57 protein-coding genes (2 of these 57 running past the window's edge) are annotated in these 55,037 nt (G+C 65.8%); 24 read left to right on the top strand and 33 right to left on the bottom strand.

Going from position 1 to position 55,037, the window contains the following annotated elements; all coding sequences use genetic code 11:
* Both AC4JJG_RS06945 and AC4JJG_RS06940 read left to right on the top strand, forming a co-directional pair.
* Positions 1–743 carry the 3' portion of a DUF1883 domain-containing protein gene (locus AC4JJG_RS06945; RefSeq protein ID WP_188584801.1) on the top strand. It extends 43 nt beyond the left edge of the window, so only the last 743 of its 786 coding nucleotides appear in the window; its start codon lies off the left edge, out of view; its stop codon occupies positions 741–743.
* 125 nt (positions 744–868) lie between these two features.
* On the top strand, positions 869–2,104 hold the full coding sequence (locus AC4JJG_RS06940) for a phospholipase D-like domain-containing protein (RefSeq protein ID WP_188584800.1): 1,236 nt from the start codon (positions 869–871) through the stop codon (positions 2,102–2,104).
* 2 nt (positions 2,105–2,106) lie between these two features.
* Here AC4JJG_RS06940 and AC4JJG_RS06935 read toward each other — a convergent pair whose 3' ends face one another.
* The gene (locus AC4JJG_RS06935; RefSeq protein WP_188584799.1) at positions 2,107–3,696 is read right to left on the bottom strand and encodes an Eco57I restriction-modification methylase domain-containing protein; all 1,590 of its coding nucleotides are present in this window, start codon (positions 3,694–3,696) and stop codon (positions 2,107–2,109) included.
* 105 nt (positions 3,697–3,801) lie between these two features.
* On the opposite strand from AC4JJG_RS06935, the gene AC4JJG_RS06930 reads away from it, so the two are divergent.
* Positions 3,802–4,023, top strand: coding sequence for a hypothetical protein (locus tag AC4JJG_RS06930; protein ID WP_188584798.1), 222 nt, complete (start codon positions 3,802–3,804; stop codon positions 4,021–4,023).
* Between the two features lie 401 nt (positions 4,024–4,424).
* Here the strand turns inward: AC4JJG_RS06930 and AC4JJG_RS06925 are convergent, their stop codons facing one another.
* Positions 4,425–5,651: a tyrosine-type recombinase/integrase gene (locus AC4JJG_RS06925; protein WP_188584797.1), complete on the bottom strand. Its 1,227-nt coding sequence runs from the start codon at positions 5,649–5,651 to the stop codon at positions 4,425–4,427.
* A 293-nt stretch (positions 5,652–5,944) separates the two neighbouring features.
* On the opposite strand from AC4JJG_RS06925, the gene AC4JJG_RS06920 reads away from it, so the two are divergent.
* Complete coding sequence (locus AC4JJG_RS06920; RefSeq protein WP_495400190.1) at positions 5,945–6,370, top strand: pyridoxamine 5'-phosphate oxidase family protein; 426 nt, start codon at positions 5,945–5,947, stop codon at positions 6,368–6,370.
* A 4-nt stretch (positions 6,371–6,374) separates the two neighbouring features.
* Here the strand turns inward: AC4JJG_RS06920 and dnaG are convergent, their stop codons facing one another.
* From dnaG to AC4JJG_RS06900, 4 genes are all read right to left on the bottom strand, one after another.
* On the bottom strand, positions 6,375–8,282 hold the full coding sequence (dnaG, locus tag AC4JJG_RS06915; RefSeq protein WP_495400189.1) for a DNA primase: 1,908 nt from the start codon (positions 8,280–8,282) through the stop codon (positions 6,375–6,377).
* Positions 8,283–8,298: 16 nt separating this feature from the next.
* Positions 8,299–9,609: a deoxyguanosinetriphosphate triphosphohydrolase gene (locus AC4JJG_RS06910; protein ID WP_495400188.1), complete on the bottom strand. Its 1,311-nt coding sequence runs from the start codon at positions 9,607–9,609 to the stop codon at positions 8,299–8,301.
* Positions 9,602–10,078: a cold-shock protein gene (locus AC4JJG_RS06905; protein WP_495400187.1), complete on the bottom strand. Its 477-nt coding sequence runs from the start codon at positions 10,076–10,078 to the stop codon at positions 9,602–9,604. Before AC4JJG_RS06905 ends, AC4JJG_RS06910 begins: the two co-directional genes overlap by 8 nt.
* Before the next feature lie 121 nt (positions 10,079–10,199).
* A complete protein-coding gene (locus AC4JJG_RS06900) occupies positions 10,200–11,588 on the bottom strand; it encodes a glycine--tRNA ligase (protein ID WP_495400186.1) in 1,389 nt (462 codons plus the stop codon).
* A gap of 219 nt (positions 11,589–11,807) precedes the next feature.
* On the opposite strand from AC4JJG_RS06900, the gene AC4JJG_RS06895 reads away from it, so the two are divergent.
* On the top strand, positions 11,808–12,179 hold the full coding sequence (locus AC4JJG_RS06895) for an ArsR/SmtB family transcription factor (protein ID WP_495400185.1): 372 nt from the start codon (positions 11,808–11,810) through the stop codon (positions 12,177–12,179).
* Positions 12,176–12,586 carry a Fur family transcriptional regulator gene (locus AC4JJG_RS06890; protein ID WP_495400184.1) on the top strand — a complete coding sequence of 137 codons (411 nt, stop codon included), beginning with the start codon at positions 12,176–12,178 and terminating at the stop codon, positions 12,584–12,586. Before AC4JJG_RS06895 ends, AC4JJG_RS06890 begins: the two co-directional genes overlap by 4 nt.
* Before the next feature lie 5 nt (positions 12,587–12,591).
* Here AC4JJG_RS06890 and AC4JJG_RS06885 read toward each other — a convergent pair whose 3' ends face one another.
* From AC4JJG_RS06885 to recO, 3 genes are read right to left on the bottom strand one after another with little or no spacing between them, the layout of a single operon-like run.
* On the bottom strand, positions 12,592–13,002 hold the full coding sequence (locus tag AC4JJG_RS06885; RefSeq protein WP_495400183.1) for a hypothetical protein: 411 nt from the start codon (positions 13,000–13,002) through the stop codon (positions 12,592–12,594).
* Positions 12,999–13,811: an isoprenyl transferase gene (locus tag AC4JJG_RS06880; protein WP_495400182.1), complete on the bottom strand. Its 813-nt coding sequence runs from the start codon at positions 13,809–13,811 to the stop codon at positions 12,999–13,001. Before AC4JJG_RS06880 ends, AC4JJG_RS06885 begins: the two co-directional genes overlap by 4 nt.
* Before the next feature lie 13 nt (positions 13,812–13,824).
* On the bottom strand, positions 13,825–14,583 hold the full coding sequence (recO, locus tag AC4JJG_RS06875; protein ID WP_495400181.1) for a DNA repair protein RecO: 759 nt from the start codon (positions 14,581–14,583) through the stop codon (positions 13,825–13,827).
* A 337-nt stretch (positions 14,584–14,920) separates the two neighbouring features.
* Between recO and AC4JJG_RS06870 the strand changes: the two genes are divergently transcribed.
* Genes AC4JJG_RS06870 through AC4JJG_RS06860 form a run of 3 tightly spaced genes read left to right on the top strand, consistent with a single transcriptional unit; the run spans position 14,921 to position 17,191 of the window.
* Positions 14,921–15,502 (top strand): HdeD family acid-resistance protein, encoded by a 582-nt coding sequence (locus tag AC4JJG_RS06870; RefSeq protein ID WP_495400180.1) that lies wholly within the window; start codon positions 14,921–14,923, stop codon positions 15,500–15,502.
* Positions 15,503–15,510: 8 nt separating this feature from the next.
* The gene (locus tag AC4JJG_RS06865) at positions 15,511–16,176 is read left to right on the top strand and encodes a YczE/YyaS/YitT family protein (RefSeq protein ID WP_495400179.1); all 666 of its coding nucleotides are present in this window, start codon (positions 15,511–15,513) and stop codon (positions 16,174–16,176) included.
* On the top strand, positions 16,139–17,191 hold the full coding sequence (locus tag AC4JJG_RS06860; RefSeq protein ID WP_495400178.1) for a glucose 1-dehydrogenase: 1,053 nt from the start codon (positions 16,139–16,141) through the stop codon (positions 17,189–17,191). Before AC4JJG_RS06865 ends, AC4JJG_RS06860 begins: the two co-directional genes overlap by 38 nt.
* 7 nt (positions 17,192–17,198) lie before the next feature.
* On the opposite strand, the gene AC4JJG_RS06855 is transcribed toward AC4JJG_RS06860, so the two are convergent.
* The 10 genes from AC4JJG_RS06855 to hrcA form a co-directional block, all read right to left on the bottom strand.
* Entirely contained in the window at positions 17,199–18,605 is a 1,407-nt protein-coding gene (locus tag AC4JJG_RS06855) for a YhgE/Pip domain-containing protein (RefSeq protein ID WP_495400177.1), read from the bottom strand.
* A gap of 35 nt (positions 18,606–18,640) precedes the next feature.
* Complete coding sequence (gene era, locus AC4JJG_RS06850; protein ID WP_495400176.1) at positions 18,641–19,537, bottom strand: GTPase Era; 897 nt, start codon at positions 19,535–19,537, stop codon at positions 18,641–18,643.
* Positions 19,534–19,878, bottom strand: coding sequence for a cytidine deaminase-like protein (locus AC4JJG_RS06845; protein ID WP_495400503.1), 345 nt, complete (start codon positions 19,876–19,878; stop codon positions 19,534–19,536). Before AC4JJG_RS06845 ends, era begins: the two co-directional genes overlap by 4 nt.
* A 1-nt stretch (position 19,879) precedes the next feature.
* Positions 19,880–21,196 (bottom strand): hemolysin family protein, encoded by a 1,317-nt coding sequence (locus AC4JJG_RS06840; protein ID WP_495400175.1) that lies wholly within the window; start codon positions 21,194–21,196, stop codon positions 19,880–19,882.
* Positions 21,197–21,198: 2 nt separating this feature from the next.
* Positions 21,199–21,768 carry an rRNA maturation RNase YbeY gene (gene ybeY, locus AC4JJG_RS06835; protein ID WP_495400174.1) on the bottom strand — a complete coding sequence of 190 codons (570 nt, stop codon included), beginning with the start codon at positions 21,766–21,768 and terminating at the stop codon, positions 21,199–21,201.
* Positions 21,765–22,826 (bottom strand): PhoH family protein, encoded by a 1,062-nt coding sequence (locus AC4JJG_RS06830; protein WP_495400173.1) that lies wholly within the window; start codon positions 22,824–22,826, stop codon positions 21,765–21,767. Before AC4JJG_RS06830 ends, ybeY begins: the two co-directional genes overlap by 4 nt.
* 129 nt (positions 22,827–22,955) lie before the next feature.
* Positions 22,956–23,747 (bottom strand): alpha/beta hydrolase family protein, encoded by a 792-nt coding sequence (locus AC4JJG_RS06825; protein WP_495400172.1) that lies wholly within the window; start codon positions 23,745–23,747, stop codon positions 22,956–22,958.
* Positions 23,744–24,502: a 16S rRNA (uracil(1498)-N(3))-methyltransferase gene (locus AC4JJG_RS06820; protein WP_495400171.1), complete on the bottom strand. Its 759-nt coding sequence runs from the start codon at positions 24,500–24,502 to the stop codon at positions 23,744–23,746. The genes AC4JJG_RS06825 and AC4JJG_RS06820 overlap by 4 nt, the downstream gene beginning before the upstream one ends.
* Before the next feature lie 10 nt (positions 24,503–24,512).
* Entirely contained in the window at positions 24,513–25,676 is a 1,164-nt protein-coding gene (gene dnaJ, locus AC4JJG_RS06815) for a molecular chaperone DnaJ (RefSeq protein ID WP_495400170.1), read from the bottom strand.
* A gap of 117 nt (positions 25,677–25,793) precedes the next feature.
* The gene (hrcA, locus tag AC4JJG_RS06810) at positions 25,794–26,828 is read right to left on the bottom strand and encodes a heat-inducible transcriptional repressor HrcA (protein ID WP_495400169.1); all 1,035 of its coding nucleotides are present in this window, start codon (positions 26,826–26,828) and stop codon (positions 25,794–25,796) included.
* A 118-nt stretch (positions 26,829–26,946) separates the two neighbouring features.
* Here hrcA and AC4JJG_RS06805 point away from each other — a divergent pair, with 118 nt between their 5' ends.
* Positions 26,947–27,426, top strand: a complete 480-nt coding sequence (locus AC4JJG_RS06805; protein ID WP_495400168.1) for a type II toxin-antitoxin system VapB family antitoxin — start codon at positions 26,947–26,949, stop codon at positions 27,424–27,426.
* Positions 27,427–27,449: 23 nt separating this feature from the next.
* Here AC4JJG_RS06805 and hemW read toward each other — a convergent pair whose 3' ends face one another.
* On the bottom strand, positions 27,450–28,649 hold the full coding sequence (gene hemW, locus AC4JJG_RS06800; RefSeq protein ID WP_495400502.1) for a radical SAM family heme chaperone HemW: 1,200 nt from the start codon (positions 28,647–28,649) through the stop codon (positions 27,450–27,452).
* Between the two features lie 331 nt (positions 28,650–28,980).
* On the opposite strand from hemW, the gene AC4JJG_RS06795 reads away from it, so the two are divergent.
* The 5 genes from AC4JJG_RS06795 to AC4JJG_RS06775 are packed head-to-tail and all read left to right on the top strand — an operon-like array spanning position 28,981 to position 34,484.
* Entirely contained in the window at positions 28,981–30,735 is a 1,755-nt protein-coding gene (locus AC4JJG_RS06795; RefSeq protein WP_495400167.1) for a nitrite/sulfite reductase, read from the top strand.
* Complete coding sequence (locus AC4JJG_RS06790; protein ID WP_495400166.1) at positions 30,732–31,484, top strand: phosphoadenylyl-sulfate reductase; 753 nt, start codon at positions 30,732–30,734, stop codon at positions 31,482–31,484. Before AC4JJG_RS06795 ends, AC4JJG_RS06790 begins: the two co-directional genes overlap by 4 nt.
* On the top strand, positions 31,466–32,437 hold the full coding sequence (cysD, locus tag AC4JJG_RS06785) for a sulfate adenylyltransferase subunit CysD (protein WP_495400165.1): 972 nt from the start codon (positions 31,466–31,468) through the stop codon (positions 32,435–32,437). The genes AC4JJG_RS06790 and cysD overlap by 19 nt, the downstream gene beginning before the upstream one ends.
* Positions 32,437–33,741 carry a sulfate adenylyltransferase subunit 1 gene (locus tag AC4JJG_RS06780; RefSeq protein WP_495400164.1) on the top strand — a complete coding sequence of 435 codons (1,305 nt, stop codon included), beginning with the start codon at positions 32,437–32,439 and terminating at the stop codon, positions 33,739–33,741. Before cysD ends, AC4JJG_RS06780 begins: the two co-directional genes overlap by 1 nt.
* On the top strand, positions 33,738–34,484 hold the full coding sequence (locus tag AC4JJG_RS06775) for a sirohydrochlorin chelatase (RefSeq protein WP_495400163.1): 747 nt from the start codon (positions 33,738–33,740) through the stop codon (positions 34,482–34,484). The genes AC4JJG_RS06780 and AC4JJG_RS06775 overlap by 4 nt, the downstream gene beginning before the upstream one ends.
* Here AC4JJG_RS06775 and AC4JJG_RS06770 read toward each other — a convergent pair.
* Genes AC4JJG_RS06770 through AC4JJG_RS06760 form a run of 3 tightly spaced genes read right to left on the bottom strand, consistent with a single transcriptional unit; the run spans position 34,414 to position 37,962 of the window.
* Positions 34,414–35,424 (bottom strand): acyl-CoA dehydrogenase family protein, encoded by a 1,011-nt coding sequence (locus AC4JJG_RS06770; protein WP_495400162.1) that lies wholly within the window; start codon positions 35,422–35,424, stop codon positions 34,414–34,416. The genes AC4JJG_RS06775 and AC4JJG_RS06770 overlap by 71 nt on opposite strands.
* On the bottom strand, positions 35,421–36,578 hold the full coding sequence (locus AC4JJG_RS06765) for an acyl-CoA dehydrogenase family protein (protein WP_495400161.1): 1,158 nt from the start codon (positions 36,576–36,578) through the stop codon (positions 35,421–35,423). Before AC4JJG_RS06765 ends, AC4JJG_RS06770 begins: the two co-directional genes overlap by 4 nt.
* The gene (locus AC4JJG_RS06760) at positions 36,571–37,962 is read right to left on the bottom strand and encodes a 4-hydroxyphenylacetate 3-hydroxylase N-terminal domain-containing protein (protein WP_495400160.1); all 1,392 of its coding nucleotides are present in this window, start codon (positions 37,960–37,962) and stop codon (positions 36,571–36,573) included. Before AC4JJG_RS06760 ends, AC4JJG_RS06765 begins: the two co-directional genes overlap by 8 nt.
* A 91-nt stretch (positions 37,963–38,053) precedes the next feature.
* On the opposite strand from AC4JJG_RS06760, the gene AC4JJG_RS06755 reads away from it, so the two are divergent.
* The 6 genes from AC4JJG_RS06755 (at position 38,054) to AC4JJG_RS06730 (ending at position 43,257) form a co-directional block, all read left to right on the top strand.
* Complete coding sequence (locus tag AC4JJG_RS06755; protein ID WP_495400159.1) at positions 38,054–38,683, top strand: TetR/AcrR family transcriptional regulator; 630 nt, start codon at positions 38,054–38,056, stop codon at positions 38,681–38,683.
* Complete coding sequence (locus AC4JJG_RS06750) at positions 38,684–40,219, top strand: AMP-binding protein (protein ID WP_495400158.1); 1,536 nt, start codon at positions 38,684–38,686, stop codon at positions 40,217–40,219. It abuts the gene before it with no gap.
* A complete protein-coding gene (locus AC4JJG_RS06745; RefSeq protein ID WP_495400157.1) occupies positions 40,216–41,067 on the top strand; it encodes an enoyl-CoA hydratase-related protein in 852 nt (283 codons plus the stop codon). Before AC4JJG_RS06750 ends, AC4JJG_RS06745 begins: the two co-directional genes overlap by 4 nt.
* A gap of 117 nt (positions 41,068–41,184) precedes the next feature.
* Entirely contained in the window at positions 41,185–41,487 is a 303-nt protein-coding gene (locus tag AC4JJG_RS06740) for a hypothetical protein (protein ID WP_495400156.1), read from the top strand.
* Positions 41,484–41,852: a DUF4267 domain-containing protein gene (locus AC4JJG_RS06735; protein WP_495400155.1), complete on the top strand. Its 369-nt coding sequence runs from the start codon at positions 41,484–41,486 to the stop codon at positions 41,850–41,852. The genes AC4JJG_RS06740 and AC4JJG_RS06735 overlap by 4 nt, the downstream gene beginning before the upstream one ends.
* 91 nt (positions 41,853–41,943) lie before the next feature.
* On the top strand, positions 41,944–43,257 hold the full coding sequence (locus AC4JJG_RS06730) for an HNH endonuclease (protein ID WP_495400154.1): 1,314 nt from the start codon (positions 41,944–41,946) through the stop codon (positions 43,255–43,257).
* A 10-nt stretch (positions 43,258–43,267) separates the two neighbouring features.
* Here AC4JJG_RS06730 and AC4JJG_RS06725 read toward each other — a convergent pair whose 3' ends face one another.
* The 10 genes from AC4JJG_RS06725 to AC4JJG_RS06680 form a co-directional block, all read right to left on the bottom strand.
* The gene (locus AC4JJG_RS06725; RefSeq protein ID WP_495400153.1) at positions 43,268–44,263 is read right to left on the bottom strand and encodes a sulfate/molybdate ABC transporter ATP-binding protein; all 996 of its coding nucleotides are present in this window, start codon (positions 44,261–44,263) and stop codon (positions 43,268–43,270) included.
* Position 44,264: 1 nt separating this feature from the next.
* The gene (cysW, locus tag AC4JJG_RS06720; protein ID WP_495400152.1) at positions 44,265–45,143 is read right to left on the bottom strand and encodes a sulfate ABC transporter permease subunit CysW; all 879 of its coding nucleotides are present in this window, start codon (positions 45,141–45,143) and stop codon (positions 44,265–44,267) included.
* A complete protein-coding gene (gene cysT / locus AC4JJG_RS06715) occupies positions 45,140–46,006 on the bottom strand; it encodes a sulfate ABC transporter permease subunit CysT (protein ID WP_495400151.1) in 867 nt (288 codons plus the stop codon). The genes cysW and cysT overlap by 4 nt, the downstream gene beginning before the upstream one ends.
* The gene (locus tag AC4JJG_RS06710; protein WP_495400150.1) at positions 46,003–47,061 is read right to left on the bottom strand and encodes a sulfate ABC transporter substrate-binding protein; all 1,059 of its coding nucleotides are present in this window, start codon (positions 47,059–47,061) and stop codon (positions 46,003–46,005) included. Before AC4JJG_RS06710 ends, cysT begins: the two co-directional genes overlap by 4 nt.
* Positions 47,062–47,326: 265 nt before the next feature.
* On the bottom strand, positions 47,327–47,527 hold the full coding sequence (locus AC4JJG_RS06705) for a hypothetical protein (protein ID WP_495400149.1): 201 nt from the start codon (positions 47,525–47,527) through the stop codon (positions 47,327–47,329).
* Between the two features lie 100 nt (positions 47,528–47,627).
* Positions 47,628–48,539 carry a cation diffusion facilitator family transporter gene (locus AC4JJG_RS06700; protein WP_495400148.1) on the bottom strand — a complete coding sequence of 304 codons (912 nt, stop codon included), beginning with the start codon at positions 48,537–48,539 and terminating at the stop codon, positions 47,628–47,630.
* Entirely contained in the window at positions 48,536–48,940 is a 405-nt protein-coding gene (locus tag AC4JJG_RS06695) for a nuclear transport factor 2 family protein (protein ID WP_495400147.1), read from the bottom strand. Before AC4JJG_RS06695 ends, AC4JJG_RS06700 begins: the two co-directional genes overlap by 4 nt.
* 30 nt (positions 48,941–48,970) lie before the next feature.
* The gene (locus AC4JJG_RS06690; protein ID WP_495400146.1) at positions 48,971–50,998 is read right to left on the bottom strand and encodes a M3 family metallopeptidase; all 2,028 of its coding nucleotides are present in this window, start codon (positions 50,996–50,998) and stop codon (positions 48,971–48,973) included.
* Between the two features lie 32 nt (positions 50,999–51,030).
* On the bottom strand, positions 51,031–52,923 hold the full coding sequence (gene lepA, locus AC4JJG_RS06685) for a translation elongation factor 4 (RefSeq protein ID WP_495400501.1): 1,893 nt from the start codon (positions 52,921–52,923) through the stop codon (positions 51,031–51,033).
* Positions 52,924–53,010: 87 nt separating this feature from the next.
* Positions 53,011–53,361 carry a DUF4333 domain-containing protein gene (locus AC4JJG_RS06680; protein WP_495400145.1) on the bottom strand — a complete coding sequence of 117 codons (351 nt, stop codon included), beginning with the start codon at positions 53,359–53,361 and terminating at the stop codon, positions 53,011–53,013.
* A gap of 127 nt (positions 53,362–53,488) precedes the next feature.
* Here AC4JJG_RS06680 and AC4JJG_RS06675 point away from each other — a divergent pair, with 127 nt between their 5' ends.
* The 3 genes in view from AC4JJG_RS06675 to AC4JJG_RS06665 are tightly spaced (each overlapping or abutting the next) and all read left to right on the top strand, a layout consistent with a single transcriptional unit that may run on beyond the window.
* On the top strand, positions 53,489–54,166 hold the full coding sequence (locus AC4JJG_RS06675; protein ID WP_495400144.1) for an alpha/beta hydrolase family protein: 678 nt from the start codon (positions 53,489–53,491) through the stop codon (positions 54,164–54,166).
* Positions 54,163–54,582 (top strand): type II toxin-antitoxin system PemK/MazF family toxin, encoded by a 420-nt coding sequence (locus tag AC4JJG_RS06670; protein ID WP_495400143.1) that lies wholly within the window; start codon positions 54,163–54,165, stop codon positions 54,580–54,582. The genes AC4JJG_RS06675 and AC4JJG_RS06670 overlap by 4 nt, the downstream gene beginning before the upstream one ends.
* Positions 54,579–55,037, top strand: partial view of a hypothetical protein gene (locus tag AC4JJG_RS06665; protein ID WP_495400142.1) — the 5' portion only. 324 nt of this gene lie beyond the right edge of the window; the window shows 459 of its 783 coding nt (coding positions 1–459); its start codon is at positions 54,579–54,581; the stop codon falls past the right edge of the window. The genes AC4JJG_RS06670 and AC4JJG_RS06665 overlap by 4 nt, the downstream gene beginning before the upstream one ends.

Here is a 55,037-nt window from a genome sequence, read left to right as displayed (position 1 = left end):
CCACGGTCGTGGTCTCCCTGGACAAGCAGGCGAACGTCCTGCTCATGACCTCCTCGGACTACCGCTCATACAAAGCGGGCCGCAGGCACCGCTACTACGGCGGCCTGGTCAAGCGGTCTCCTGCGCGCATACAGATTCCGAGCAACGGGCGGTGGGTCGTCGCCATCGATCTCGGCGGCGGAAGCGGCAAGATTCGGTCCGGGATCAATGTGGAGCCCCCGCCACGCGGCAACCTTCCGACGTTCCGGCAGTCGTCGAGCGTGGTCCGCGACATCCAGGTCCGCGAGCCCGTCGAGCCGGTGGGCGACGCCCTTGGCGGCCAGACCTGGGACGTATTCCTCTCGCATGCCACCGAGGACAAGGACTCGATAGCCGTGCCGCTGCGCGACGAGCTCGCTGAGCGCGGCGTCCGGGTGTGGCTGGACAAGACCGAAATCAAGATCGGAGACAGCCTGCGCCGCAAGATCGATGAGGGTATCCGGTCCAGCCGGTTCGGCGTCGTTGTGCTGTCGCCGGCGTTCTTCGCCAAAGGGTGGACGAACCACGAACTGGACGGCCTCGTTACGCGCACCGTGGCAGGCGAGCAGACGATGCTACCGATCTGGCACGACGTGACCGCCGAACAAGTCAGAGGCTACAGTCCGTCGCTCGCCGACAAGCGGGCGCTGAGTACCGGCGAGTTCAAGATCGCCGAGATCGCTGACCAGATCGCTGAAGCGGTCGTCGGCCCAGTAGCGGACTAGCCGAGACACACGCGCCAGGCTTGCGCGGAAAGCCGCTGCCTGAAGCTGCGCGTCCAGTGTCTCAGCTATCGGGGACCAGGATTACGTGCCGCACCGGTGCGCGGGGGCTGGATATAGTTAGCGGCATGCGTTATATCGATTCTGGGTCCCGTGATCCGAGGCATGCGCTGGGCACATGGTTGGACAGCGAGTTGATCGGGGGTTCGGGGCCGACTGCGCTCCGTGTGCAGACGGGCTTCTTCGGATCAGGTGTTCTCGGCTACTTTGAAGATGCGCTGCGGTCGCTTGCGCAGAGTGACGGGCACACCAGGTTTCTGATCGGCTCGAATGACGGGCAGACCTCATACGACGCTATGGCGGACCTTCTCGTAGTGACCGGTGCGCCACGCACTGGCATGGAGCTCGGGATAGTCAGTTATCAGACGGGCTACTTCCATCCCAAGGTCATCCACATCACGCGCGCGGACGGATCTTCCACGGCTTACGTCGGATCGGCGAACCTCACCGGGTACGGCGTCACGTCTCTGCACGTCGAGGCCGGGTTGATCATCGACAGCAAATCAGACCCATCCGCGGTGCTGGACTCGATCGCCGACGCCATCGACGACTGGTTCGTCAGCCCCAGGTCAGGGTTGTACGTAATATCCAACCCTGCGGATTTGACGGCGCTGGTGCAGGCTGGTGTCCTCGACGTCAAGCCAGCTCGAACGAGACGGACGATCACCTCCCCGGGGGGGAGCAAAGCCAGCCCGAAGCCAACGGGGCATACCCTGTCCACGTTAGTCTCGGTTCCACTAGTGCACGCACCGCTACCGTCCCGAAAGTCTGGCGGTGCCGCCGGATCGACCTCAGGTGGTCATCCCGGGCCCGTCACTCCGACTCCTCCCTCGACTGCGCCGGCCCCGGCCGTCATCGTTCGTCAGTGGAGCAAGAAGCTGTCCAGATCGGACGCTGGCCGTAAGCCAGGAGCCGGGGCCAACTCACGCGGAAGCATCCCTCTAGGGAAGGGTAGCCTGGTTAATCAGAGTAAAGGTATGAACCAGGTGGACTTCTTCGTGTCTTTCCTTAGGAACCAGTTGTTCAGCCCGCTTGTTTGGACCCATAGCGGCAACAACAGCAAGGGCAACCCCATCGACACGACGCAGGTGCCGATGCACACCACGATCGGTGGGAAGTACTACGGGCTGATCACTCTGAAGGTCAGCACTGACCCAGACAGAATGCAGGGGACACGAGCTGTACCTATCAGTCAGCTTCACACTGAGCCGATCGCGGACATCTTAAAGAGCGTTGACGTGACCGGTATGCATCTGGAGATCGCGCTCGACGTCAATGATGATTACTGGCTCACTATCGCGTGAGGTCAAGCAGTCTTGCCCTTGGCCCGCCCGTTGCGCCTGTCACGGAGAGTGACCCAGGCAGAGCGTGCCGACGCCACCTCCTCCGAGGTAAAACCAAGCCCGTCGACGAGGACAACCTGATCCACGGCGTCGAGAGCGTCGTCGATGCGCTTGGCACGAACGAGCTCGTCGACCTTGTCGATCAAGTCACCCGGTACCAGCCCGGGGTCTGGGACGCGGAGTTCCTCGGCCTCGCTCGGTTCAAGCTCCAAGATCCCGCCGCCGTAGCTGCGGCCGATGATCTCACTCATGGCGAAGGTGATCGAGTTGAACGATGCCGTGGCCAGGTGAGGTCCGCTGACCCCGTCGGCGAGCCGCATCCGGTGCACGGTATCGGTACAGGTAGCTGACGTCTTGTTGGCTATGACCCGCGGATGGGTGTGAATCTGGCGGAACATGAAAGCGTCGGCTTCCCAGATCGAGGGCACTACCCACCACTGCTTGCGGATGCGACATTTGTAGCCGGTATGGACATCCTGCTCCTCGCCGAGCGCAACGTACTCGCGCAGACCGCGGTGCCGTGACAGCGTGACTCCACGCGCATCAAGGAGCGATTTGCGTCCGGTTGCCTGCTGATGGTCGTCATCGGTGTAGACGATTCCACTCAGTTGGGCCGAACGCGCCACGAGAGGGATCGTCAGATTGCTCACACGGTGCGCCTTCGCATCGTCCGGAGACATGACGAAGAAAGAGTTTCGCCCGGTCACCACGCCGACGTCGACGGACGCGAAGTTGTCCATCGCGTGCAGCCGGTCGTCGGACCGCAACGACCGGACAGCTTCGACCTGAGTGGGATCGAGATGGTACTTCGTCCACTTCTCCCGCTCGTGCAAGGGTGCCCGGACATGCGCTGCACCTATGTCAAGCGTGGCGAGAGATGCGGCGTCGTCGACTTCGATGACCTGAATCCGCGCTGGACCCTCTCCCCTCACCGCTAATAGAAGTACAACTTCTTGGAGGATTCCAGGGAAGACCAGTCGCTTGAAGGTGACGACGTTTACCTCGGCGCAGTTGTCAACTAGGAACTCACGCAGGCCAGCGGCGTAACCGACCTGCATCAGCTCGGCGGGGATCACCAGACCGATGCGACCGCTCTTACGGGTGGCGAGAACTGAGCCGACGACGAAGGGCACCCAGGCATTGGTCAGCTTGTTGGGCCGCATGTCGACCGAGCGCATGAGATCGAGGGCGTTGGTGCGAGTGGGTTCGGTCCAGTTGCCGAAACGGATATACGGCGGATTCCCTGCGACGCCGTCGAAACTCTCGCGTTTGTCCTGATCAAACCAGCTGAAGAAGTCATCGACCTCGACCTTGACCCCGGTCCTGGCGACGGCGGCCGCAGCCTCATCGGGGAACAGTTCCACACCTTGGACCTTCTTCGACAGCCGCGAGAGCGGCTCGAGTATGTTCCCGTCGCCGCATGAGGGTTCGAGCAGTCGGCAGCCGGCCTGGGCGACCCAGCCGGCAACGAACTCTGCTATCGGCGACGGTGTGTAGTAACCGCCGCGAAGCTTGTCGTCCGTCGGGACGGCCTTCGTATCGAAAACTGTCAATGCATGCTCCTGGCGGTTGGATGAATAGTCTCATTGTATATGCAAGTGAACGTAAGTGTGTAGTTGGCTACACATTCAGAGCTAGCAGCCTATACCATGACTGGCATGACTGTGGTCGAACGAGCCGAGAGGAAAACCGCGCTCCTGAGGCAGACTGTGGGACTCGTCGAACGTCTTCGTATCGTTGAGGCCGAACACGCCTCGTTGATCAAGCAGCGGGATGACCAGTGCCGGGAGCTGAGAGCCGCCGGAGTGGCCATCAAGGAGCTTCAGGAGGCCTTCGGAGTGAGTCGCAGCCGGATTCAGCAGATACTCAGCGACAGTTAAACCTGAGTGCCACGTGAGATAGCAGCATGGTCAGCTGCCGCAGTTCAGTTCCAGTCAAACACATTCGCGACAGTCTGATCCAGACGGCCTGATAGTCCGGCCGCAGCCCGTCGGCAGCCGCCACCGCCAGCTCGGCCTGGGCCAGCGCGTTGATCGCGTTGCCTAGGGCTAAGTGCGCTCGAACTCCGCGTCGATCTCGGCCTCGGTCATCGTCTCGTCTTCGTCCACCCCCCAGTAGATCGTGGAAGTGCGCCGTCGCGCAGCGGAACCGGCGACGGAACTTGGGCGGCGGCGTGGTCATCGGGTGCTCCCGTCGGCTGCGAGGGACAGGGTGAAGTGATCGCACGCGGGTACGGCCATCGGGCGTCCGGATGCACTGCCCAGCACGGTTGTTGTGGTGCTCAGGCTTGGCCAGCTGCTTGGCGAGCCAACTTGTCGGCCCGCGAGCCGGCGTGCTGATAGCGCATGGCTGCGGCGACGCTCGTGTGTCCGAGCCGAGCCATCACCTCGGCCAATGACGCGTCGGACAGCTGCGCGTAGCGGGTGCCGTGGTAGTGCCGCAGCGAGTGCAGCTGGAGGTCCGGACGCCCGGCATCGTTGCGCGCCTTGATCCAGTGGTGGGTCCACGAGCCGTGCGGGAGCGGGTGGTCGCCGGTGGCGTCGGTGAACAGCAGTTGGTCGGGCGCGGTGACGGTGGTCAGGTGCGAGGCGAAGATCAGGGCGTCGTCGCCGTAGAACGGCACGGTCCGGCGACCGGCCTCGGTCTTGGGGCCCTTCTCGCTGCGGCCCTCGCCGGGCACGTAGGTGATCGCCTTGTCCACGGTGACCCGTACGCACTCGACCGCGCCGTGGTCGTCGTGCTCGATCACGAAGTCGCGCTTGCGGAACGCGGTCAGCTCGCCGAAGCGGCCGCCGACGGCGGCCGCGAGGATCACCAGCGGCTGGAGCTGCAACGGCATCGCCGAGATGACGACGGGCAGCTCGGCGTCGGTGGGCGGATCGCGCTTGACGCCGGTGCTCGCCTTGGCGTCCTTGATCCGACAGGGGTTGCGCGCGATCACGCCCCGGTCCTCGGCGTCGAGCATGATGGTCTTGAGGTGCTCGTAGCACCGGGTCACCTGGGTCAGCTTGCCGCTCTCCAATTGCTCGTCGTGCCACGAGCACACGTCGTCGTAGGTGACCTCGCCGATGGGCCAGTCGGCGAAGTGGTGCAGCCGGCCGCCAGCGGTCGCGCGCTGGCCGGGGGCCTTCGGCCTCGGTCCGTGCCAGTACAGCCGGTAGTCGTAAGCGGTCTTGCCGCCGAGCTTGCCGGCGCTGACGCGCCGCTGGACGTACTGCTCGGCGTACTCGCCGACGGTGATCTGCCGTCGGGCGGCTTCGGCGGCTTTGGCGGCCTCGGCTTCGGCCTCGGCCTTGGCCCGCTTCTTCGCCTCGTCGGGGTGGACCCAGGTGCCGTTCTGGATCTCTGCGCGCCGGGCGTTGAGCCAGTCCTGCGCCGCGGTCTTGGTGGTGAACGTCTTCGGCGCCGGGATGCGATCGGTGCTGCCCGGGGTCGGGTCGGGGTACCGGGCGCGGAAGCGCTTGCTGGGCAGTGGGTCGATCCGTCCGAACTCGCGTCGCTTGGCCATGGGCTGCTCCTTGTCGTCGTGGGCCCCGTGGGCCCCGCGTGGGCCATTGGATGCGGGAAGTTGGCATATTTCAGCTATATCCTGGCACACCATACCGCGCTGACCTGCGATAAATGACTCTGACCAGGGTAGCACCGACTGGTTCGAGTCCAGTTGGGGGAGCAAGAGATCCAGGTGAGGCGCCCTTCGGGGCGCCTTTCCTGTTTCCGGGACGATCGGCCCGGAGCCTCGGTGTCCCATGACGCCATGTTCGGTTCCTGCAGATGTCACACCCCCGGCCTACCGTCGAAGGCATGGCACTCAACAACGACGAACGGCAGCGATTCCTCTCCGGTCCGCACATCGCCGCACTGGCAGTGGAGGCCGGCCCCGACCGGGCACCTCTCGTGGTGCCCATCTGGTACCAGTACGAGCCGGGCGGCAAGCCATGGATTCTCACCGGGACCGACTCCCGCAAACTGAAACTCATCCGCGAGGCCGGGCGGTTCTCCCTGATGGTGGAGACCGTGGACCCGTCGATCCGCTACGTCGCGGTGTCCGGACCAGTGGACGGCTACGCCGACGGCACGCGTGACGACCTCACCGAGATGGCGTCGCGCTATCTGCCCGCGGACAAGGTCGCGGGCTACGTCGAGTTCGCCACCGCCGACCACGGCGCCCAGACCAAGGTGACACTCGATCCGGAGCAGTGGGTGTCCGCGGACCTCGGCAGCGTCTGATCCACTACGACGCGGGGTCTACCGCCTGCTCGAGAAGGCTGCGGCGGTAGGACTCCAACGCCACCAGGTCGCCGAACACCGCGTTGTAGCCGTCGGGGTCCTCCCCCGGCGCCATGCGACGCAGTTTCGACTTGATGTCGGCGATCTGGGCGCCCACCCACACCTCCTGCAGGCGAGCGAGGACGCTGGAGATGTACCGCGGGGTGTTGGCCTCCGACACCGGCATCGACTCGACAGCGAGTTCGGTGACCAACTGTCCGAGAACCGGATCGTCGACGGCGTTGTGCACCGCGTCGACCCACTGCGCACCGCCCATACCGCTCGTGGTGCCGCCGATCTCCGACATCGCCGCGCGGATCTTCGCGTAGGCGGGTTCGGTGAAGCACTGCAGCGGAAGCGAATCGAAGACGGTGCCGGCGATGCCGGGATACTGGAGCGCGGCCTTCAGCGCCTCGCGCTGCGGCCAGAGTCGCGGGTCGGCGGTCAGTGGGCGGGCAGTCGGAGCCGACGCGGCCTCGGGACGCTGGCGCCGCGCAGACGCCGCACTCCCCCGTTGTCTCGCCGATCCGTTGGTGCGCGCATGGCGGGCGCCCTCCTCGCGCACCCGCGACAGCACCTGTCCCACTTCTTCCCAGCCCACCCAGCCGGCCAGTTGCCGGGCGTACTCGTCGCGTAATGCGATGTCCTTGATCCGGCCGACGACCGGCACGGTGTCCCGCAGGGCGTGCACGCGACCCTCGGCGGTGTCGAGATCGTGAGCGGCCAGCAATGTCTTGATGGCGAACTCGAACATCGGGACGCGGCGCGCGATGAGATCACGAACCGCCGCGTCGCCCTTCTCCTGGCGCAACTCGCACGGGTCCATGCCGTCCGGCGCGATGGCCACGAAGGTCTGCCCGGCCACGCTCTGCTCGCCCTCGAAAGCCTTGAGCGCCGCCGCTTTTCCCGCCTCGTCGCCGTCGAAGGTGTAGATGACCTCGCCACGGAAATACGAGTCGTCCATCATCAGGCGACGGATGAGCGCCAGGTGATCCTCACCGAAGGCGGTGCCACACGAGGCGACCGCGGTCGTGACGCCGGCCAGGTGCATCGCCATCACGTCGGTGTAGCCCTCCACGACCACCACCTGATGTCCTTTGGCGATGTTCTTCTTGGCGTGATCGAGCCCGAACAGCACCTGAGACTTCTTGTACAGCATGGTCTCCGGCGTGTTCATGTACTTGCCGAGGTTGTCGTCGTCGAACAGTTTGCGGGCGCCGAAGCCGATGACGTCGCCACCCAGATTGCGGATGGGCCACAGCAGCCGCCGGTGGAAGCGGTCGATCGGGCCCTTGCGTCCCTGCTTCGACAGGCCCGCGGCCTCCAGTTCACTGAACTCGAAGCCCTGGGACAGAAGGTATTTCGTCAACACGTCCCAGCCGGCCGGCGCGTAGCCGCAGCCGAACTGCGTCGCGGTCGCGGCGTCGAAGTCCCGCTCGGTCAGGTAATCGCGGGCGATCTGCGCCTCCGGCGACCGCAACTGCTCGGCATAGAACTTCTGCGCGGCCGCATTGGCCGCGACGAGCCGGGCGCGGGTGCCACGATCCCGCTGGATCGCGGTGCCGCCACCCTCATAGTGGATCTGATAGCCCAGGCGGTCGGCGAGTTGCTCGACTGCCTCGACGAAACTGATGTGCTCCTGCTTCTGCAGGAACGAATACACGTCGCCACCCTCGCCACAGCCGAAGCAGTGGAAATGTCCGTGATTGGGCCGCACATGGAAGGACGGGGTCTTCTCGTCGTGGAACGGGCACAGGCCCTTCATGCTGTCCGCACCGGCGCGGCGCAACGCCACGTAATCGCCGACGATGTCCTCGATGCGGGTCTGCTCACGGATGGCCGTGATGTCGCGATCGGGAATCCTGCCTGGCACGACGACCAGTGTAGTGCTAACCGAGATGTGCCTGAGCGCCCGAGTTCTGCCGGTCGGTCCGTTCCAGCCGTCCCTCGGTCATCGACGCGATCTGATCCACGATCACACGCATACGCGCACCGTCGTCGGCTGCCGCTTCCCACATGGGCACGAAGATCGGATCGAGGCCGCCCGGCGCCGCCGCCTGCAACCAGGTCGCGACCCGGTGGATACGTTCGCGCTGCCGGTCCTGCACGGCCCGATGCCGATCGTTGGAGAAGATGAACCGCAGGGCCATGGTCTTGAGCACGGCCACCTCCGCTGCGACGAGTGGCGACGCGGTCACGTCGGCATCGAATCGGGACAGCGGCGCGTCGCCCGCCGCGGCGCGCGTTCCCATCACCGCGGCCGAGGCGAAGCGGCCGATGAGCTCACTGGTGAGCCGTTTGAGCGCCACCGACGAATCGAGTGTGCCGTCGTACGCGCCGACGGCCCGCACGATGTCCATCCGCGACAACCGTTCGGCGGCGTCGATCAACGCGTTCTCGTCCAGTCCACGGAACTGACTGGTGCCGATCTCGGCGAGTGCACGGCGATCGGACGGATCGGCCAGTGACCGCAGGTCGATGCGATGGGAGATGACGCCGTCCTCGAGGTCGTGCACCGAGTAGGCCACGTCGTCGGACCAGTCCATCACCTGGGACTCGATGCACTGGCGGCCCTCGGGGGCGCCGCGGCGCACCCACGCCAGGATGTCCGCGTCGTCGTCGTAGGCCCCGAATTTCGACCCCGGAGTCGAACGGGTCCACGGATACTTCAGGGCCGCGTCGAGCGAAGCCCTGGTCAGGTTCAGCCCGGCGCTCGCACCGTCGGCGTCCAGGATCTTCGGTTCGAGTCGGGTCAGGATGCGCAGATTCTGCGCGTTGCCCTCGAAGCCGCCGTGCTCGGCGGCGACCTCATCGAGCGCACGTTCACCGTTGTGTCCGTAGGGCGGATGCCCGATGTCGTGGGCGAGGCCCGCGAGCTCCACCAGGTCCGGGTCACAACCGAGCCCGACCGCGATACCGCGCCCGATCTGACCGACCTCCAGCGAGTGGGTCAGCCGGGTGCGAGGCGTGTCGCCCTCCCGGGGACCGACGACCTGCGTCTTGTCGGCCAGGCGCCGCAGCGCGGCCGAATGCAGCACTCGCGCCCGGTCCCGCGCGAAATCACTGCGATGATCGGTGCGCGTACCCGGCAGACTCGCGGTCTTGTCGCCCTCGGGCACCCGTCGCTCGAGGGCTTCGGCCCCGTAGCCTGCGGTCGGCGGTCCACCGACCGCAGCCTCCGGAGCGTGTGCGTCAGTCAAGCACCCAGCCCCGCGCCACGGCGAAGTCGGTGATGTTCTGCCGGATCGCGACGATCTGTGCCGCGGTCAGGTCGTCGGCCGAGTCGAGCAACAGCTCGGTCACCTCTTCGGTGAAGGCCGACGAATCCAGTGGACCCGAGCCGCCGCGTCCGCCACGTGCGCGCGGGCCACGGGAACCGCGATCATGCCGATCGCCACCGCGTCCGTGATCGTGACGATCGCGACGGTCTCCGCGGGGCGCATGCGAATGATCGTCGGCGGCCTCTTCGGTTACCGCGAGATTGATCGCCTTGGTACCGCGGTCGGTCTCCTCGATGTCGAATTCGACCTTCGCCCCCGGCTTCAGGAGATTCTCGTCGATATCGATGTCATTGATGTGAAGAAACACGTCGGCACCACCGCTATCGGGTGCCAGGAATCCGAACCCACGGTTCGTGTCGTAATGAACTACTTTGCCACTCTCGGCCATCGCGAAAACCCGCTCTCTCCACAGCCCGCACCGAACCCCTTGTCCGGTGCCGAAAACGGTCCACCCATGGACCCGGCTGCTCTCTCAACTATGACAGAGGAGAACAGCGAATGCCCAGCCCTCAGGCGCCGACGAGGCGCGCACCGAGGTATTCGACGACCTTGTCGAGCGCCACTCGCTCCTGGCTCATGGTGTCGCGCTCGCGCACGGTGACGGCCTGATCGTCGAGGGTGTCGAAGTCGACCGTGACGCAGAACGGCGTACCGATCTCGTCCTGACGCCGATAACGCTTGCCGATGCCCTGGGCGTCGTCGAATTCGACGCTCCAGTGCTTGCGCAGTTCGTCGGCCAGCGCCTTCGCCTTGGGCGAGAGTTTCTCGTTGCGCGACAACGGCAGTACCGCGGCCTTCACCGGCGCGAGGCGACGATCGAGACGCAACACCGTGCGGGTGTCGGTGCCGCCCTTGGCATTCGGCACCTCCTCCTCGGTATACGCATCGCACAGGAACGCCATCAGGGACCGTGTCAGACCGGCGGCCGGTTCGATGACGTACGGCGTATAGCGCTCGCCGGTGGCCTGATCGAAGAACGACAAATCCTCACCCGACGCCTTGCTGTGCGTGCTGAGGTCGTAATCGGTGCGGTTCGCGATGCCTTCCAGCTCGCCCCAGGGATTCCCGGCGAAACCGAATTTGTACTCGACGTCGACAGTGGACTTCGAATAGTGGGAGAGCTTCTCCTTGGGATGGTCGTAGAGCCGCAGGTTCTCCGGGTCGATACCGAGATCGGTGTACCAGTTGAAGCGCTGGTCGATCCAGTACTTCTGCCACTCCTCGTCCTCGCCCGGCTTGACGAAGAACTCCATCTCCATCTGCTCGAACTCACGCGTGCGGAAGATGAAATTGCCGGGCGTGATCTCGTTGCGGAAACTCTTGCCGATCTGCGCGATGCCGAACGGCGGCTTCTTACGCGCAGTGGTCATCACGTTCTTGAAGTTGATGAAAATGCCCTGGGCGGTCTCCGGACGCAGGTAGTGCAGCCCCTCTTCGTCGTCGACCGGACCGAGGAAGGTCTTCAGCAGACCACTGAACGCGCGCGGCTCGGTCCAATTGCCGGGCTGACCGGTCTCCGGATCATTGATGTCGGCGAGGCCGTTGGCCGGCGGGTGGCCGTGCTTGGCCTCGTACGCCTCGATCAGATGATCTGCGCGATAACGCTTGTGGGTGTGCAGGGACTCGACGAGCGGGTCGGTGAACACCTCGACGTGGCCGGAGGCCTCCCACACCTGCCGCGGCAGGATAACCGACGAATCGAGGCCGACGACGTCGTCGCGGCTCGTGACCATCGTGCGCCACCACTGTCGCTTGATGTTGTCCTTGAGTTCCACGCCGAGCGGGCCGTAATCCCAGGCGGACTTCGTGCCGCCGTAGATCTCACCGCACTGGTAGACCAGTCCCCGGCGTTTGGCGAGGTTGACGACGGATTCGACGCGGTTGGTCTGGGCGGCCACGGCTAACTGATCTCCAGGTGAATGGTAGGGATCGGACCTCTACAGGGTAGCCGTCGCATCCGGGCTCACCGTCGGTGCGGGGTCTTTGCCGGGCGGGCGGTGCCTCGTCCGTCGGCTCCGGCGATCCCTAGACGCGACTGACAATCATTTCCCTTAGTATGGAAGGTCAGCGCCTCGGAGGTACCGGCGGCGGCACGACGTTCGGAATGAGGCGACACGATGACGCGGACGACTCCGCCCGGCGGTCACGCCCGGAGTTCGGGACGCACATCGGTCCAGACCGAGGCAGCCGCCGACCTGTTGCGCGCACTGGCCTCGCCGACCCGGATCGCCATCGTCCTGTCACTACGCGACGACAACCAGTGTGTGCACGAACTCGTCGGCGCCCTCGGCCTCAGCCAGCCGCTGGTGAGCCAGCATCTGCGTGTCCTCAAGGATGCCGGTGTGGTCCACGGTGAGCGCAGTGGCCGCGAGATCATCTACCGTCTCGTCGACGACCACCTCGCGCACATTGTCAGCGATGCGATGGAGCATTCGATGGAGTCACACACGGCCGAATCCGAACCACTGCCGCGGGCGGCCGACGAATGAGCACGACCGGCCCCGTCACCGGCATCCGGTCGACGAAACAGCGCGCCGCCATCGCCGACGCACTGTCCGACTCCGACGACTTCGTGTCGGCTCAGGAATTACACGACCAGCTCAAGGCACGGGGACAGTCGATCGGACTGACCACCGTGTACCGGAATCTGCAGGCGCTCAGCCAGTCCGGGCAGATCGACGTGCTGTGGGACGGCTCCGGCGAAACCCGCTACCGGCACTGCTCGTCGGGCCATCACCACCACCTGGTGTGCCGCCAGTGCGGGACGACGGTCGAGGTGCAGGCCGAGCCGGTGGAACGGTGGGCGGCGAAGGTCGCCGCGCAGCACGGGTTCTCGGACATCAATCACACGGTCGAGGTCTTCGGTCGGTGCGCCGACTGCCAGGCCGGACACTGATCGGATCAGCCGCCGGTCAATGACCGCGCGACTTCGGCGCCGGCCGTCAGCACGATGTGCAGCACGGTCAGAAGCGGCACATCGTCGAGCGCCCCGGCCGGAAATGTGTAGTACTGCAGGACGTCGGTGGTGACACCGGTCGGATCGGAGCGACGCAACGCACCGAAACTCAGTGCGGCGTCGGCAGTTTCGACGTCATGCCGCAGACCGTCGGTGTTGGGTAGATTCAGCGCGACCAACTGGGTGACCGACAGGACATCCAGCCCCGGCCCGAGCGGCACCACCCGCACCGATGCCCGCGTGGTGCCGATCTGCACGACCACGGAGTCGGCATCGACATCGCCGACATCCCCCAGCTCGCCGAGCAGCCGTACCGTCCGGGCCAGCAGTTCCTCCTGCTGCGAGGCATCGGTCACTTCGGGGCCACCCCACCGAATCGTCGATCCCGCGACGCGTATTCGAGGCAGGCGTCCCAGAGGTCCCGGCGATCGAAATCGGGAAACAGCTTCTCCTGATACACCATCTCCGCATACGCCGACTGCCACAGCAGGAAGTTGGAGATCCGCTGCTCCCCCGACGGACGGAGGAACAGATCGACGTCGGGCATATCCGGTTCGTCGAGGTAGCGGGCGAAGGACGCCTCGGTGATCCGCTCCGGGTCGATCTCCCCGGCCGCCGCGCGCCTCGCGATTTCCTTTGCCGCATCGGCGATCTCGGCACGGCCACCATAGTTCACGCACATGGTCAGTGTCATGACCGTGTTGTCCTTGGTCAGTTCTTCGGCGATCTCGAGTTCGCGGATCACGCTGCGCCACAGCTTGGGCCTGCGGCCTGCCCAGCGCACTCGGACACCCATCTCATGCATTTCGTCGCGGCGCCGCCGGATCACATCCCGGTTGAATCCCATCAGGAAGCGCACTTCCTCGGGACTGCGCGACCAGTTCTCGGTTGAAAAGGCATAGGCCGACAGCCATTTCACACCGAGTTCGATGCAACCGCACACGCTGTCCATCAGCACGGCCTCGCCACGCTTGTGACCTTCGGTACGCGGAAGACCACGCTCCTGAGCCCACCGCCCGTTGCCGTCCATGACCAGTGCGACATGGTTGGGCACGAATTCGGGCGGGATCGCCGGGGCGGTTGCACCGCTCGGGTGGGGGTCGGGCGGCCGGACGGCGGTCGCCGGCGCCGCCGCCGGCTGTCGTTTTCCGGCTCGTAACGCCATCAACCCTCTCCTCTCACGCGGTGCTCACCAGCCTATGAGGTGCTTCCCGCTCGATGAGCGGCAGGGTTCGGAGCTGACGTTCCAGATGCCACTGCAGATGTGCCGCGGTCAGCCCACTTGCCTGCCGCTGCATCGAGGTACTCGCACCGTCGACGTGATCCCACTGACCGCGGAACATCGCGTCCATCAGATCCAGGACGCCCGGTGACGGTGTCGCCGAACCGGGCGGACGGCAGTGGATACACACCGCACCACCGGCCGCGACGTGGAAGGCCCGGTGCGGACCGCGGGTCGCGCAGCGCGCACATTCGTCGAGCGTGGGCATCCACCCCGCACAATGCATCGCACGCAGCAGGTAGGCGTCGAGGATCAGCTGATTCTCGCGGCGGTGTACGGCCAGTGCACCCAGCGCACCGACGGTCAACCGGTGCAGTTCGGGCGCGGGTGCACGTTCCTCGCCCGCCAGCCGCTCGGCGGTTTCCAGTACCGCACAGGCCGTCGTATAGCGGCCGTAGTCGGCGACGATGGCGTCGGCGAACGCGTTCAGGGTCTCCACCTGGGTGACCACGTCGAGGTTGCGACCGGGGTACAGATGGATGTCGACGTGTGCGAACGGCTCGAGCCGTGCACCGAATTTCGATCGCGTTCGCCGGACGCCCTTGGCGACGGCGCGCACCAGACCGTGTTCCTGGGTGAGGAGCGTGATGATGCGATCGGCCTCGCCCAGCTTGTGCTGGCGGAGCACCACTGCCTCATCCCGATAGAACCTCACCGTCACATTGTTCCACCGCGGGGCGACAACACCGCACCAACATGCCGGAATCCCCCCGCACCGCTGTCTGCTCGTGTAGCAGCAGGCGTCCCATCCACGGGCACATACTTTTCGCGTGTTCTTTCGGACCAACCGTCGCGGCCATCGCTGTCGCGGATTGTCTGGAGCACTGTTACGGTGAGGTCAGCGCGCCAGAAAATATTCTCGACGGACGGTGCACTTACCGCCCGGAATAGCAGTTGCATATTTCCCGCTAACGCCGACTAATGATTCTGCGACACCCCCAGATAGTCCCGCAATCAAATAGTCTGCGCCGGAACGCATAGAAGGAGTCGTCATGAGTATTCATTCGGAACGGACGCCCGAATCGGATTACGAGCCATTCCGCAACATACTGGGACTTCCGTGGAAGGTTCTGCTCGGTCTGGGTGTCGGGGCCGTCGTCGTCGGCATCATCGTTCTCGCGTGGCCGGGTCAGACGACCCTGGTCGCCGGAGTGCTCTTCGGCATCTACCTCCTCATACTCGGTTTCACACAGCTGTTCATGGGCTTCTCCGCCCACATGTCCGGCGGCGTCCGGGCACTCACCCTGATCTCGGGCGCGTTGGCGGTCATTCTCGGCCTGTTCTGCTTCCGTGATGATTTCCAGGCGATCATCCTGCTCGCCGTCTGGATCGGCATCGGCTGGGTCTTCGCCGGCGTGGGCCGTCTCTTTTCGGCCGGTCTGCCGCAGGTTCCCACCTTCCTCGCCATTCTCGAAGGTCTGCTCTTCCTTTTGGGCGGCGCGATCCTCATCGCCACCCCGATCGAATCCCTGACCACGTTGATCTGGGTGACCGGAATCCTTCTGGTGGTTCTCGGCATCACCGAGATCGTGCACGCCTTCCAATTGCGGAAGGTACTTCCGGGCGCCCGCTGATGTCGTCGATGCCCGCACGCGAGACGGCGATCCGGTCCGTCTACGCGCTGTTCGGGGTCGCGGTTCTGGGCTTCGGCGCCGCCGTCATGCTCGTCGGCGGCGTCGGAGTCGATCCCTTCACGGCCCTGAACACCGGTCTCACCGAGACGCTGGGGCTGACCCTGGGCACCATGCAGCTGATCACCAACGCCGTGCTCTTCGCGGTCGTGCTCGCCTTCGGGCGCGAGCAGATCGGCATCGGCACCGCGATCAACATGATCCTGACCGGTTATTTCATCGGGTGGTTCGCCGATCTGCTCCGGCCAATCGTTCCGGACGACCCGACGATGCTGGGTCAGGCGGTGTTCTTCGTCATCGGCATCGTGATCTTCGACTTCGGGGCCAGCGCGTACATGTCGGCCGGCGTCGGCACCTCGCCCTACGATGCCATCGCACCGATCATCGTGAAGCGCAGCGGACTGCAGTACCGGAATGTCCGGGCCGTCCAGGACATTCTCTGCGTGCTCGCCGCGTGGCTGCTCGGCGGTCAGGTGGGCATCGGCACGGTGACGACCGCATTCTTCAACGGACCGCTCATCGAGCACTACACGGAGAAGTACAACAAGGCGATCGTTCGGAAACTCGTCGGAGAGGATCATGATGCGCGCGCTGACCGTGCAACCGGGACAGGCTGATTCGCTGGCCGTCACCGAAGTCGACGACGCGGAGGCACCGGATGGCCAGATCCTCGTCGAGGGTCTGCTGCTGGGCATCTGCGGCACCGACCGCGAACTGGCGAGCGGTTCGTACGGGTGGGCGCCGCCCGGCGACGATCGACTGATCATCGGACACGAATCGCTGGGCCGGGTCGTGAGCGCGCCACCTGATTCCGGGTTCGTCCCGGGGGATCTCGTCGCCGGTGTGGTCCGTCGTCCCGACCCGGTTCCGTGCGGCGCCTGCGCACACGGTGAAGCCGATATGTGCCGCAACGGCGAGTACACCGAGCGCGGCATCAAGGAACTCGACGGTTTCGGCGCGCAGCGCTGGGTGAGCGAACCGGACTACACGGTCGCCCTCGACGAGGCCCTCGGTGATGCGGGCGTATTGCTGGAGCCGGCCTCGGTGGTCGCCAAGGCCTGGGCACAGGTCGATGCCGTCGGCGGGCGCGCGTGGTTCGAGCCGCGGACGGTGGTCATCGTCGGTGCGGGACCGATCGGTCTGCTGGCAAGCCTCCTGGGACATCAGCGCGGCCTCGACGTGCACGTCGTCGACATCGTGCGGGACGGACGCAAACCGGAACTCGTCGCGGAGCTCGGCGCGCACTATCACCCGGATCCGCTGGCCGACGTCCTCGACCGGGTTCGGCCCGATGTCGTCATCGAGACCACCGGGGTGCCGGACATCATCGCCGCGGTTCTCGGTCACGTCACCCCGTACGAGATCGTCTGTCTCCTCGGTATGCACGACGGTCCCGACGACACCACGATCGACCTGGCCGCCGTCGGCAAGCAGATCGTCCTCGACAACGTCGTGCTCGTGGGCAGCGTCAACGCGAGCGTCGATCACTGGCGAGCCGCGGCCGAGGCGCTCGGCCGCAGCGACCCGGAGTGGTTGCGCTCCTTGATAACCCGCAAGGTCCCGCTGTCACGCGCACTCGAGGCCTTCGAACCTCAGGACGACGTGAAGGTCGTCGTCGACCTACAGGCCTGAGGGCTTCCTACGACTCGACGATGCGCGCCAGGCGCGGCGGCAGCGTCATGCCTCCGGGATAGCGGTGCCAGCCCTTCCGGTCGTAGACCTTCGTCCCGATCAGTCCGAGCAACGCACCCAGGATCAAACCGATGACGCCCTGGATGATCGACCTGCCCAGTCCGGCACCGAGATCGGCGTCGAAGTACAGGATCGCCCGCACACCGAGGTAGACGATGTGCATCGGCTCGATGGCCGCGAACCAGGTGAAGATCTTCGGGCTGGCCTCCAGCGGCAGGGTTCCGCCCGACGACGGCAGACCGAGGATCACGAAGAAGATCAGGTTCAGGATCAGGCCGACGTTGCCGAACACCGCCATCATCGAACTCGCCGAGATACCGATCGCGGCGATCGCCAGCGCGGAGAATATCCACAGTATGAAGGCGTTCGGTAAGGGGGTGCCGACCGCGGCACACACCCCGATGAACATCGCCGACTGCACGACCGCGACGAGCACCATGATCGTCCACTTGGCGGTGAGGGTGCCCCAGCGCGAAATGGCCAGCCTGTTGCGCAGGTGATAGAACGGTCCGTACTCGATCGGCGCCTGCCCCAGCATGCCGTCGACCACGACGCTGACCATCATGGCCCCGGTGAAGCCGGCGAGGACGAGCAGGATCGTGAAATAGAACGCAGACAGGCCGTTACCCGAGCCGTCCGGCAACGGGGTGGGCTCCACGACCTTGACGTCCACCGGACTCGAGAGCGCGAGCTGCGCCGCGCCGGAGAACGGCACATCCGCCTTGGCCAGCTGCTCACGCACGGTGGCCACGAGTTGATCGCCGACCTGCTTGTTGACCTCGTCGGACACCCGCTCGGCGAACGTGGTGGTCACCGCGGAGGCGAAGGTGCCCGATCCGCGGTTGATGAAGACATTGACCGACAGCCGCTCCGGCTGAGCCTGCAGAACCGCCGAACGCCCGAGGCTGACGGCACGGTTGGTGAAGTTCGACTCGATGATGACGACGCCGTACACCTTGCCGGAATTCAGGTCGTTCAGCGCCGACACGCGGTCGGCACGACGGACGTCGATACCGCTCTTCGCCGCCGACTCGATCACTCCCTTGGTGATCTGCTCACCGAAGTTCTGCTCGGACTTCGACCCGTCGGCGTTCTCGACCTCGCCGCCCTGATCCTCGTTGACGATCCCGATCGGGAAGTCATGCAGATTCTTCTCGGGATCGGCGACGGCACCCATGTACATGGCGCCCATCAACGACATCACGACCACGACGAGCAGCAGCGGCGCCAGCCAGAATCGTGGGGACCGGAGAACGCCTGCGATGGTTTGGCCCGCTCTCTGATCCTCCTCGGGCCGCTCGTGCTGACCGTGCTCCCCCTGCTCGACGGTGTCGTCGGACTCGTGACGCGCCACTGCTGTCTCCCTGTTCGTCGTCCGGCCCCGCCCGGTCAGAAACCCATTCGTCCCAGCTGTTTCGGATCCCGCTGCCAGTCCTTGGCAACCTTCACATGCAGATCCAGGTACACCTTGCTGTCCAGCAGTTTCTCGATCTGCTTACGAGCGACGCTACCCACCTCCTTCAGGCGGGCTCCACGGTGCCCGATGACAATGCCCTTCTGGCTGTCCCGCTCCACGTAGAGAATCGCGTGAACGTCCAGGATGTCGCTGTCCTCACGAGGGATGATCTCCTCGATCACCACCGCGAGCGAGTGCGGCAGTTCGTCGCGCACACCTTCGAGGGCCGCCTCGCGGATGTACTCCGCCATCAGCACCTCGTCGGGCTCGTCGGTGATCTCTCCGTCCGGGTAGAACGCCGGCCCCGGCTCCATCAGCGAGACGAGGACGTCGGCGAGGACGTCGAGTTGCTTGCCGGACTTCGCCGACACCGGGACGACCTCCGACGACGGCCCCAGCAGTTCGGAGAGCGCCATCAATTGTGCCGCGACCTTGTCGGGCGTCACCCGGTCGATCTTGGTGACGATGCCGAGGATGGTGGCATTGGGCGCCGCCTCACGCACCTGCGCGACGATCCGCCGATCACCGGGACCGATCGCCTCGTCCGCGGGGACGCACACGCCGATCACGTCGACCTCGGCGTAGGTGTCGCGCACGAGATCGTTCAGACGCTGCCCGAGGAGCGTGCGCGGGCGGTGCAGACCGGGGGTGTCAACGAGGATGAGCTGGGCATCCGGGCGGTTCACGATGCCGCGGATGGTGTGCCGGGTGGTCTGCGGGCGATTCGAGGTGATCGCGATCTTCTCGCCGACGAGAGCGTTGATCAGCGTCGACTTGCCGGTATTCGGTCTGCCGACGAAACAGATGAAACCGGAGCGGAATTCACTCATCGATCACCGTCCAGGCGATTCGTCGGGGTGCCCGTGCGATCGGTGAAGATCACGTACGCGGACGGACTGACCTCGGCGAGCGTTGCCAGTCCCGGGTCGTCGTCGGAACCGTTGACGACCACTGCCGCCTCGAAGGTCTCCGCGCCGCTCGACAGCGCACTCGCCACCGCGACCTGCAGGCCGGACAGAGCCAGGGTTTCCCTGCGGACCTGTGCGCCCGCGTAGGTTCGGCCGTCGCCATCGCGGACCGCCGCTCCCGACGGTGCACCGGCCCGTGCCAGCGCCCCGCGTGCGAGCACCACCAGTTTCTGGTCCTCGTCCGGGATCTGTTCGCCGGTCACCTCAGTCACGTCCGGTCCTCACTTCCTCGTCGGCGGACGCATCCGCCTCCTCGTCGTCCTCCGGCTCCGGGACCCGGCTGACCAGTACCGTCGTGATGCGCTGCCGCCCTTGCCGATTCGGCCCCCCTTCGGCGACCAGCAGCAGGCCGTGGGACTCGACGCGGGCACCGGGCAGCGGTACCCGGCCCAGCGCCAGGCCGACCAGCCCGCCGACCGTCTCGACGTCGTCGTCATCGATGTCGAGATGGAACAGTTCGCCGAGATCCTCGACGGGCAGTCGCGCCGACACCCGGTAGTCACCGTTGTCGAGTTCTTCCACGGGCGCGACCTCATCGGTGTCGTATTCGTCGGTGATCTCGCCGACGATCTCCTCCAGGACGTCCTCGATGGTGACCAGGCCTGCGATGCCGCCGTACTCGTCGACCAGCATCGCCATGTGATTCCGCGTGCGCTGCATGTCGGCGAGAACCTTGTCGAGGGGCTTGGAGTCCGGGATGAACTCGGCGGGCCGCATGAAGTCCCGCACCGGCGCATCCATCGCACGGCCACCGGCGACCAGATCCTTGAGGTAGACGACGCCCACGATGTCGTCCGGGTTCTCCCCGATCACCGGGATCCGCGAATGACCGGACCGCACAGCCAGATTGACGGCCTGCGCGGCGGTCTTGTCCTGCTCGATCCAGATCATCTCGGTGCGCGGAACCATCACCTCGCGTGCGTTCGTGTCACCGAGGTCGAAGACCGACTGGATCATCCGCCGCTCGCCCTCGGCCACCACTCCACGCGCCTCGGCCAGGTCCACGACCTCCCGCAGCTCGACCTCGGTGGCGAAGGGCCCGTTGCGATATCCCTTGCCGGGGGTGACCGCGTTACCGATCAGGATCAGCAGCCGGGTGATCGGTTTGAACAGGATGCCGATGCCCTGCAACAGGATCGCCGAGGACAGCGCGATGCTGTAGGCGTCCTGGCGTCCGAGAGTCCGTGGTCCGACGCCGACCGCGACATACGCGATGACGGCCATGCCGACGATGGTGACGAACAGTCCCCAGCCGATGCCGAGCCAGTCCGTGACGGTCAGGGTGACCAGGGCGACCGCCGCGGTCTCGCACGCCATACGCAACAGCACGGCGAGGCCGACGTAGGTGGCCCGGCCGTGCAGGACGGCGGCGAGCCGGGCCGCTCCGGTGCGGCCTTCCTTGACCATGTCCTCGACACGAGCCATCGACACCGTGGTGAGGGCCGCGTCGATGGCGGCGAACAGACCGCCGAGAGGCAGCAGGATCGCCGCGGCGACGATGAAGGCGATATCGGTCGACACGATCAGCTGTCCTCGGGCGCCGGCCGCACGGGTGCCTGTCCCCGATCGGCGAACCCGATGTCGCTGAGCAACTTGCTGTCCCGGTCGGATTGCCTGCGGGCCTGTGCCTGCCGGTGCCGCAACGCGTAGAACTCCTCGAGGATGCGGTTCTGCAACCCGAACATCTCCTTCTCCTCCTCGGCCTCGGCGTGGTCGTAGCCGAGAAGATGCAGGACACCGTGAATGGTGAGCATGGCGAGCTCGTGCTCGAAGGATCGCTTGGCGGTCTTCGCCTGTCGCGCAGCGAATTCCGGGCACAGCACGATGTCACCCAGGATGGCCGGACCTGGTTCGGCGGAGTCCGGGCGACCACCGGGAACCAATTCGTCCATCGGGAAGCTCATGACGTCCGTCGGGCCGGGCAGATCCATCCACTGCACGTGCATGTCGGCCATCACGTCCTCGTCGACGCACACCACCGACAGCTCGGCGCCCGGATGCACATCCATCTCGGCGATGGCGAACCGTGCCGCATCGATGATCAGCTCCGCCGGAACCTCGACGCCCGATTCGTTGGCCAGCTCGATACTCATGAGCGGCGGCCCTGACCGGCGGCACGACGCGCGGTGCGATTGCCCGCGGTCCGGCCGGCCTCCTCGGCGCGGCCGTATGCGTCGACGATGTCGGCGACGAGCCGGTGGCGCACCACGTCGGCACTGGTCAGCTCGGCGAAATGGATGTCGTCGATGCCTTCGAGGATGCGGGTCGCGGCGTTCAGACCGCTCTGTGCGCCGCCCGGCAGATCGACCTGCGTCACGTCGCCGGTCACGACCACCTTGGAGCCGAAACCGAGGCGGGTGAGGAACATCTTCATCTGCTCGCTGGTCGTGTTCTGCGCCTCGTCGAGGATGATGAACGCGTCGTTCAGGGTGCGGCCGCGCATATAGGCCAGCGGCGCGACCTCGATCACGCCCGCGGCCATCAGCTTGGGGATCGACTCCGGATCCATCATGTCGTGCAGGGCGTCGTACAGGGGACGCAGGTAGGGATCGATCTTCTCGCTCAGGGTGCCGGGCAGGAAGCCGAGACGCTCACCGGCCTCCACGGCGGGACGTGTGAGGATGATCCGGTTCACGGTCTTCGCCTGCAGCGCCTGGACGGCCTTCGCCATCGCGAGGTAGGTCTTGCCGGTGCCCGCGGGGCCGAGACCGAAGACGATGGTGTTGTCGTCGATTGCGTCCACGTAGCGCTTCTGATTCAGGGTCTTCGGCCGGATCGTCTTACCGCGTCGCGACAGGATGTCCAGCGACAGCACCTCGGCCGGTGATTCGCTGACGCCTTCGGACAGCATGGAGACGCTGTGCCGCACCAGATCCGGCGACAACGGTGTACCCCGGCCGACCAGGTCGACGAGTTCGGCGAGAACCCGCTCGGATGCGGCGACATCGGCAGGCTCACCGGTCAGCGTCACCTGATTGCCGCGGACATGGATATCGGCGGGCAGAAGTTGTTCGAGGGTACGCAGATTCACGTCGCTGGCACCGAGCAGCCCGAACACGACCCCCGGAGAGATTTCCACATTCGAGGTGACCGATCGGCCCGCTGGAGTGTCGCTCGGCTGCGCGCTCACGTCGGGTATGTCGTCACTCACGTATGAGATCACTCCTTCAGGTCGTTCCGGCGCCCCATGCGCCGACTGCGCTCAGTCTATCGCGGTTGAACCCGTGACCAGCAGCCAATATTCCGGCGGCGCCGGCACGGCGAACGGGCACGGGTCGGATCACAGGCCCAGCAGCCGTACCGTCTGCCGGGTGGCGGCGCTGCGCGGGTCGACGAATGCGTCGTGGCCCTCGCCGGGCACGACGACGAGTTCGGCGGACTGTCCGCGCGCCGTCACCTCCTCGACGTAACGACGGCTGGCGGCGAGTGGTATCGCGTCGTCGAGTTCGGTGTGCAGGGCGACGACATGTGCGTCGAACGGCTCCTGCCGTATCGGCGACGCTTCTCGGTAACGGTGCGGAATCTCCTCGATGGGCCGCCCCATGAGCCCCTGGATAGAAGGACGATCCGCACCGGACTCCAGATCGAGTGCCGCCGACTGTGCGATCACCGTCCGGATTCTCGTCTTCCCCGTACGCGCTGCGAGTTGCGCCACCGACCAGATCGCAAGCTGACCGCCGGCCGAATGTCCCACCACGGCAACCGAATTCCAGTCGACGCGACCGGACAGCTCGGGCGGGATCACGTCACGGACGGGCCCGTCGAGGGCGCGGAGCGCGGCCACCACGTCCCGTCCGGTGTCCGGCCATCCGCCGCCGGGCTCACCGACGCGCCGGTATTCCACGTTCCACACGATGGCGCCCCGCTCAGCGAGCAGGCGGGCGATGGCGGTCTCGATGGTCAGACCGAATTCCGTCGTCCAGTAGCCGCCATGGATCAGCACCACGACGGGCACCGGTCCGCCGTCCGGTGTGAGTTCCCGCGCGCAGTAGACGTGGCCGAACTGGGAGGGTTCCGAGCCGTACTCGACCTTGTCCCGATGCACCGCACACCGCTTCGTCCCGGCGGTCATCGCTCCCACCGGCGGGTGAGCACCCCGATGGCGCCCAGCGCCACGGCGGCCGCCGTCGAGGTGCGCAGGACCTCGGGACCCAGGATCACCGACGTCGCGCCGAGCGCCGCCAGGTCGGCGACCTCCGTGTCGTCGAGACCGCCCTCGGGCCCGATCACCAGCAGGATCTCGACGGCGTCGGCCAGGTTGAGGTCGCGGATGGGTGTCGCTCCGTGCTCATGCAGGACGACGACGACTCCGCCGCGTTCGAGGACGTCGGCGCATCGTGCCCGGACGTCGGTGGTGCTCGCGAGTGGCCCGATCTCGGGAATCCACGCACGTCGGCTCTGCTTCGCGGCGGCGGCTGCGGCCGCCTTCCACTTCGCGATGCCCTTCTCGGTCTTGTCGCCCTTGCCCGTCCAGCGCGCGACGCAGCGGGCGGCCTGCCACGGAATGATGCGGTCGGCGCCCGCCTCGGTCGCCAGATCCACGGCCAGCTCGGAGCGCTCGGACTTCGGCAGCGCCTGCACCACGGTCACCAGCGGACGGGCCGGCTCGGCCACGGACACCGTGTGCGCCCGGGCGACGAGTGTGTCCTTGCCGCGGATCTCCCCGACCTCGCAGTGGGCCAGTGTCCCCCGCCCGTCTCCGACGATGATCGGCTCACCGACACGCAGTCGGGTCACGGTCACCGCATGGCGACCCTCCGGCCCGTCGACGGTGATGTCGGAACCGGCCGGCGGAATCTCGTCGACCCAGAAGAGCGGTGGACTCACGCGAACCCGCTCAGCGTCCGGCGAAGGCGTTGCGCAGGCGGGAGAACAGGCCACCGGTGGCGGCGCCGTTGTGCGCGGCGCTGACCACCTCGGCCTCGTCACCGGCCACCTCGCGGTACTGCCGGAGCGCATCTGCTTGTGCGGCATCGAGTTTCGTCGGCACCACCACGTCGAGGTGTGCATGCAGGTTGCCGCGAACACCGGTGTTGAGGTGGGGCATGCCCTGCCCCTTGACCTTCACCACGTGGCCCGGCTGCGTGCCGGGGTCGACGACGATGCGCGCCGACCCGTTCAGGATCGTGTCGATCTCGAGTTCGGTGCCCAGAGCCGCATCGGCGATCGGCACCCGGATGGTGCAGTGCAGGTCGTCCTTGTCCCGCACGAACACGTCATCGGGGCGCTCACCGACCTCGACGTACAGGTCACCGGCGGGACCACCGCCCGGACCGACCTCGCCCTGACCGGCCAGCCGGACGCGCATTCCGCTCTCGACGCCGGCCGGGATCTTCACGGTGAGCGTGCGACGCGAACGCACGCGGCCGTCGCCGCCGCATTTGTGGCACGGGTCCGGGATGACCTCGCCGACGCCGTGACAGGTCGGACATTCGCGGACGGTCATGACCTGCCCGAGGAACGAACGCTGCACCGCCTGGATCTCGCCCGCGCCGTGGCAGGTGTCGCAGGTGACCGGCTTCGACGTGCCATTGGTGCCCGCGCCGTGGCAGATGTCGCAGAGGATCGCGGTGTCGACGGTGATCTCCCGGTTCACACCGGCCGCGCACTCCTCGAGATCGAGTTCGACGCCGACGAGGGCGGGTTCACCGGGCTGCACCCTGCTGCGGGGGCCGCGGCCGGAGCCGAACCCGCCTCCGAAACCACCGCCACCGGAGCCGAAGAACGCCTCGAAAACGTCGCCGAGGCCACCGCCGGCAAAACCTCCGAAACCGCCACCGGCTCCCGCACCGGCGAGTGGGTCGCCGCCGGCATCGACGATGCGGCGCTTCTCCGGATCGGTGAGCACCTCATACGCGGTGCTCACCTCCTTGAAACGCTCCTCCTCGCCGGGATTGACGTCGGGATGCAGCTCACGGGCCTTTTTGCGGTAGGCGCGCTTGATCTCCTGGTCGCTCGCATCCTTGGACACACCCAGGATTCCGTAGTAGTCACGTGCCACGGTGTCTGATCCTTCGTCTCACGCTGGTCGCGTTGTTCTCGTTGACGGCTCCGCCCCGCCGGGCAGAGCCTTCATGGGCAGGGCGTCACGCGGCGGACATCCGGGAGCGGACAGCGATCAACGCTCGGCCAGGACTTCGCCGACATACTTGGCAACGGCTGCGACCGAGGCGATTGTTCCCGGATAGTCCATCCGGGTGGGCCCGAGCACACCGAGGCCACCGAAGACGGTGCCCGATGCACCGTACCCGGTCGACACCACCGACGTGCCACGCAGGTTCTCGGTCTGGGTCTCCTCGCCGATCTGGACGGTGACCCCGCCCATCCGCTGCGAGCTGGTGAGCAGCTTGAGGACGACGACCTGCTCCTCGAGGGCATCGAGCACGGAGTCCATGCCGCCGACGACCGGCGTGAAGTCGGCGGCGGAGCGCGCCAGGTTCGGTGTCCCGCCGAGCACCAGACGATCGTCACCGCGTTCGACCAGCGTTTCGACCAGGACCGTGGCGACCGCGATGACGGCGTCACGGATGTCCTTGGGAGCGTTGTTGGCGAGATCGGCCACCGCGGCCGACGCATCCTCGAGGCGCTTGCCGTGCAAGGCTCCCGAGAACATGTCACGCAGCCTGATGTGGTCGTCCTCGGCCAGGTCGTCGGCGAGTGCGGCCATGCGTTGTTCGACGCGCCCGTTGTCGGTGATCACCACGAGCAACAGCCTCGACGGCGACAGTGACACGACTTCGAGATGACGCACCGTCGCCAGCGACAGCACCGGATACTGGATGACCGCGACCTGCCGGGTCAGCTGGGCCAGCAGTTTCACCGAGCGCCGCAGGACGTCGTCGAGGTCCACGCCGGAGTCGAGGACCGACAGGATCGCTCGTCGTTCCGCCGCGGACAACGGCTTGATCTCGCTGATGCGGTCGACGAACATCCGGTAGCCCTTGTCCGTGGGCACGCGCCCCGAACTGGTGTGCGGCTGCGTGATGTAGCCCTCGGCCTCGAGGACCGCCATGTCGTTGCGCACCGTCGCACTCGACACCCCGAGCTGATGGCGTTCGACGAGCGACTTGGATCCCACCGGCTCCTGCGTGTCGACGTAGTCGGTCACGATCGCGCGCAGGATCTCGAAACGGCGATCGTCGGTCGTCGTCACGCGACACGCTCCTCCCGGTCCGGGGCTGCCATAGAGTGATGGCGGGCCGTTACATCGATGTCGTCGACAAACGTCGACAGTAGGTGACATCCATCTTACGAAGTGTCAGGAAACGCGGATGATCTTCAAGGGCGTGCGGGAGGGCAAGCCGTATCCCGACCATGACCTGTCCGGTCGGTCCTGGGCGAAGATCCCGCCCCGGCAGTTCCGCCTCGACGAGTTGATCACCATCACGACGGTCCTGGCACTGGACCGTCTGCTGAGTGAGGACTCGACCTTTTACGGGGATCTCTTCTCTCACGTCGTCCGGTGGGAGGGCAACCTCTATCTGGAGGACGGCCTGCACCGGGCGGTGCGATCCGCCCTGCGCAACCGGCACGTCATCCACGCCCGCATGCTCGACCTGGACTCGTTCGACCTCGGCGCCGACGCCCCGTCGCTCGACGACCAGTTGGCGGCTGCCGCCGAGACCGGCCCGGTGCGCCCCGCGTCATTTCCCGACGCGCCGCTGCCCGGGCCGACGGCACCCGGCGCTCATCGACGGGCCATCCCCCGGTCCACCGGCTGGTCCACCCCGAAGGCGCCCCGCGGGTGGTGACGCACCAGGGAACGCGCGTCACGTCAGTCGTTGGCGAGCAGGATGTCGCGGACGACGCCATCGGCGAGTAGACGTCCGCGATCGGTGAGGACCAGGGTGCTGCCGTCGTCGATGAGCAGACCGTCGGCGACGATCCGCTCGGCCACCGACAATTCCGCTTGTCCGAGAAGAGCTTTCGGTAGGCCGTCCCGGCAGCGCATCCGCAGCATCACCGACTCCGTGTGGCGGTCGGCGGCGTCGAGCGCCTCCGCACCGTCGACCGGAAGGTCTCCGGACGCGAGTACGTCGGCGTAGCGCGCCGGATGTTTGCGGTTCCACCAGCGGACTCCGTTGACATGCGAATGCGCGCCCGGACCGACGCCCCACCAGTCGTGTCCGTGCCAGTAGGCGAGGTTGTGCCTGCACTCCGCCGTCGCGTCGCCCCGGGCCCAGTTCGAGACCTCGTACCAGCCGAATCCCGCCTCGGAGAGCCGATCGTCGAGAATGCGATACCGGTCGGCCAGGACATCGTCGTCCGGCGAGGGCATCTCGCCGCGCCGGATGCGCCGCGCCAGAGCCGTGCCGTCCTCGACGATCAGGGCGTACGCGGACACATGATCGATGGGCGCCGACAGCGCCGCGTCGAGGCTGGCGTGCAGATCCGCGTCGCTCTCCCCCGGTGTGCCGTAGATGAGATCGAGATTGACGTGCTCGAATCCGGCGGCCGACGCCTCGCGTGCCGCCGCCACCGCGCGGCCGGGCGTATGCGTCCGGTCGAGTGTGGCGAGCACATGCGGGGCCGCCGACTGCATACCCAGGGAGATCCGGGTGAAACCGGCCCGGCGCAATCCGTCGAAGAACTCCGGCGACGTGGACTCCGGATTCGACTCGGTGGTCACCTCGGCGTCCTCGGCGAGCCGGAAATGTTCGCGCACGGTGTCGAGGAGCCGGGTCAGGCCGTCCGCGCCCAGCAGCGACGGCGTGCCGCCTCCGACGAAGATCGTCGACACCGGCCGTGTCGGTGTCAGGAGTCGTGCCGCGGCCTTCAGTTCCGACGCCACCGCGTCCTGCCAGGAGTCCGGCGACGACGACGAACCGAGTTCGCCGGCCGTGTACGTGTTGAAGTCGCAGTAACCGCAGCGCGTGGCGCAGAACGGCACGTGGATGTACAGCCCGAACGGTGTCGTCTCGTCGACCGCACCACAGGCCCGCTGCACGGCCTCCGCCTCGGCACCGACCGCCATGTCACTCACCCGTCCATGATGCGCGTTCGCCGGGAATGCTCCGCTCGCGGGCTTTGCCTCAGGGTGAGGAAAAGTATGCCCAAGTAGACGCGGCGCAACCGCGCGTGGCACTATGGGTCTCGTGACTTCCTCAGGCGTGTGGCTCGCCGCGCGACGCCATATCGATCTCAAGCGCGTCAACAGCGCATTCTGTCGTCTCTAGACGACGTGCTCGAGCCGTTCAGCCACGGCTTGAAAGGCCCTGAGGATTCCCGCGCTGCGGGTACGCCGGCACGTTCCAGCCCTGTCCACGTGATTGCCGGCGTGTTCTGCGCCGGCGCCAGGAGACTCCATGACGTCCACCACCGACGATCTGTCCGTGCCGACCACTCCGGTCCCGGACGGTGCCGCCACCCCGGCGGCGAAGCCCGAGCGTCCGGCGCGCAAGCCGCGTCCGACGAAGCGCCGTTCCGAAGGCCAGTGGAAACTCGGCTACCGTGAGCCGCTCAATCCCAATGAGCAGGTCAAGAAGGACGACAACCCGCTCAACGTGCGGGCCCGCATCGAGAACATCTACTCCAAGCAGGGTTTCGACTCGATCGACAAGCAGGACCTGCGCGGCCGTATGCGCTGGTGGGGCCTGTACACGCAGCGCGCCCAGGGGTACGACGGCACCTACACCGGTGACGAGAACATCGACCTCCTTGAGGACAACCACTTCATGATGCGGGTGCGGTGCGACTCCGGCGCCCTCAATGTCGCGCAGCTGCGCACCCTCGGTGAGATATCCACCGAGTTCGCCCGCGACACCGCCGACCTCTCCGACCGCGAGAACGTCCAGTACCACTGGATCCGCATCGAGGACGTCCCGACCATCTGGGAGCGTCTGGAAGCGGTCGGGCTGTACACGACCGAGGCCTGCGGCGACTGCCCGCGCGTCATCCTCGGCTCGCCGCTCGCCGGCGAGTCCCTCGACGAGGTGCTCGATCCGACCCCGGCCATCGACGAAATCGTCCGCCGCTACATCGGCGACCCGCAGTACTCGAACCTGCCCCGCAAGTTCAAGACCGCCATCTCCGGGCAGCAGGACGTGGTGCACGAGATCAACGATGTCGCGTTCGTCGGCGTCGTCCATCCCGAACACGGCCCGGGCCTCGACCTCTGGGTCGGCGGCGGTCTGTCGACGAATCCCATGCTCGCGCAACGTGTCGGCGCCTGGGTGCCGCTCGACGAGGTGCCCGAGGTGTGGGAGGCCGTGGTCGCGATCTTCCGTGATTACGGCTACCGCAGGTTGCGCGCCAAGGCTCGGCTGAAGTTCCTCATCAAGGACTGGGGCATCGAGAAGTTCCGCCAGGTGCTCGAGGACGAATATCTGGGCCGCAAGCTGATCGACGGTCCGGCGCCGCAGCAGCCGGAACGCCCGATCGATCACATCGGCGTCCAGAAGCTCCGCAACGGACTCAACGCCATCGGCTTCTCCCCCATCGCCGGTCGTGTGTCGGGCACGATCCTGAGCAAGACCGCCGATGCCGTGGCCGCCGTGGGATCCGATCGCGTCAGCTTCACGCCGTATCAGAAACTGATCGTCCTCGACGTCCCGGACGACAAGGTGGAGTGGCTCATCGACGAGCTCAAACCACTCGGACTGGACGGCCGCCCATCGCAGTGGCGGCGAAACCTTCTGGCGTGCAGCGGGATCGAGTTCTGCAAGCTGTCGTTCACCGAGACCCGCAAGCGTTCTCAGGTGCTGGCACCGGAACTCGACGAGCGACTCGCGGACATCAACGCGCAACTCGACGTCCCGATCGTGGTGAACGTCAACGGCTGCCCCAACTCGTGCGGCCGCTCCCAGATCGCCGACATCGGCTTCAAGGGACAGCTGATCGACGACGACAACGGCAACCAGATCGAGGGCTTCCAGGTGCATCTGGGCGGCAGCCTCGGACTGGACTCCGGATTCGGGCGCAAACTGCGCCAGCACAAGGTCGCCTCCACCGAACTCGGCGACTACATCGAGCGCGTGGTCCGCAACTTCGTGGCCCAGCGAACTGAGGGAGAACGGTTCGCGCAGTGGGCCGTTCGAGCAGATGAGGAGGCCTTGCGATGAGTACCGACACCGACGTCAGCACCACCGGCCGACGCTTCTCCGAGGAGGAACTCCGGGAGATCGCCGCATCGGGCGCACGCGAACTCGGCGATGACGCCACCCCCGAGGCGCTGCTGGCCTGGACCGCACGCACCTTCGGCGACAACTTCATCGTCGCCTCGAACATGCAGGACGCCGCACTGGTCGACCTGGCGAGCAAACATGTCGACCGTGAACTGCTCGGCGGCGCGGCCCTCAAGGTGCTGTTCCTCGACACCGGCTACCACTTCGCCGAGACACTCGGCACCCGCGATGCCGTCGAACAGGTCTACGGAGTCGATCTCGTCAATGTGACCCCCGAGCACACCGTCGCCGAACAGGACGAGTTGCTGGGCCGCAACCTCTTTGCCAGCGATCCCGCGGAATGCTGCCGCCTGCGCAAGGTGGTTCCCCTGAAGTTCTCGCTGAGCGGTTACGACGCCTGGGTCACCGGCATCCGCCGCGTCGAGGCACCCACCCGCGCCAATGCGCCGCTGATCTCCTTCGACGAGGGCTTCGGGCTGGTGAAGATCAACCCGATCGCCGCCTGGTCGGACGAGACCATGCAGGACTACATCGACTCCAACGGAGTGCTGGTCAACCCGCTCGTCGACGAGGGCTACCCCTCCATCGGCTGCGCTCCCTGCACCGCCAAACCCGAACCCGGATCCGATCCGCGCAGTGGCCGATGGGCCGGTCGCGCCAAGACAGAATGTGGGCTGCACGCATGACCATCACCACCGATTCCCAAACGGCCGCAACCTCGTCCGCCGGCACCGCGGGCGACACCGACGAGTTCAGCACCCTCGACGCGCTCGAGTCCGAGGCGATCCACATCTTCCGTGAGGTGGCAGGCGAGTTCGAGCGGCCCGTGATCCTGTTCTCCGGCGGCAAGGACTCCACGGTCCTGCTGCACCTCGCCCTGAAGGCGTTCTGGCCCGCGCCGCTCCCCTTCGCGCTGCTGCACGTCGACACCGGACACAACCTGCCCGAGGTACTCGCATTCCGCGATCAGGTCGTCGAGCGCCACAATCTGCGACTACATGTCGCGAGCGTCGAGGAATACCTCACCGACGGCCGCCTGACCGAGCGTCCCGACGGTGTGCGCAATCCCCTGCAGACCATCCCACTGCTCGACGCCATCACCGAGAATCGTTTCGACGCGGTCTTCGGCGGTGGCCGTCGTGACGAGGAGCGGTCGCGCGCCAAGGAGCGGATCTTCTCGCTGCGCAACGCCTTCGGCCAGTGGGATCCGAAACGTCAGCGTCCCGAACTGTGGAATCTGTACAACGGCAGGCACGCCCCGGGTGAGCACGTCCGAGTGTTCCCGCTGTCCAACTGGACCGAGCTCGACGTATGGCGCTACATCGCGCGCGAGCAGGTGCTGCTGCCGTCCATCTACTACGCACACCAGCGCGACGTGTTCCTGCGTGACGGCATGTGGATGACCCCGGGTGTCTGGGGCCAGCCCGCCGATGGCGAAGAACTGCAACGACTCTCGGTTCGCTACCGCACCGTCGGCGACGGCTCGACCACCGGCGCCGTACTCTCCGAGGCCGCCGATAACGACGCCGTCCTGGCCGAGGTCGCCGCATCGCGGCTGACCGAACGTGGCGCCACCCGCGGCGACGACCGCGTGTCCGAGGCCGCGATGGAAGACCGCAAGCGCGAAGGATATTTCTGATGGCAACCCTCTCCCACGCCCCCGACCTGCTCCGCATCGCCACCGCGGGCAGCGTCGACGACGGCAAGTCCACGCTCGTGGGCCGGCTGTTGTACGACACCAAGTCCGTTCTCGCCGACCAGATCGACGCCGTCACCAAGGCATCGGTGGATCGCGGGCTCGAGGGTCCCGACCTGTCGCTGCTCGTCGACGGTCTGCGCGCCGAACGTGAGCAGGGCATCACCATCGACGTCGCGTATCGCTACTTCGCCACGCCCGCACGGTCTTTCGTGCTCGCCGACACCCCCGGCCATGTGCAGTACACCCGCAACACGGTGTCCGGCGCCTCTACGGCACAGCTCGTCATGCTGCTGGTCGACGCCCGCAACGGCGTGGTGGCACAGACCCGTCGGCATGCCGCGGTGATGGCGTTGCTCGGTGTGCCTCAGCTGGTGCTCGCGGTCAACAAGATCGACCTCGTCGACGATCCCGCGACCGTGTTCGCCGAGATCTCCGCCGAGTTCGCCGAGCTGACCCGCTCACTCGGCTGGACACCGGACCGTGTCACCGCGATCCCGGTGTCGGCACTGCACGGCGACAACGTCGCCTCCCGCTCGGAGAACACGCCGTATTACGACGGCCCGACACTCATCGAGCATCTGGAGACGGTACCCAACATCGCCGACCGCGCACCGGTCGGATTGCGGTTCCCCATCCAGTACGTGATCCGCCCGCGCACAGCAGAATTCCCGGATTATCGCGGCTACGCCGGACAGATCGCCGCCGGTCGCGTGTCGGTCGGCGACGAGGTCGTCATCCTCCCGTCGGGTACCCGCACCACGATCAGCCAGATCGACACCGCCGACGGTCAGCTCACCACGGCTCACGCAGGCCGCAGTGTCACTCTCCTACTCGCCGACGATGTGGACGCCTCACGCGGCGATGTGATCGCCGCCGTTGCCGACGCCCCGGAACCGTTGCAGCAGTTCTCCGCAACCGTGTGCTGGCTCGCCGAGAAGCCCCTGCGGCCCGGCGCCCGCCTGCTCCTCAAGCACGGCACGAAGACCACTCAGGCCATCGTCGGCGGACTCGAGGTGCTGTTCGACGAGCAGAACCTGTCGCTGGTCGACGCCCCGGACACCGTGGAGCTCAACCAGATCGGCCGGATTTCGGTGCAGACCGCGGAACCGATTGTCGCCGACGACTACCAGACCAACCGCGAGTCGGGCAGCTTCCTGCTCATCGACCCGCAGGGCGGCAACACCCTGGCGGCCGGACTGGTCGGCGATGCTCTCGAATCGCTTCACCTCAAAGAGCTGGTGTGACCGAACCGAATACGCTCGTCCTGGCCGCACACGGCAGCCGGGATCCCCGATTCGGGGACACCGCCCGCCGTGTGCGCGATGCCGTGCAGATGCGGCTGCCGGATGTCGATGTACGGATGTCCTTCCTGGATCTGGACGTGCCCACGGTCGGTGCTGCTCTGCACCAGGTTTCCGGTGACGCTGTGCTGGTGCCGCTGCTGTTGGCTCCCGGCTATCACAGCGAGATCGACCTCCCGGGGATCGTGGGTGAGCATGCCGTCGGACAAGTCGTCACCACCGATGTGGTCGGACGCCGGCCGCTGACCGCCGCCCTGGCCGATCGGCTCGATGAGGCCGGCCTGGCGGCTGACGACGGGATCGTGCTCACCGCCGTCGGATCGACGAATCCGGAGGCCGAACGCGTCGTCCGCCTGCGTGCGATGGAATTGAGCACGCTCCTGCACCGTCCGGTACAGGTGGTCTTCGCCACCCGGCTCGGTCGCGACAATCTGGCCCTGCGCACCGCGGTTCGCCGATTGCGTGCCGCTGGTGCATGCCGGATCGTGGTGAGCCCCTACTTCCTGTCCGCAGGTCTACTCACGGATCGCGTCGAGGACGCACTCGACGACGTGGCCCCCGACTCCCTCGTCGCGGGGCCGATCGGCACGCACCCGGATCTCATTGCCGCCGTGGTCAATTCATACAACTCGTCAATCGATGCCACGGGGTACCTCCGAGCTCCCGCGACGCAAGCGCCCGTTTGAGAAAGAGATGCGAGTCGTCCTCCCAGGTGAAGCCCAGACCACCGTGTAGGTGCAGGCATTCACGTGCGACGCGGACATAGGTGTCCGTACAGTACGTCCGCGCAATCGCGAGATCGTCGGCCGGTTTCGGCACCCGAGAGCCGGCCAGCACATCCCGAACCGCGGCCGCGAACGATGCCACCGACTCGAAGTCCACCCACCGTTCGGCGCACCCATGTTTCACCGCTTGGAATTTGGCGATCGGCACACCGAACTGCTCACGTGTGCGCACGTAGGCGAGGGTACGCTTCACCGCCGCACCGACACCTCCCGCGGTGTCCCACACCGTGCCCGCAGCTTCGGCCGCGAGCCACGCCGTACGTACGGTTTCGGTATCCCGCGCGATCACGCTACCGTCGGCCTCGAATGTGAGGTTCGCCCACCGTCGTGAGATGTCGATGGAGTCCAGGTGACCGACCCGAATATCAGCGCGGCCGAAGAGCCGCACGTCGTCAGCGCCGATGGCGATCACGAAATCACATGCGGCTCCGTCCGGTACGGCGTGAGCCGCACCATCGGATGAGCGACACACACCAACGACTGCCCCTTCGGTCGCGATGTCGTGCAGGAGCGCATCGCGGTCCGCTCCCGCCGGACACGCACACAGCGCAGAGACCGCGCACAACGCGGTCGACACGAAGGGCAGAGGGGACGTCACCGAGCCCAGTCGTGCGGCGATGACCAGCGTCTGGGACAGATCTGCTCCTGCACCACCGAGCGCTTCCGGAACCGCAACACCGGCCATCCCCAGATCAACCGCGAACTCTCGCCAGTGTGTGGGCTCATGTGCGAGCGACTGCCCTTCCCGCTCCCGCAGATCGCTCGTCGACAGCCGCGCCGAACAGAATTCGTCGACGACGGCGCCGAGCGCGGCGTCGTCATCTGAGTCGGACCATCTCATCGGCCGTCCTTCGGTAGGTCCAGTACCCGTTCGCCCAGCAGCGAACGCTGGATTTCGTCGGTGCCCCCCGCGATCCGGAATGCCGGTGTACTCAAGGCGAAGTGGGCCCACTCCGAGGATTCGGGTCCGTCACGGAGCACCATGCCCGATCCGTCGATCGCATACATCGTCTCGACGGCGAGTTCGAGTGCGCGAATCACCAAGAGCTTGCCCACGGGCCCCGCCGCGGCGGTCACGGTATCCCCCACCGCAACCCGAGCCGCGAAATGGCGTGCCGCCCGGTGTGCCGCGGTCAATCGCGCGATCTTCTCCATGATTGCGGTATCGCGGTCGGCTCCCGCCAGTTTGGCACGCCGAATGACCTCGGGCACCAGCGAATCCGGCAGCGCCGCACTGCCACCGAGCGCCGATCTCTCCCCCGACAAACTGGAGATCGCCGCACGCCATCCCCCTCCCACCGGCCCCACGCGGTCCGCGTCGGGAACGATGACATCGGTGAGAAACACCTCATTGAACGATGCCCCGCCGGTGATCTGCCGCAGCGGGCGCACCTCGACTCCCGGAGCGGACATGTCGACGATGAACAGTGTCAATCCTTCATGTTTGCGGGCATCCGGATCCGTACGGACCAGGGCTTCCCCGATGTCGGCCTGGTGAGCGAATGAGCTCCAGACCTTCTGCCCGTTGAGAATCCACGCACGCGCGCCGTCATCATAGGTCGCCCGTGTGCGGACGGACGCGAGGTCGGAGCCCGCGTCCGGCTCGGAGAACAATTGACAGGCGAGCAACTCTCCCCGCCGAATTCTCGGCAGATAACGCTCCCGTAACTGATCGTCACCATGCTGGGTGATCGCCGGTGCCAGGATGTGGAGCGCCACCAGTAGTGGCGACCGGTCCGGCACGTCGTAGTCGGCGGCAATGGCCTCGAATCGTATGCGCTCGTGCTCGGACAATTCCGTGAGACCCGCATCGTCCAGTGCCGCTTGCCATCTACGCGCGGTCCGCACAATGTCCGCGGCGGTATCAACGTCGTACTCGTCCAGGATCCGGATCGAGGCGTAGCCACCGCGGTCACGACGTAGCGCCTCGCCATCCAGGAAGTTCCGTACCCGCGCATCGAAAGCCGCCTCGCCGATTGTCCGTCCGTCAGACATGCGGTGCGATCCCGGCGATCCGTAGAGCCTCGGCTTTGGCCGTCTCCATGTCGTAATGCTTCTTCGCCACGAGACGCTGCGCGTACAAACCGCCGCCGGACTGCATCAGGGTCACGTGCTGCCAGCCACCGAAGGTATCGGCGGTGTAGTCGCGAATCGCGTGGAACAGACGAGCCCGATATTGTCCGTCGACACCCTCCATAGTCCGGAGGTACTTGCGAACGTACGGTCCGGTTTCATCGCCGGCGAAGTCCTCCGGTGTCGGCGCGGTGACCACGGACCCACCCGCGATGTCGTGGAGATTACGCACCATATGGCTGAATTCGGCTGCAGCGTAATGCTTTGCCGCGTTTGTATAGAGTTCGTTGGGAAACATCCACCCTTCGTCACTCGGTTCAGCCTTCGCGATCGCGGCCTCCAATCCGGCTCGTACCAAGGTCGCGTAGATGACCATCTCGGAGATCTTCTCGCTGATGTGCGACACCCGACTCAAACCGTTGGCCTCGGCGATCAGCTGGGCGAACCCCGTGAGAATGTCACCGATCTCGGCGAGATGCGCGGTGCCGCCGAGGCGTTCCCACAGACCGAGTGCGTGGGCGAAGGTGGCCGAATGCTCGGTCTCACCGGCGAGGAACACCCGCTCGTTCGGAACGAAGACGTCATCGAAGACAATCATGCCCTCAGGCATGTTCTCGTGGCTCGAATGCGGCCAGTAGTCCTCGTGTTCGCCGACGAATTTGCCGCGTGGAGCATAGGTCGTGTTGATGATCGACACCCCGTCGGCGTTGGCGGGCACCGCACACGCGACTGCCCAGTCCTCCTCGCCGGGCTTCATCCGCTTGGTCGGCATCACCACCAACTCGTGGCAGGTCGCCGCCGCCGTGATGTGCAACTTTGCGCCGCGGATAACGATGCCATCCGCACGCCGCTCGATGATTCGCGTGTACAGATCAGGATCATCCTGCTTTCCCGGGGCCAACGAGCGGTTGCCTTTGGCGTCGGTGATCGCCTGCACGGCGCGGATGTCCTCGCTCTTGCACCAGTCGTAGTACTCCTGAATGCGCCTGGCGCGATCGGGCAGGTCGTCGCGCATACGGACAGCAGCGGTCAGCAGCGCCTGCAACCCCTGAGCTGTCGTGACGGTGGTCATGTCCCAGGTCAGCAGATCGATAAGCTGTTCACTCAGTTCATCTTTCGTCCTCGGGAACCGGTAGTAGGGCCCCTCCGTATCTCCCGGCTGATAGAAGCGGTCATATCCGGCCGCCACGAGATCGACACCGTCACTGATCAACGGCTCCGCCTCCAGATCCTTCACCGGCCTGCCGTTCACAAACACCCGTCGTCCGTCCCGCAAGCTCGCCCGATACTCGTCGCTGGTCTTCATGGCACTCCTCCGATAGGCTATTGTGAATGTAACGTCACATTCACAAAGAGGCAAGGGCGCCTCCCCCGGCGCTCAAGTCATGGAGGTTGCGATGAAACTGCCGTCCGCATCGGCACCGGCACCGACCGCACGAGGGCGGGCCACCCGCGCCCAATTCGCTGACGCTGCAAAGCAATTGATCGCCGAGCGTGGTTACCTCAGAATCACGATCGCCGACATCGCGACACGCGCGGGCAAGTCGACGGCCGCCTTCTACCGGCACTTCGACAGCAAAGAACATCTCCTCGCCTCGTTGGCCGAAGAGTTTCCGCACGATGTCTTTGCCAGGGCACCACAACCATTGCCCGAGTCGTCCGATCGCGAGCTTCTTCGGCAGGCCACCGCGGCGTATTGGACGGCGTTCCGGACCAATCTCGGTGTCCTCATCGGCGTGTCCCAGCAGGCCCAGGTCGACGAAGTGTTCGCACGGCACTGGAGTCGAATCAGACGAGCCGGCATCGACGTCATCGAGCGCACGATCCGCGATGCCCAGGCGCGCGGAATCGCCACCGAAATCGATGCCCCGGCAACCGCATTGGCGTTGGGCGCGATGTTCGAACTCTTCTGCTTCAATCAGCTCACCGGATTCGATCCGGGACAGGAACCGATCGACGATGAGCTCGCGATCGACACGCTCGCCGAGATTTGGTACCGAACCATTCACTGTGACGAAGGCGTGTAAATGCTTCCCTACTCTTTCGCGAGTCGATCACGACAGTGGGCGACCGTACGCCCCAATGCACCGTCGGTATCGAGCGAAGGCACGACCTTGACGCATGCACAGCTCGATCACGCAGCCACCCGCCTGGCCTCCGCACTGCGGACCGCGGGGGTTCGTCCCGGCGATCGGGTCGGCTACCTGGGCCGTAATCACGTGGCGTTCGCGGTGATCATGGTCAGCGTCTCAAGGGTCGGGGCGATAGTGACCGCACTGAACTGGCGGCTCGCATCCGACGAATTGAGCGGGGTGATCGCGGATGCCGACCCGACCGTGATGTTCGTCGCCGGCGAATTCCTGCCAGGGCTACCGGATTTCGGTGACGGCACCACGCAACTCGTGCCCATCAACGATGGTCCGGCCGTGGATTCACTGGCGGCTTTTGCGGATTCATTGTCGTCCGACCGGGTGATGACGGAGGAGCATGTGGTCCGACCGGACGACATCGCGCTCCTGACATACACATCGGGCACGACCGGCCGCCCCAAGGGGGTCATGGTGTCGTACCGCCAGATCGAGTTTCATTGCACGATCGATACGCCGTGGCGCATCCGCGGCGGCTCGACGCTGCTGGTGTTGTCGCCTGTTTTCCATGCTGCCGGAGTCGGTTGGGCCTTTCTCGGCAATTTCCACGGCGCGCATATCGTGTTCCTGCCCGAGGCCGCACCGAAGCTCATCGCCGAATACATTGCGCGACACAAGGTCACCGACGCACTACTGGTGCCGACACTGCTCCACATGTGCCTCGACGAGCCCGACTTCGTCGAGGCAGCGCGCGCCACCCTGCGCACTGTGGTCTACGGCGCGTCGCCCATAGGTGCCGGCGTCCTCACCCGCGCGTTACGCGAACTGCCGGAATGCGATTTTGTGCAGGGTTACGGGATGAGCGAAACCGTCGGTCCGATCACGTGCCTGTATCCGGAGGAGCATCGGGATCACGGCGTGACTCTCGCTTCTGCCGGTTCGCCGTTGCCCGGGGTCGAGGTGCGGATCGTCGATCCTGCTACCCAACAGTCGTGTGCCGACGGGGTCGTCGGTGAGATCTGGACCCGGAGCGGGCAGAACTGCGCCGGGTACTGGCACCGGCCGGATGCCACCGAACTTCTTTATGCCGACGACTGGCTCCGCACCGGCGATGCAGGCTTCCTGCAGTCCGGATATCTCTATGTGACAGATCGGATCAAGGACATGATCAACTCGGGCGGGGAGAACATCTATGCGGGCGAGGTGGAGCGGGCCATCATGGAAATCGCGGGGGTCACCGACGCGTGTGTGGTGGGCCTCGCACACCCGAAGTGGGGCGAGACCGTGTGCGCGGTAGTCGTCCGCGACGAACACCTCCTCGTCGACGAAGCCACGGTCATCTCCGGCGCCAGAAGTCGACTCGCACACTACAAGTGCCCGACGTCAGTCCGGTTCGTGGCCGAACTGCCCCGTAACGCTGCGGGCAAAGTGCTGCGGCGACAGGTTCGTTCAGAGGTCGCAGGAGCAGAGAAATGAGCGAGATAACTACGGCGGTCGACGGCCACGTGGCCGAAGTCATGATCAACCGCCCGGAGAAACACAACAGCATCACGATGCCGATGTTCGAGCAGTTGGCCGAGGCGGCGGAGAGTCTGGCGCGCACCACCGCAATACGTGCCGTGGTGCTCAGCGGCGCGGGCCCATCATTCTGCTCCGGCCTCGACACCGGACATTTCGGCCCCGACGGCGGCGATTCCGCGTCACCGTCGAGTCCACGTCTCGCGCAACTGCTCACCGAACCCCCGTACGTTCCCGACCCGGGCCACGCGGGCAATTTGGGACAGCACGCGGTTCACGTATGGGCGACCCTGGCCGTACCCGTACTCGCTGCCGTGCACGGTCATGCGCTGGGCGCCGGACTGCAATTGGCGGCCGCGGCCGATCTGCGCGTCGCCGGCCCTGACACCTCGCTCGGCGTACTCGAAATCCGATGGGGCCTCGTGCCCGACCTCGGTGGCATTCCGATGCTGATCGATCTCATCGGGCGCGAACGCACGGCTGATCTGGTCTATACCGGCCGAACCATTTCGGGCACCGAAGCACACCGTATCGGTCTTGTGTCACGTGTCGCGGGCGACCCTAGATCCGAGGCACTGGCCATGGCGCACGACATCGCGCGACGCAGTCCAGATGCCATCCGCCATGCCAAACGCCTCATCCGTCTCCACAGCCCCGGCCCCACAGCGGAATCGTTCGTCGCCGAGGGCCGGGCGCTGGCCGACCTTCAGAACTCCGCAAACCAACTGGAGGCCGTCGCGGCCTTTCGGGAACGCCGCGACGCTGACTTCGACGATGCGCCACCGTCACCTGACGACCGGTTGTGATCGACTCGCCAAAGCGGAATCCGACGATCACACCCCTCGGCCACCTTCGGATCGGGACGCGCGGACGCACTCGGGGACGACGCCTATCAAGTCACCGACGCCGCCATCATCGACGAGATGATGCGACACGCACGTGAGCGCGCCATGGCGGCGGGCGCACACGCACCCCGGACCGTCGTCGAACCCGGATTCCCGCGAGACGTGCTCCTCCGTGCGGTGAATCGATACACCGCAACGGGAATTGTCGTCGGGATGCGGCGCGATCGGCCCAGTGGCCAGATTCGTCACCTCGCCCGGCACCTGCCGGCCTCGGTCGACCTCATCGCCACCGACGGCAGCCGCCATCTGATCCCCGACCGCTCCTCCGAACGAACCGTCCAGCGCGGACACCGCTACGGACTGGGCTGGGCCACGGCATGATCCACGAGACACTGGCCGCAGGCCGCATACTCCTGGGCGTTGCCGCACTGACAGCACCCACACGATTCGCATCGAGCGTAGGGGTCACCGACGCAACACCGGAATTGCGCTATCTCACACAGGTTTACGGAGCACGCGCCATCGCCATGGGTTCGGCCTACCTCACCGCCGGCGATGTCGAACGTCGCCGATGGAGTCACCTGTCCCTCGCCATCGATCTGTCCGACACCGCGGTCGGCACTATCCGCCTCGTACGCGGCGATACCCCACGCCGAGCGGCTGTCGCCATGCTCGCCGTGACCGCCACGTACGCGATCGCCGGACTGTCACGTCTACGGCCCTCGGCGTCGACCGAAATGACTTGACATGGGCGTCGGCTGCGACAAAGAGGTTGCGAGGCTGCCGGTTTCACGCTAGTATCGAACATACGTTCGTATCGTTCATTGGGGGATGAACATGATTGACTCGACGGCCGATCTTCACCGGTTGATGCCGGACCTGGCCGAGTTACGTTGCGCCGACTCGGAAGCCGATGCCGTCGCGCGTCTGACGACTCTGGAGGAGATCAAGTCTGCTTGCACCGCAGCACAAGCCAGAGAGACTGCCCGACTGGATGAGTTGCGCGCCATCGACGAAGAGATGCGGCACGTGCCCAAGGCGCGGCGTGGCCGTGGATTGACGTCAGAGGTGGGACTGGCGCGTAAAGCCTCCCCTCGCAAAGGAAGTCAGTACCTCGGGTTCGCGCGGGCACTTGTACGGGAAATGCCCTGCGCCCTCGCCGCCCTGACGTCCGGCGTGCTCACAGAATGGCGGGCGACCATTCTGGTCCGCGAGACCGCGTTCCTCACACGCGAATCACGAGAAGAGATCGACCGCCGTCTGTGCGCCGATCCCGAATCCCTGGTCGGCGTGGGAGACCGAGAACTCGACGCGAGAGTCAAAGCGGCTGCCTACGAACTCGAGCCCTCCGCAGTGGTGGCACGAAAGGCCAAGGCCGACAAAGACCGCCGAGTGACCGTGCGGCCCGCACCGGATCTGATGGCCCAGCTGTCCGCTCTGTTGCCGATGACGCAGGGCATCGCGGTCTACGCGTCATTGAAGAAGCATGCCGACTCGTGTGTCGGCACCGACGACCGCACTCACGCCCAGATCATGGCCGACACTCTGGTCGAGCGTGTCACCGGACAGTCCACCGCCACCGAGGTTCCGGTCGCGGTGACCGTCGTCATGTCGGATCGCGTACTCCTCGGAACCGGCAATGATGTGGCCGAGATCCCCGGCTACGGTCCGATCCCCGCAGACGTCGCCAGATCGCTGGTCGCCGACGGTATCGACTCCGACGACCCCACCGCATCGACAATCCGCCGGCTCTATGCACGCCCGTCTGACGGCACACTGGTGTCGATGGATGCACGGTCCAGAACATTCCCTAAAGCACTGGCAACCTATGTCAGACACCGCGACAAACGGTGCCGCACAGCCTATTGCGACGCACCGATCGCCGAGATCGACCATGCCCGCCCCCACCACAGCGGTGGCCGTACCAGCGCACATAATGCCGACGGCATCTGCACCACACACAACCGCGCCAAAGAAGCCGACGGATGGCACTACTCCGTCATCGACACCGACGGCCGGCATCGTATGGAGATCGAAACACCCTCCGGCACACTGCACCTCTCGATAGCCCCACCATCGGTCGGGTTCACACCCGAAACCGTGAGCGCCACCGAGACGCGGCTACGCGCGCTCCTCACAGAGGCCGCGTGATGGCCCACGCTCAGATGTCGCTGAGCGCAGGCACCTTGGTGGCGCGGGCGTAGATCGCCTCACCCTGCTGGAGGTGGAGTGCGTTCGCGTCGCCACGGGTGATCTGCGCCTGGAACTCCTCACCGGACGCCACCGCGGTCAGTTCCACGCGGGTCTCGAACCCGAGATTCACGACACGCTGGACGATCGCCTTGATGACCCCCGTATCGAGGGCGGCATCGGCGGCGGGCAGAGCGAGTTCGGGATTGCGCCCGATCCGAATGTCATGCGGACGTACGAGTTCACCGTTCAGCCGCACGGTCGACCCCAGGAAGGACGCGACGAACGGATTGACCGGCCGGTCGTACAGCTCATCCGGTGCACCGACCTGCTCGATACGTCCCTTGTTGAGGACCGCGATCCGGTCACTCACGTCGAGCGCCTCCTGCTGGTCGTGGGTGACCAGCACGGTCGTCACATGCACCTCGTCGTGCAAGCGGCGCAACCACTTTCGCAGATCCTCACGGACCTTGGCATCGAGCGCGCCGAACGGCTCGTCGAGCAGCAACACCCGCGGATCGACGGCCAGAGCCCGGGCGAGCGCCATACGCTGTCGCTGACCACCGGACAGCTGTGCCGGAAAACGCTTCTGGAACACGGTGAGTCCGACGACATCAAGCAGTTCGTCGACCTTCGCATCGATCTCGGCCTTGGTGCGCTTACGGATCTTCAGACCGAAAGCGATGTTGTCACGCACCGTCATGTGCTTGAACGCCGCATAGTGCTGGAACACGAATCCGATGTCGCGCTGCTGCGGCGACGCCTTCGACACGTCGCTACCGCCGATGACAACGGTGCCCGAGTCGAGCGTGTCCAGACCTGCGATGGCCCGCAGCAGAGTCGATTTGCCGGAACCCGACGGGCCGAGCAGCGACGTCAGCGACCCCTCCGGAATCTCGATCGACACATCGTCGAGGGCGGCGAAGTCTCCGTAGCGCTTGTTCGCACCGATGACCGTGATCGACATGTCAGATGCCTTCCTTCGTGGCGGCGGGCTCGGGGGTTGTGTCGGTCGAGGTGACCGACGCACTCGCGGTGGCATACCGGTTCTTGACCCGGCGCTCGATAAGCGTCATCGCGATGAGGACCACGATCGCGACGAACATCAGCAACGTCGCCGCCGCGTAGGCGCCGTACTCGTTGTAATCGTCGGTATAGCGCGAATGCACCAGCAGGGTGAGTGTCTGCGATATCCCGGGAAAGTTCGACGACACCATCGTCACCGCACCGTATTCACCGAGCGCACGCGCGATGGTGAGCACCACACCGTAGGTGAGGCCCCAGCGGATCGCGGGCAGCGTGATACGCCAGAACGTCTGCCAGGCGTTGGCGCCGAGCGTGGCGGCGGCCTGTTCCTGCTCGGTGCCGATCTCACGGAGCACGGGCTCCACCTCACGCACCACGAACGGCAGGGTGACGAACAGCGTCGCGAGCACCAGCCCCGGGAAACCGAATATCACTCGGAATCCCAGGCTTTCGACGCCACCGAACCAGCCGCCGTAGCCCCACAACAGGATCAGAGCCACGCCGACCACCACCGGCGACACCGCGAACGGCAGGTCGACGACGGCTTGCAGCAGACCCTTGCCGGGGAACTTGCCGCGGGCCAGGGCGAGTGCGGTGACAACGCCGAACACCACATTGAGCGGCACCACGATCACGACGATGATCAGGCTGAGCTGCAATGCCGAGATCGCGGCCGGTGTGGTGATCCACTCCCAGAACTGGCCGAAGCCGTGTTCGAAGGACCGCCAGAAGATGAGCGCGACCGGGACCACCAGCAGCACGAAGAGGTAGATCAGCGCGATCGCGCGCAGACCGTACCGGGTCAGGGGCGAAAGCCTCACTGGTCCTGCTCCTCTCGGACACGCTGCCGGCGTCCCACCAGCCGCAGGATCAGCAACGCCACGAACGCGATGAGTAGCAGCAGCACCGAGACGGTGGCCGCGGAGACCTGATCGTCGACCTCGATCTGCTGCTGAATGTATTGGGACGCAACCTGGGTCTTGCCGGGGATGTTGCCGCCGATGAGCACCACCGAACCGAATTCGCCGATAGCGCGGGTGAATGCGAGGCCGGTGCCGGTGAGGATCGCCGGCAGCAGGGAGGGCAGAACGATCTTGGTGAAGGTCGTCCAGTTGTTGGCCCCGAGCACCGAGGCGGCCTCCTCGACGTCGCGGTCGAGTTCCAGTAGAACGGGCTGCACCTGCCGCACCACGAACGGCAGCGTCACGAAGGTGAGCGCGATGATCAGTGCCGGTTTGGTGGCGTTCAACTGAAGATCGATCGGCGAGTTCGGCCCGTACAGCGAGAGCAGCACCAGGCTGGCGACGATGGTCGGCAAGGCGAATGGCAAGTCGATGATCGCGTTCACGAATCCCTTGCCCCAGAAGTCATCCCGCACCAGAACCCACGCGATGATGGTGCCGAAGACCATGTTGATAGCGGCCACCACAACCGACACCAGCACCGTGATGCCCAGCGCGTCGAGGGCGGTCGAGTCGGTTGCCGCCGACCAGAATCCGCTCCACCCCTCGTCGAAAGAGGCGACGGTGATCGCGGCGAGCGGCAGCAGCACGATGATCGAGAGCCACAGTCCCGCAACGCCGATACCGAGTGGACTGACCCCGCTGAAGGTCTTCCCGCGCCCCAGGAAACCGGAGCGCACCTCGTCGACGACCGGATTCGGGGTATCGGTTCCCGAACTCATTGCCGGCCTCCCGAGTTATAGATCTTCGTGACGGCTCCCTTGGTGCCGAACAGCTTCTTGTCCACGGCCTTCCAGCCGGTCAGGTCCTTGCCGTCGTTGTCGGCGGCGGTACCCTCGCCCAGAACCTTGCCGAGATCCTTGATCGTCCACAGCTTGTCGATGCGGCCCGGGAACTTGGCGGCGGTCTCCTCGATCACCGACGGCACGACCGGGCGGAATCCCTGTTCCGCCCACAGACGTTGAGCCTCCTCGGTGAACAGGAAATCCACGAACGACTTGGCCGCGGCCTTGTCCTCACTGGTGTTGACGACGGCGACCGGGTTCTCGATCTTGAACGTTTGCGGCGGCACCACATACTCCACCTGGCTGTTCGCCCCGGCGGTGGCATTGGCGCGATCCAGCATGATCGCCTCGTTCTCATAACTGATGAGCACGTCGCCCTGGCCCTGCTCGAACGCCGTGGTCGCCTCCCGACCCGACTTCGGGATCACATGGATATGATCGCGGACGAGCTTCGCGACGAAGTCGAGGCCCGCCTTGTTGTCGCGGCCGCCGTTGCTCTTCACCGCATACGGCGCGAGCAGATTCCACTTCGCCGATCCGGAACTGCCCGGGTTGGGAGTGACCACCTGGACGCCCGGTTTGAGCAGATCGTCCCAGTCACGGATGTTCTTCGGGTTGCCCTTGCGGACCACGAGTGCGACCACCGAGCCGAACGGCGTGCTGTTGTTGGGGGCCTGCTTCTTCCAGTCCTCGTCGACGATCCCGGCTTTCACCAGTCGAGTGACATCGGGCTCGACCGAGAAGTTGACGACGTCGGCGGGCACGCGCCGCGCGACTTTGCGGGACTGATCGCCGGATGCGCCGTACGACTGGGAGAAACCGACGTCGTGGCCCTGCTCGGTGTCACGGAAGGCGGGAATGATGGCGTCGAAGCCCGGCTTCGGGACGGCGTAGGCGACCAGATTCAGGTGGCGACTGCCGCTGGAGATGTCGATTCCGCCGGGTTCGTCGGTCGAACCCCCGCCGCATGCGGTCACACCCACGATCGCCATGACCGCAACGATGGCGGTCAACAGCGCCGACCTGCAGCGCCTGTTCGCGGATCTCACCACGCCTGTCCCCTAGCTCGTCGGTGTCGCGCTCACCGGCCTCGATGAGCCAGATGACGTTAGCAACGGCTCCGGGGGCCGATCCATGCGCCGATCCCGGCGATTGGTTGCCGTCTCGGTCGGTGTGCTAGCGCGTCAATACCCACGCGAGCACCACCAGGATGATGAGTGCGAGCAAAGCCCAAGTGACACGTGAGCGAATCATTGTCTACAGTCCCGTCCCGTCCTCGTCGGCGAAGCGCCGACGGTCGAACAACGTGCTCACGCCGTCCACCAGCAGATTCAGCAGCACTGCGATCGCCACGGCGAGCGGAATGACCACGGCGAGAGTGACCAGGAGTTGCGGCACGAAGGACAGGCCGGTCAGCCACTCCTCGACGCCGTCCCACCAGTTCGCCAAGCCACTCACGTTCTACCTCGCTGTTCTCGATCTCGTCGACGCCCCGAGCACGGGCACCGGAGGAGTTTCGCTCACGCTGAACAAAACTCGGTGCCGGAGCCCTTCGCAATCATAGTCGCCAGTCCTCATAGCTCCGCGGGTCCTCGATCGGCTCCATGTGAATGGTCACCGACAGGTGATCGAGCACACCCATCATCTCACCTTCGATCTCCTCGCCGAGATCGTGCGCCTCCTGCACCGACCAGTCCCCCGGAACCAGCATGTGCAATTGCACAAAACGTTCATGGCCGGACTCGCGTGTCCGGATGTCGTGGAACTCGATATGGCGTGCCCGGTAACGGTCGAGCACACCGTCGATCACCGCGCGATCGTCGTCGGCCACCGCGGCATCCATCAGGCCGGCCCCGGAGCGCCAGATGAGGCGTGCCCCCACCACGATGATGTTCACCGCCACCGCGATCGCGATGATCGGGTCCAGCGGTAGCCACCCGGTCAGCGCCACGAGCAGTACGCCGACGATGACTCCGGCGGTGGTCCACACATCGGTGAGGAGATGCTTGCCGTCGGCCTCCAGGGGCAGCGATCGATACCGGCTGCCCGCCCGGACGAGCACGACACCCACCACACCGTTGACCACGGTCGCGGCCACCGACACCACCAGTCCGAGGCCCACGGCCTCGAGTTCCTGAGGGTTCAGCAACCGGTCGACGGCGGCCACCATGATCACCGCGGCCGCGACGACGATCATCACCCCCTCGGCCACCGCCGAGAAATATTCGGCCTTGCTGTGCCCGAAGTTGTGACCGGCATCCGCGGGCCGAGCTGCCACGCGCAGCGCGGCGAACGCGCCGATGGCGGCGACCAGATTCACCAATGACTCCGCCGCATCCGACAACAGCCCCACCGACCCGGTCAGTTGCCAGGCAAGGACTTTCATCACGATCGTGACGATCGCGGCCGCAATGCTCAGGAGTGCGAACCGCGTCAGATCGCGGCGCGCGGGGGTGGTCGCGGTGATCATCGACTTTCGAGGGCTGCGCGGGCGGCCGCCTCGATGGCCGGGTACCGCTCCCCCATCTGCTGCGCGAGTGCCTGGGCCGCCGACAACGGACGGACCATCACCATGAAGTCGTTGATCTTCCCGTCCTCGTCGTAGACGAGAAAATCGCAGCCCGTGACGTGCTTGCCGTCGATCTCCGCCTCGAAGACCAGTGCGTGGTCGCCGCTTGCCGCGTCGTGGATCTCGCGGACGTACCGGAAGTTCTCGAACACCTCGATCACGGCGCGAAGAATGGCCGCGGTGATCGCCTTACCCGGGTACGGCGTGAACGCCACCGGGCTGCGGAACACCACGTCGTCGGCCAGGCACTCCTCGACCGCGTCGAGATCCCGGGCTTCGACCGCCTCACGGAATGTCGTCATGTCCGCCTCCTCATCACGGGGTGCCGCCGGCTAGGCGGCATCGAGACCGCGTCGCTTCAGCAGCGGTCCGATCTCGGCTTTCCGGCCGATCAACGTCTCATGCGCGACAAGCGGATCCACGCTGTCACCGCGGGACAGCGTGGTATCGGCGAACTTGCGGCCGCTGTCCCGAACCAACCCGCCCTCGGCGAGGAACCACTGTTCGGTCTCGGCGTCGAGCACCTCGGACCAGATGTAGCTGTAGTAGCCCGCCGAATATCCGCCGCCGAAGATGTGGTTGAAATAGGTGCTTCGGTAGCGCGGCGGGATGAGCGTTCCGAATCCGGCCTCGGACAGGGCTTCTCGTTCGAAGGTCAGCACATCGGTGATCTGCTGGTCGGCGGTGATGCGATGCCAGGCGAGATCGAGGACGGCCGCGGCCAGGTATTCGATGGTGCCGTGGGCGCTCTCGGCATTCGCCGATGCGCGCGCGGCCTCGGCGAGTTCGGCGGGGATGGCCTCTCCGGTCTCATGGTGACGCGCGTAGTTCGCGAGCACGTCCGGGTGCAGTGCCCACATCTCGTTCACCTGCGACGGGAACTCGACGAAATCCCGCGGCACGGAGGTGCCTGACTGTGAGGGGTAGTCGACCGCGGACAACAATCCGTGCAGTGCGTGCCCGAACTCGTGGAACAGCGTCGTCAGCTGATCCATGGTCAGCAAAGTGGGTTGTCCGGCATCGGGTTTCGTCACGTTGAGCACATTCACCACCACGGGCTGTGTTGCCAACACTCGTGACTGATCGACGATGTTGTTCATCCAGGCGCCGCCCCGTTTGGACGGTCGGGCGTAATAGTCGCCGAGATACAGGCCGATGCTGCGGCCGGTGTCGTCGAACACCTCCCACACACGGACGTCGGGGTGATATCCGGCGAGATCCGGACGGCGCGTGAAGGTCAGACCGTAGAGCTGTTCGGCGGCGAAGAACACCCCGCGTTCCAGCACCGAGTCGAGTTCGCAGTACAGCGCGAAGTCGCCGAGCGGCACCGCCGCCGTGGATCGGCGTTCCTGCGCCAGCCAGTACGTCAGGTCGGCGGGACCGATCTCGGCACCATCACTCAGACCGGTCAACCGCACCCGCTCCCGCTCCCCCGCGCGGTTCGCCGACGCGGTCAGTTCGCCGAGCAACTCCATCACGGCGGCCGGCCCCGGCGCCGTCTCCTCGGCGATCACGAATTCGGCATGGTTCTCGTAGCCGAGCAGCCGGGCACGCTCGGCCCGCAGCGCGACGATCTCGAGAATGATTCCACGCGTGTCGAATTCGTTGTCGCGGGCGCCGCGCTGGACCGACGCGTCGAAGACCCGTTGCCGCGTGCTCGCGTCGGTGAGAGATGTCAGCACCGACTGACTCGTGGGCAACTCCAGCGACAGCAGATACCCGTCGTCGTGACCGGCATCGGCTGCGGCCCTGCGCGCCGCCGCGATCTCACTCGCCGGCAGGCCGTCGAGTTCGGCAGCAGTGTCCACCAGCACCGCGGAGGCATTGGTGTCGTCGAGGAGTTTCTGCGAGAAGGTCGTCGTCAGGTAGGCGAGGCGCGACGAGATCTCCCGCATCCGCTCCTGCTGCTGCGGATCCAGACCGGCACCGGCGCGCACCGACTCCCGGTATCGCTTGGCCAGCAGGCGATCCTGCGCTTCGGAGAGACCCAGTTCGTCACGGCGGCCGTACAGATCCGAGATACGCCCGAAGATCCGGGGATCCATGGCGATGGTGTTGCCGTGGGCGGTGAGCAGCGTGGAGAGTTCCTGGGAGATCTCGTTGCGACGCGGGTTCGCATCGGAGCCGACGAGATTGAAGAAGATCCCGGCCGCGCGGGCCAGATCACGTCCGGAGAGTTCCAGTGCCTCCACGGTATTGGCGAACGTCGCGGGTTCCGTGTCGGTGGCGATGGCCTCGACCTCGGCGAGGTGCGCGGCCATCGCCGAGGTGAAGGCGGGCAGGAAATCGTCGTCGGAGATCGACGCGAAATCCGGCAGCCCGTGCGGCAGAGTGGATTCGGCGAGAACCGGGTTGACCATGGAACTCCTTCACACGTGAGCGGACAGGACTGCTACTTGCCCTTGGGTTTGTCTCCGACGGCATCGGTGGAGAGTGCGGCGACGAAGGCCTCCTGCGGAACGTCGACGCGCCCGATGGTCTTCATCCGCTTCTTGCCCTCCTTCTGCTTCTCCAACAGCTTGCGCTTACGGCTGATGTCGCCGCCGTAGCACTTCGCGAGCACGTCCTTGCGGATCGCCCGGATGTTCTCTCGGGCAATGATCTTCGAGCCGATGGCGGCCTGGATCGGCACCTCGAACTGCTGGCGCGGGATCAACTCCTTGAGTTTGAGCGCCATCTTGTTGCCGTACGCGTAGGCGGCATCCTTGTGCACGATGGCACTGAACGCGTCGACCGCCTCACCCTGCAACAGAATGTCGACCTTCACCAGATCGGCCTCCTGCTCGCCCGCCTCCTCGTAGTCGAGGCTCGCGTATCCCCGTGTCCGCGACTTGAGGGCATCGAAGAAGTCGAAGATGATCTCCGCCAACGGAAGTGTGTACCGCAGTTCCACTCGCGTCTCGGACAGATAGTCCATGCCGCCGAGCTCGCCGCGCCGTGACTGACAGAGCTCCATGATGGCGCCGATGAACTCGCTGGGCGCGATCACCGTGGTCTTCACGATCGGCTCGAAGATGCTTCGCGCCTTGCCATCCGGCCAATCCGACGGGTTGGTCACGATGTGTTCGGTGCCATCCTCCATGATGACGCGGTACACCACGTTGGGTGCGGTGGAGATCAGGTCCAGATTGAATTCACGTTCGAGACGTTCGCGCGTGATCTCCATGTGCAGCAGACCGAGGAAGCCACACCGGAAACCGAAGCCCAGCGCGACGGAGGTTTCCGGTTCGTAGGTCAGCGCCGCGTCGTTGAGCTGCAGTTTGTCGAGGGCCTCACGCAATACGGGATAGTCGGAACCGTCGACCGGATACAGACCGGAGTAGACCATCGGTCGCGGTTCGCGATACCCGGTCAGCGGTTCGGACGCACCGTGGCGTGCGGTCGTCACGGTGTCACCCACCTTCGACTGCCGCACGTCCTTCACACCGGTGATGAGATAGCCGACCTCGCCGACACCGAGTCCCTGCGACGCCTTCGGCTCCGGCGACACGATGCCGACCTCGAGCAGTTCGTGCGTCGCACCGGTCGACATCATCGCGATCTTCTCGCGGGGCACGATCTTGCCGTCCACCACGCGGACGTAGGTGACGACGCCTCGGTAGGTGTCGTAGACCGAGTCGAAGATCATCGCGCGGGCCGGCGCATCGGCATCACCCTCGGGAGGCGGGATGAGCCGGACGACCTCGTCGAGGAGTTCCTTCACGCCCTCACCGGTCTTGCCGGACACCCGCAGGACGTCGTCGGGTTCACATCCGATGATGTGCGCGATCTCCGCTGCGTAGCGGTCCGGGTCGGCGGCCGGCAGGTCGATCTTGTTGAGCACCGGAATGATGGTCAGATCGTTGTCCATCGCCAGGTAGAGGTTCGCCAGCGTCTGGGCCTCGATGCCCTGCGCCGCGTCGACGAGGAGCACCGCACCCTCGCAGGCCTCCAGGGCACGCGAGACCTCGTAGGTGAAGTCGACGTGGCCCGGTGTGTCGATGAGGTGCATGACGTAGTCGGTGGTCTCGCCGTCTTCGGTGACCTGCCAGGGCAGGCGCACGTTCTGCGCCTTGATGGTGATGCCGCGCTCACGCTCGATGTCCATCCGGTCGAGGTACTGGGCCCGCATCGCCCGCTCCTCGACCACGCCCGTGAGCTGCAGCATCCGATCGGCCAGGGTGGATTTGCCATGGTCGATGTGGGCGATGATGCAGAAGTTCCGGATCCGTGCGGGATCGGTGAACGTCGTGTCGGCGAACGTGGAAATCGCTACGGCTCCTTGAACGGCGTGCAGAGACGAGATTGCTGAGATAAGAGGTCAAGACCAGTTTCTCATGCCTCCGCACACCGAGGCGCCGCCGCCCCTCTGCGTGCCGACCGACGTGTCAGGTCACCAGGCCGGTTCGTCGATCGGCTCGGTCCCCGCCTCGACGTCGAACCGGACGTTGTCGCCGTCGACCGCGGTCGCGGTAACGGTCACCGGCAGCCACTTGCCGTCCGCCAGCAGCGCGCACTCCTGCTTGGCGCCCACCTTCGCCGTCAGTCCGCCCTTGCAGATGAAGCGATCCGGGGTCTGCCCCACGGTCTTCGACAACTCCGCATTCGCCTGCTTCTCCAGGTCGGACTTGCTGACCGATTTCTCACCGACGCTGACCTCGGCACTACAACCGGATGCCACCAGCAGGCCGAAGCCCAGCATCCCCGCCACCACGATCCGTCGAACAGAGCCCCGCTTGTCCATGGTCTTCCTCACGAGTAGAAGCAGCAGCCCGAACGGGCCCGAGGCAGATGCCTCACCGCACTTTATGTGACTCCGCACTTACCGGTCCCGAGATCCGCGAAGCCGGACTCACCACTACGGTTGACCCATGCCGCCAGCAGCGAGCGAGACACCGGACATCGAGGACCACATCGGCGACGGGATCGTCGCGAGCATTCACCGTCCGGCCCGGACACCGCTCGGTGTGGTTGTGCTGGCACACGGGGCCGGAGGAAACCGCGACGCCGCGATCCTGCGCGCGTACGCCACTGAGCTATGCGATCGCGGACTTGTGGTGGCCCGCATCGACCTGCCCTACCGGCAGCGCCGACCGAAAGGACCACCGAGCCCGTCGACTGCGGCCGCCGACCGTGACGGCGTGCGTGCCGCCGTCGAGGCGTTCCGGAGCGAAGCCGACGGCCCGCTGGTCGTCGGCGGCCACTCCTACGGGGGCAGGCAGGCGTCGATGGTCGTGGCCGAAGAGGACGCCGGATGGGCCGACGGCCTGCTGCTGTCCTCCTATCCCCTGCATCCACCGGGCAAGCCGGATCGACTGCGCACCGAACATCTGCCGTCGATCACCACGCCGACGCTCGTGGTCCACGGCAGCTCGGATCCGTTCGCCACGTCCGCGGAACTCGCCGAGGCCGTCGCACTCATCCCGGCGCCCACGCGCGTCGTCGAGGTCGAGAAAACGGGACACGACCTGAAGCCGGATCGCACACCCGTCGCCGCCATGACCGCCGACGCACTCGAGGAACTGATCCTGTCGGGGGCGATCCGGTGAGCACTCGGGGCCCGGGTCATCCGACCGCACAGTTCGCGCGGGAGATCGTCTACTCCCCGGATCTCGACGGTGATGCCGATCCCGGTGAGATCGTCTGGACCTGGGTGGTGTTCGAGGACGACGCGACACAGGGCAAGGACCGTCCCGTGCTGGTCGTCGGCCGCGACCGATCCGACCACGATCCGACACATCTCCTCGGACTCATGTTGTCCAGCAAGGATTATCACCGCGACGACGACAACTGGATCTCGGTCGGAGCCGGCGCCTGGGACAACGATCACCGGGAGAGTTTCGTCCGGCTCGACCGTGTCCTCCTGGTCGTCGAGGACGCCATACGCCGCGAGGGCGCCATCCTCGACGAGAACCGTTTCACCCTGGTGGCCGAACAACTCCGGCGGCGATTCGGGTGGCGATGAAGTCGACGGTCGCATGGGCCGCGACCGCACTGGCACTCATCACCGCATTCATCATCGCCCCGCCGGCCCTCGCCGGAGACGGCTACGGAACGGCCTTCGACAATCAACCGCTCATCACTGCGGCGACAAGCGGCTTCGATGGGTTCTGGCCATCCGGTCGACGGGAGCCGCCGGCCGCACTGCAAGCCGTCGTGGACTACTGGTTCCGCTATCACCTCGTCAAGGCGATCGTCGCGGCCGCACTCCTCGTGACCCTTGTCCTCCTGGGACGCAGTCTGATTCGTCGTCTTCGGTCAGCCGACGAGACGGCGAGCCCGTCTCGACGGCGCCAGTGGGCGGTAGGTGCAGGAGTCACCGGACTGATGGGAATCGGGGCGGTCATCGCGCTGGCGGCCAACATTCAGGGCAGCGTCGCTCCCCTGTCCTCACTCCTGTCCCTCGTACCGAGCGTTCAC

Source organism: Gordonia sp. B8661-1 (assembly GCF_059427765.1).
This window is presented reverse-complemented; position numbering and strand designations above follow the sequence as displayed.

What these genes read in the sequence shown, in the direction of transcription:
- AC4JJG_RS06690 (WP_495400146.1), bottom strand. Translation starts at nt 50,998, where the DNA reads ATGGTCAACCCGGTTCTCGCCGAATCCACTCTGCCGCACGGGCTGCCG.
- cysT (WP_495400151.1), bottom strand. Translation starts at nt 46,006, where the DNA reads ATGAGTTCGGGAACCGATACCCCGAATCCGGTCGTCGACGAGGTGCGC.
- AC4JJG_RS06870 (WP_495400180.1), top strand. Translation starts at nt 14,921, where the DNA reads ATGAGTATTCATTCGGAACGGACGCCCGAATCGGATTACGAGCCATTC.
- AC4JJG_RS06680 (WP_495400145.1), bottom strand. Translation starts at nt 53,361, where the DNA reads ATGGACAAGCGGGGCTCTGTTCGACGGATCGTGGTGGCGGGGATGCTG.
- AC4JJG_RS06745 (WP_495400157.1), top strand. Translation starts at nt 40,216, where the DNA reads ATGAGCGAGATAACTACGGCGGTCGACGGCCACGTGGCCGAAGTCATG.
- AC4JJG_RS06755 (WP_495400159.1), top strand. Translation starts at nt 38,054, where the DNA reads ATGAAACTGCCGTCCGCATCGGCACCGGCACCGACCGCACGAGGGCGG.
- AC4JJG_RS06890 (WP_495400184.1), top strand. Translation starts at nt 12,176, where the DNA reads ATGAGCACGACCGGCCCCGTCACCGGCATCCGGTCGACGAAACAGCGC.
- AC4JJG_RS06920 (WP_495400190.1), top strand. Translation starts at nt 5,945, where the DNA reads ATGGCACTCAACAACGACGAACGGCAGCGATTCCTCTCCGGTCCGCAC.
- AC4JJG_RS06860 (WP_495400178.1), top strand. Translation starts at nt 16,139, where the DNA reads ATGATGCGCGCGCTGACCGTGCAACCGGGACAGGCTGATTCGCTGGCC.
- AC4JJG_RS06740 (WP_495400156.1), top strand. Translation starts at nt 41,185, where the DNA reads ATGATGCGACACGCACGTGAGCGCGCCATGGCGGCGGGCGCACACGCA.
- AC4JJG_RS06925 (WP_188584797.1), bottom strand. Translation starts at nt 5,651, where the DNA reads ATGGCCAAGCGACGCGAGTTCGGACGGATCGACCCACTGCCCAGCAAG.
- AC4JJG_RS06795 (WP_495400167.1), top strand. Translation starts at nt 28,981, where the DNA reads ATGACGTCCACCACCGACGATCTGTCCGTGCCGACCACTCCGGTCCCG.
- AC4JJG_RS06735 (WP_495400155.1), top strand. Translation starts at nt 41,484, where the DNA reads ATGATCCACGAGACACTGGCCGCAGGCCGCATACTCCTGGGCGTTGCC.
- AC4JJG_RS06695 (WP_495400147.1), bottom strand. Translation starts at nt 48,940, where the DNA reads ATGACGACATTCCGTGAGGCGGTCGAAGCCCGGGATCTCGACGCGGTC.
- era (WP_495400176.1), bottom strand. Translation starts at nt 19,537, where the DNA reads ATGAGTGAATTCCGCTCCGGTTTCATCTGTTTCGTCGGCAGACCGAAT.
- AC4JJG_RS06750 (WP_495400158.1), top strand. Translation starts at nt 38,684, where the DNA reads ATGCTTCCCTACTCTTTCGCGAGTCGATCACGACAGTGGGCGACCGTA.
- AC4JJG_RS06865 (WP_495400179.1), top strand. Translation starts at nt 15,511, where the DNA reads ATGCCCGCACGCGAGACGGCGATCCGGTCCGTCTACGCGCTGTTCGGG.
- AC4JJG_RS06760 (WP_495400160.1), bottom strand. Translation starts at nt 37,962, where the DNA reads ATGAAGACCAGCGACGAGTATCGGGCGAGCTTGCGGGACGGACGACGG.
- AC4JJG_RS06790 (WP_495400166.1), top strand. Translation starts at nt 30,732, where the DNA reads ATGAGTACCGACACCGACGTCAGCACCACCGGCCGACGCTTCTCCGAG.
- AC4JJG_RS06700 (WP_495400148.1), bottom strand. Translation starts at nt 48,539, where the DNA reads ATGATCACCGCGACCACCCCCGCGCGCCGCGATCTGACGCGGTTCGCA.
- AC4JJG_RS06805 (WP_495400168.1), top strand. Translation starts at nt 26,947, where the DNA reads ATGATCTTCAAGGGCGTGCGGGAGGGCAAGCCGTATCCCGACCATGAC.
- ybeY (WP_495400174.1), bottom strand. Translation starts at nt 21,768, where the DNA reads ATGAGTATCGAGCTGGCCAACGAATCGGGCGTCGAGGTTCCGGCGGAG.
- AC4JJG_RS06730 (WP_495400154.1), top strand. Translation starts at nt 41,944, where the DNA reads ATGATTGACTCGACGGCCGATCTTCACCGGTTGATGCCGGACCTGGCC.
- hemW (WP_495400502.1), bottom strand. Translation starts at nt 28,649, where the DNA reads ATGGCGGTCGGTGCCGAGGCGGAGGCCGTGCAGCGGGCCTGTGGTGCG.
- AC4JJG_RS06895 (WP_495400185.1), top strand. Translation starts at nt 11,808, where the DNA reads ATGACGCGGACGACTCCGCCCGGCGGTCACGCCCGGAGTTCGGGACGC.
- AC4JJG_RS06765 (WP_495400161.1), bottom strand. Translation starts at nt 36,578, where the DNA reads ATGTCTGACGGACGGACAATCGGCGAGGCGGCTTTCGATGCGCGGGTA.
- AC4JJG_RS06905 (WP_495400187.1), bottom strand. Translation starts at nt 10,078, where the DNA reads ATGGCCGAGAGTGGCAAAGTAGTTCATTACGACACGAACCGTGGGTTC.
- AC4JJG_RS06930 (WP_188584798.1), top strand. Translation starts at nt 3,802, where the DNA reads ATGACTGTGGTCGAACGAGCCGAGAGGAAAACCGCGCTCCTGAGGCAG.
- AC4JJG_RS06825 (WP_495400172.1), bottom strand. Translation starts at nt 23,747, where the DNA reads ATGACCGCCGGGACGAAGCGGTGTGCGGTGCATCGGGACAAGGTCGAG.
- AC4JJG_RS06675 (WP_495400144.1), top strand. Translation starts at nt 53,489, where the DNA reads ATGCCGCCAGCAGCGAGCGAGACACCGGACATCGAGGACCACATCGGC.
- cysD (WP_495400165.1), top strand. Translation starts at nt 31,466, where the DNA reads ATGTGGGCTGCACGCATGACCATCACCACCGATTCCCAAACGGCCGCA.
- AC4JJG_RS06880 (WP_495400182.1), bottom strand. Translation starts at nt 13,811, where the DNA reads ATGGCGTTACGAGCCGGAAAACGACAGCCGGCGGCGGCGCCGGCGACC.
- AC4JJG_RS06710 (WP_495400150.1), bottom strand. Translation starts at nt 47,061, where the DNA reads ATGGCGATCGTGGGTGTGACCGCATGCGGCGGGGGTTCGACCGACGAA.
- AC4JJG_RS06940 (WP_188584800.1), top strand. Translation starts at nt 869, where the DNA reads ATGCGTTATATCGATTCTGGGTCCCGTGATCCGAGGCATGCGCTGGGC.
- AC4JJG_RS06780 (WP_495400164.1), top strand. Translation starts at nt 32,437, where the DNA reads ATGGCAACCCTCTCCCACGCCCCCGACCTGCTCCGCATCGCCACCGCG.
- AC4JJG_RS06725 (WP_495400153.1), bottom strand. Translation starts at nt 44,263, where the DNA reads ATGTCGATCACGGTCATCGGTGCGAACAAGCGCTACGGAGACTTCGCC.
- AC4JJG_RS06770 (WP_495400162.1), bottom strand. Translation starts at nt 35,424, where the DNA reads ATGAGATGGTCCGACTCAGATGACGACGCCGCGCTCGGCGCCGTCGTC.